General features: G+C 63.2%; 54 protein-coding genes, 1 tRNA gene and 4 pseudogenes (1 of these 59 only partly in view). 28 read left to right on the top strand and 31 right to left on the bottom strand.

Translation table 11 applies throughout. The features are described 5' to 3' along the window. Window positions 1-8: 8 nt before the first annotated feature. Entirely contained in the window at window positions 9-152 is a 144-nt protein-coding gene (locus tag A9K66_RS30885; RefSeq protein ID WP_082954112.1) for a hypothetical protein, read from the bottom strand. Window positions 153-325: 173 nt separating this feature from the next. Between A9K66_RS30885 and A9K66_RS27520 the strand changes: the two genes are divergently transcribed. Beyond that, on the top strand, window positions 326-1,405 hold the full coding sequence (locus A9K66_RS27520) for a substrate-binding domain-containing protein (protein WP_067330006.1): 1,080 nt from the start codon (window positions 326-328) through the stop codon (window positions 1,403-1,405). A gap of 9 nt (window positions 1,406-1,414) precedes the next feature. Here A9K66_RS27520 and opgC read toward each other — a convergent pair whose 3' ends face one another. Continuing rightward, a complete protein-coding gene (gene opgC / locus A9K66_RS27515) occupies window positions 1,415-2,587 on the bottom strand; it encodes an OpgC domain-containing protein (protein WP_067330202.1) in 1,173 nt (390 codons plus the stop codon). A gap of 203 nt (window positions 2,588-2,790) precedes the next feature. Between opgC and A9K66_RS27510 the strand changes: the two genes are divergently transcribed. Beyond that, window positions 2,791-3,453: an alpha/beta hydrolase gene (locus A9K66_RS27510; protein WP_067330003.1), complete on the top strand. Its 663-nt coding sequence runs from the start codon at window positions 2,791-2,793 to the stop codon at window positions 3,451-3,453. A gap of 25 nt (window positions 3,454-3,478) precedes the next feature. Here A9K66_RS27510 and sthA read toward each other — a convergent pair whose 3' ends face one another. Next, window positions 3,479-4,867 (bottom strand): Si-specific NAD(P)(+) transhydrogenase, encoded by a 1,389-nt coding sequence (sthA, locus tag A9K66_RS27505; RefSeq protein WP_067330000.1) that lies wholly within the window; start codon window positions 4,865-4,867, stop codon window positions 3,479-3,481. A gap of 200 nt (window positions 4,868-5,067) precedes the next feature. Between sthA and A9K66_RS27500 the strand changes: the two genes are divergently transcribed. The 3 genes from A9K66_RS27500 to A9K66_RS27490 all read left to right on the top strand — a co-directional run bounded on the left by A9K66_RS27500 (window position 5,068) and on the right by A9K66_RS27490 (window position 7,460). Further along, window positions 5,068-5,538: an RDD family protein gene (locus A9K66_RS27500; protein ID WP_067329997.1), complete on the top strand. Its 471-nt coding sequence runs from the start codon at window positions 5,068-5,070 to the stop codon at window positions 5,536-5,538. A gap of 139 nt (window positions 5,539-5,677) precedes the next feature. Next, the gene (locus tag A9K66_RS27495; protein WP_067329994.1) at window positions 5,678-6,442 is read left to right on the top strand and encodes an arginyltransferase; all 765 of its coding nucleotides are present in this window, start codon (window positions 5,678-5,680) and stop codon (window positions 6,440-6,442) included. Window positions 6,443-6,563: 121 nt separating this feature from the next. Next, window positions 6,564-7,460, top strand: a complete 897-nt coding sequence (locus A9K66_RS27490; protein WP_067329991.1) for a DMT family transporter — start codon at window positions 6,564-6,566, stop codon at window positions 7,458-7,460. Here the strand turns inward: A9K66_RS27490 and A9K66_RS27485 are convergent. Together A9K66_RS27485 and parC are read right to left on the bottom strand one after the other, a co-directional pair. Then, window positions 7,448-8,647 (bottom strand): AI-2E family transporter, encoded by a 1,200-nt coding sequence (locus A9K66_RS27485; protein ID WP_067329987.1) that lies wholly within the window; start codon window positions 8,645-8,647, stop codon window positions 7,448-7,450. The two genes, A9K66_RS27490 and A9K66_RS27485, sit on opposite strands and share 13 nt — an antisense overlap. A gap of 242 nt (window positions 8,648-8,889) precedes the next feature. Beyond that, complete coding sequence (gene parC / locus A9K66_RS27480) at window positions 8,890-11,145, bottom strand: DNA topoisomerase IV subunit A (RefSeq protein WP_067329983.1); 2,256 nt, start codon at window positions 11,143-11,145, stop codon at window positions 8,890-8,892. Between the two features lie 391 nt (window positions 11,146-11,536). Here parC and A9K66_RS27475 point away from each other — a divergent pair, with 391 nt between their 5' ends. Next, on the top strand, window positions 11,537-12,727 hold the full coding sequence (locus tag A9K66_RS27475) for a hypothetical protein (protein WP_067329980.1): 1,191 nt from the start codon (window positions 11,537-11,539) through the stop codon (window positions 12,725-12,727). A 309-nt stretch (window positions 12,728-13,036) separates the two neighbouring features. Here the strand turns inward: A9K66_RS27475 and aspS are convergent, their stop codons facing one another. From aspS to A9K66_RS31375, 3 genes are all read right to left on the bottom strand, one after another. Continuing rightward, window positions 13,037-14,824, bottom strand: a complete 1,788-nt coding sequence (gene aspS, locus A9K66_RS27470) for an aspartate--tRNA ligase (protein WP_067329976.1) — start codon at window positions 14,822-14,824, stop codon at window positions 13,037-13,039. Between the two features lie 118 nt (window positions 14,825-14,942). Continuing rightward, window positions 14,943-15,119: a hypothetical protein gene (locus A9K66_RS31380; RefSeq protein WP_245307716.1), complete on the bottom strand. Its 177-nt coding sequence runs from the start codon at window positions 15,117-15,119 to the stop codon at window positions 14,943-14,945. Continuing rightward, window positions 15,106-15,804: a hypothetical protein gene (locus tag A9K66_RS31375; RefSeq protein ID WP_245307713.1), complete on the bottom strand. Its 699-nt coding sequence runs from the start codon at window positions 15,802-15,804 to the stop codon at window positions 15,106-15,108. Before A9K66_RS31375 ends, A9K66_RS31380 begins: the two co-directional genes overlap by 14 nt. Between A9K66_RS31375 and A9K66_RS31370 the strand changes: the two genes are divergently transcribed. The 3 genes from A9K66_RS31370 to rnd all read left to right on the top strand — a co-directional run bounded on the left by A9K66_RS31370 (window position 15,689) and on the right by rnd (window position 18,865). Next, window positions 15,689-16,177 carry an MFS transporter gene (locus tag A9K66_RS31370; protein ID WP_245307725.1) on the top strand — a complete coding sequence of 163 codons (489 nt, stop codon included), beginning with the start codon at window positions 15,689-15,691 and terminating at the stop codon, window positions 16,175-16,177. The two genes, A9K66_RS31375 and A9K66_RS31370, sit on opposite strands and share 116 nt — an antisense overlap. Window positions 16,178-16,306: 129 nt before the next feature. Then, a complete protein-coding gene (locus A9K66_RS27455; RefSeq protein WP_067329973.1) occupies window positions 16,307-17,545 on the top strand; it encodes an MFS transporter in 1,239 nt (412 codons plus the stop codon). Between the two features lie 168 nt (window positions 17,546-17,713). Next, window positions 17,714-18,865: a ribonuclease D gene (gene rnd / locus A9K66_RS27450; RefSeq protein ID WP_067329970.1), complete on the top strand. Its 1,152-nt coding sequence runs from the start codon at window positions 17,714-17,716 to the stop codon at window positions 18,863-18,865. Window positions 18,866-18,970: 105 nt separating this feature from the next. On the opposite strand, the gene A9K66_RS27445 is transcribed toward rnd, so the two are convergent. The 5 genes from A9K66_RS27445 to A9K66_RS27425 all read right to left on the bottom strand — a co-directional run bounded on the left by A9K66_RS27445 (window position 18,971) and on the right by A9K66_RS27425 (window position 22,333). Next, window positions 18,971-19,390 (bottom strand): MAPEG family protein, encoded by a 420-nt coding sequence (locus A9K66_RS27445; protein ID WP_067000646.1) that lies wholly within the window; start codon window positions 19,388-19,390, stop codon window positions 18,971-18,973. A 14-nt stretch (window positions 19,391-19,404) separates the two neighbouring features. Then, complete coding sequence (locus tag A9K66_RS27440; RefSeq protein ID WP_067330198.1) at window positions 19,405-19,953, bottom strand: hypothetical protein; 549 nt, start codon at window positions 19,951-19,953, stop codon at window positions 19,405-19,407. Between the two features lie 43 nt (window positions 19,954-19,996). Continuing rightward, on the bottom strand, window positions 19,997-21,499 hold the full coding sequence (gene guaB / locus A9K66_RS27435) for an IMP dehydrogenase (protein WP_067329968.1): 1,503 nt from the start codon (window positions 21,497-21,499) through the stop codon (window positions 19,997-19,999). 142 nt (window positions 21,500-21,641) lie between these two features. Beyond that, a complete protein-coding gene (locus tag A9K66_RS27430; RefSeq protein WP_067329965.1) occupies window positions 21,642-22,091 on the bottom strand; it encodes a PIN domain-containing protein in 450 nt (149 codons plus the stop codon). Then, the gene (locus tag A9K66_RS27425; RefSeq protein ID WP_067329962.1) at window positions 22,088-22,333 is read right to left on the bottom strand and encodes a type II toxin-antitoxin system prevent-host-death family antitoxin; all 246 of its coding nucleotides are present in this window, start codon (window positions 22,331-22,333) and stop codon (window positions 22,088-22,090) included. Before A9K66_RS27425 ends, A9K66_RS27430 begins: the two co-directional genes overlap by 4 nt. A gap of 213 nt (window positions 22,334-22,546) precedes the next feature. Here A9K66_RS27425 and A9K66_RS27420 point away from each other — a divergent pair, with 213 nt between their 5' ends. After that, window positions 22,547-23,968 (top strand): MFS transporter, encoded by a 1,422-nt coding sequence (locus tag A9K66_RS27420; protein ID WP_067329960.1) that lies wholly within the window; start codon window positions 22,547-22,549, stop codon window positions 23,966-23,968. Window positions 23,969-24,013: 45 nt separating this feature from the next. Here the strand turns inward: A9K66_RS27420 and A9K66_RS27415 are convergent, their stop codons facing one another. Both A9K66_RS27415 and A9K66_RS27410 read right to left on the bottom strand, forming a co-directional pair. Then, window positions 24,014-24,709 carry an RlmE family RNA methyltransferase gene (locus A9K66_RS27415; RefSeq protein WP_067329957.1) on the bottom strand — a complete coding sequence of 232 codons (696 nt, stop codon included), beginning with the start codon at window positions 24,707-24,709 and terminating at the stop codon, window positions 24,014-24,016. Then, window positions 24,706-26,040 carry a Ppx/GppA phosphatase family protein gene (locus A9K66_RS27410; protein WP_067329955.1) on the bottom strand — a complete coding sequence of 445 codons (1,335 nt, stop codon included), beginning with the start codon at window positions 26,038-26,040 and terminating at the stop codon, window positions 24,706-24,708. Before A9K66_RS27410 ends, A9K66_RS27415 begins: the two co-directional genes overlap by 4 nt. Window positions 26,041-26,288: 248 nt before the next feature. Here A9K66_RS27410 and A9K66_RS27405 point away from each other — a divergent pair, with 248 nt between their 5' ends. Together A9K66_RS27405 and A9K66_RS27400 are read left to right on the top strand one after the other, a co-directional pair. Then, window positions 26,289-27,221: a YbhN family protein gene (locus tag A9K66_RS27405; RefSeq protein ID WP_067329952.1), complete on the top strand. Its 933-nt coding sequence runs from the start codon at window positions 26,289-26,291 to the stop codon at window positions 27,219-27,221. Window positions 27,222-27,364: 143 nt separating this feature from the next. Further along, window positions 27,365-27,438: transfer RNA gene (locus tag A9K66_RS27400), tRNA-Gln, on the top strand. A gap of 692 nt (window positions 27,439-28,130) precedes the next feature. On the opposite strand, the pseudogene A9K66_RS31365 reads toward A9K66_RS27400, so the two are convergent. From A9K66_RS31365 to A9K66_RS27365, 6 genes and pseudogenes are all read right to left on the bottom strand, one after another. Then, window positions 28,131-28,250: pseudogene (locus tag A9K66_RS31365) on the bottom strand (PilZ domain-containing protein); the annotation flags it as partial. Between the two features lie 541 nt (window positions 28,251-28,791). Beyond that, on the bottom strand, window positions 28,792-29,208 hold the full coding sequence (locus A9K66_RS30880) for a hypothetical protein (protein WP_067329944.1): 417 nt from the start codon (window positions 29,206-29,208) through the stop codon (window positions 28,792-28,794). Window positions 29,209-29,659: 451 nt separating this feature from the next. Then, window positions 29,660-29,905: a hypothetical protein gene (locus A9K66_RS27380; RefSeq protein ID WP_067329942.1), complete on the bottom strand. Its 246-nt coding sequence runs from the start codon at window positions 29,903-29,905 to the stop codon at window positions 29,660-29,662. 98 nt (window positions 29,906-30,003) lie between these two features. Beyond that, window positions 30,004-31,458 carry a winged helix-turn-helix domain-containing protein gene (locus A9K66_RS27375; protein ID WP_245307710.1) on the bottom strand — a complete coding sequence of 485 codons (1,455 nt, stop codon included), beginning with the start codon at window positions 31,456-31,458 and terminating at the stop codon, window positions 30,004-30,006. A gap of 188 nt (window positions 31,459-31,646) precedes the next feature. After that, window positions 31,647-33,602, bottom strand: a complete 1,956-nt coding sequence (locus A9K66_RS27370) for an HWE histidine kinase domain-containing protein (protein WP_245307709.1) — start codon at window positions 33,600-33,602, stop codon at window positions 31,647-31,649. 403 nt (window positions 33,603-34,005) lie between these two features. Next, the gene (locus tag A9K66_RS27365; RefSeq protein WP_067329935.1) at window positions 34,006-34,233 is read right to left on the bottom strand and encodes a hypothetical protein; all 228 of its coding nucleotides are present in this window, start codon (window positions 34,231-34,233) and stop codon (window positions 34,006-34,008) included. Window positions 34,234-34,388: 155 nt separating this feature from the next. Here A9K66_RS27365 and A9K66_RS27360 point away from each other — a divergent pair, with 155 nt between their 5' ends. Next, a complete protein-coding gene (locus A9K66_RS27360; protein WP_067329933.1) occupies window positions 34,389-34,757 on the top strand; it encodes a hypothetical protein in 369 nt (122 codons plus the stop codon). Between the two features lie 267 nt (window positions 34,758-35,024). Then, the gene (locus A9K66_RS27355; protein WP_067329930.1) at window positions 35,025-35,918 is read left to right on the top strand and encodes a lipid kinase; all 894 of its coding nucleotides are present in this window, start codon (window positions 35,025-35,027) and stop codon (window positions 35,916-35,918) included. Between the two features lie 10 nt (window positions 35,919-35,928). Here the strand turns inward: A9K66_RS27355 and A9K66_RS27350 are convergent, their stop codons facing one another. The 3 genes from A9K66_RS27350 to A9K66_RS27340 are packed head-to-tail and all read right to left on the bottom strand — an operon-like array spanning window position 35,929 to window position 37,224. Continuing rightward, entirely contained in the window at window positions 35,929-36,153 is a 225-nt protein-coding gene (locus A9K66_RS27350; protein WP_067329928.1) for a hypothetical protein, read from the bottom strand. Between the two features lie 44 nt (window positions 36,154-36,197). Beyond that, window positions 36,198-36,713: a metallophosphoesterase gene (locus A9K66_RS27345; protein WP_067329925.1), complete on the bottom strand. Its 516-nt coding sequence runs from the start codon at window positions 36,711-36,713 to the stop codon at window positions 36,198-36,200. Window positions 36,714-36,759: 46 nt separating this feature from the next. Continuing rightward, the gene (locus tag A9K66_RS27340) at window positions 36,760-37,224 is read right to left on the bottom strand and encodes a hypothetical protein (protein ID WP_067329922.1); all 465 of its coding nucleotides are present in this window, start codon (window positions 37,222-37,224) and stop codon (window positions 36,760-36,762) included. Between the two features lie 1,369 nt (window positions 37,225-38,593). Here A9K66_RS27340 and A9K66_RS27330 point away from each other — a divergent pair. Next, the gene (locus A9K66_RS27330; RefSeq protein WP_067329916.1) at window positions 38,594-38,827 is read left to right on the top strand and encodes a hypothetical protein; all 234 of its coding nucleotides are present in this window, start codon (window positions 38,594-38,596) and stop codon (window positions 38,825-38,827) included. 110 nt (window positions 38,828-38,937) lie between these two features. On the opposite strand, the pseudogene A9K66_RS27325 reads toward A9K66_RS27330, so the two are convergent. Beyond that, window positions 38,938-39,201: pseudogene (locus A9K66_RS27325) on the bottom strand (aldehyde dehydrogenase family protein); the annotation flags it as partial. A gap of 1 nt (window position 39,202) precedes the next feature. Between A9K66_RS27325 and A9K66_RS27320 the strand changes: the two are divergent. Then, a pseudogene (locus A9K66_RS27320) lies at window positions 39,203-39,901 on the top strand (aldehyde dehydrogenase family protein); the annotation flags it as partial. Here A9K66_RS27320 and A9K66_RS29910 read toward each other — a convergent pair. Then, window positions 39,894-40,370, bottom strand: a complete 477-nt coding sequence (locus tag A9K66_RS29910; protein ID WP_082954108.1) for an aldehyde dehydrogenase family protein — start codon at window positions 40,368-40,370, stop codon at window positions 39,894-39,896. The pseudogene A9K66_RS27320 and the gene A9K66_RS29910 overlap by 8 nt on opposite strands. A 122-nt stretch (window positions 40,371-40,492) precedes the next feature. After that, a complete protein-coding gene (locus tag A9K66_RS27315; protein WP_067329911.1) occupies window positions 40,493-40,990 on the bottom strand; it encodes a GAF domain-containing protein in 498 nt (165 codons plus the stop codon). 191 nt (window positions 40,991-41,181) lie between these two features. On the opposite strand from A9K66_RS27315, the gene A9K66_RS27310 reads away from it, so the two are divergent. After that, on the top strand, window positions 41,182-42,078 hold the full coding sequence (locus tag A9K66_RS27310) for a GlxA family transcriptional regulator (RefSeq protein ID WP_245307723.1): 897 nt from the start codon (window positions 41,182-41,184) through the stop codon (window positions 42,076-42,078). A 2-nt stretch (window positions 42,079-42,080) separates the two neighbouring features. Here the strand turns inward: A9K66_RS27310 and A9K66_RS27305 are convergent, their stop codons facing one another. Continuing rightward, entirely contained in the window at window positions 42,081-42,428 is a 348-nt protein-coding gene (locus A9K66_RS27305) for a hypothetical protein (RefSeq protein WP_067329908.1), read from the bottom strand. A 198-nt stretch (window positions 42,429-42,626) separates the two neighbouring features. Between A9K66_RS27305 and A9K66_RS27300 the strand changes: the two genes are divergently transcribed. The 4 genes and pseudogenes from A9K66_RS27300 to A9K66_RS27285 all read left to right on the top strand — a co-directional run. Continuing rightward, window positions 42,627-43,922 carry a Xaa-Pro peptidase family protein gene (locus A9K66_RS27300; protein ID WP_067329905.1) on the top strand — a complete coding sequence of 432 codons (1,296 nt, stop codon included), beginning with the start codon at window positions 42,627-42,629 and terminating at the stop codon, window positions 43,920-43,922. Window positions 43,923-44,244: 322 nt separating this feature from the next. Continuing rightward, on the top strand, window positions 44,245-44,922 hold the full coding sequence (locus A9K66_RS27295; RefSeq protein WP_067329902.1) for an isochorismatase family protein: 678 nt from the start codon (window positions 44,245-44,247) through the stop codon (window positions 44,920-44,922). 270 nt (window positions 44,923-45,192) lie between these two features. Next, the gene (locus A9K66_RS27290) at window positions 45,193-46,833 is read left to right on the top strand and encodes an ABC transporter substrate-binding protein (protein ID WP_067329900.1); all 1,641 of its coding nucleotides are present in this window, start codon (window positions 45,193-45,195) and stop codon (window positions 46,831-46,833) included. Window positions 46,834-46,850: 17 nt separating this feature from the next. Continuing rightward, a pseudogene (locus A9K66_RS27285) lies at window positions 46,851-47,078 on the top strand (hypothetical protein); the annotation flags it as partial. A 45-nt stretch (window positions 47,079-47,123) separates the two neighbouring features. On the opposite strand, the gene A9K66_RS27280 reads toward A9K66_RS27285, so the two are convergent. Together A9K66_RS27280 and A9K66_RS27275 are read right to left on the bottom strand one after the other, a co-directional pair. Continuing rightward, window positions 47,124-47,906, bottom strand: coding sequence for a hypothetical protein (locus A9K66_RS27280; RefSeq protein WP_067329895.1), 783 nt, complete (start codon window positions 47,904-47,906; stop codon window positions 47,124-47,126). A gap of 254 nt (window positions 47,907-48,160) precedes the next feature. After that, a complete protein-coding gene (locus tag A9K66_RS27275; protein WP_067329892.1) occupies window positions 48,161-48,937 on the bottom strand; it encodes a hypothetical protein in 777 nt (258 codons plus the stop codon). 143 nt (window positions 48,938-49,080) lie between these two features. Between A9K66_RS27275 and A9K66_RS27270 the strand changes: the two genes are divergently transcribed. From A9K66_RS27270 to A9K66_RS27240, 7 genes are read left to right on the top strand one after another with little or no spacing between them, the layout of a single operon-like run. Next, the gene (locus tag A9K66_RS27270; protein ID WP_067330190.1) at window positions 49,081-49,713 is read left to right on the top strand and encodes a DUF4129 domain-containing protein; all 633 of its coding nucleotides are present in this window, start codon (window positions 49,081-49,083) and stop codon (window positions 49,711-49,713) included. Then, a complete protein-coding gene (locus A9K66_RS27265; protein ID WP_067329888.1) occupies window positions 49,710-50,921 on the top strand; it encodes a hypothetical protein in 1,212 nt (403 codons plus the stop codon). The genes A9K66_RS27270 and A9K66_RS27265 overlap by 4 nt, the downstream gene beginning before the upstream one ends. Next, window positions 50,908-51,864, top strand: a complete 957-nt coding sequence (locus tag A9K66_RS27260; protein WP_067329885.1) for a MoxR family ATPase — start codon at window positions 50,908-50,910, stop codon at window positions 51,862-51,864. Before A9K66_RS27265 ends, A9K66_RS27260 begins: the two co-directional genes overlap by 14 nt. After that, a complete protein-coding gene (locus A9K66_RS27255; protein ID WP_067329882.1) occupies window positions 51,861-53,165 on the top strand; it encodes a DUF58 domain-containing protein in 1,305 nt (434 codons plus the stop codon). The genes A9K66_RS27260 and A9K66_RS27255 overlap by 4 nt, the downstream gene beginning before the upstream one ends. Next, window positions 53,162-54,178 carry a stage II sporulation protein M gene (locus A9K66_RS27250; RefSeq protein WP_067329879.1) on the top strand — a complete coding sequence of 339 codons (1,017 nt, stop codon included), beginning with the start codon at window positions 53,162-53,164 and terminating at the stop codon, window positions 54,176-54,178. The genes A9K66_RS27255 and A9K66_RS27250 overlap by 4 nt, the downstream gene beginning before the upstream one ends. Further along, complete coding sequence (locus A9K66_RS27245; RefSeq protein ID WP_067329877.1) at window positions 54,165-55,028, top strand: RDD family protein; 864 nt, start codon at window positions 54,165-54,167, stop codon at window positions 55,026-55,028. Before A9K66_RS27250 ends, A9K66_RS27245 begins: the two co-directional genes overlap by 14 nt. Window positions 55,029-55,043: 15 nt before the next feature. Next, window positions 55,044-55,397 carry a hypothetical protein gene (locus A9K66_RS27240; protein WP_067329875.1) on the top strand — a complete coding sequence of 118 codons (354 nt, stop codon included), beginning with the start codon at window positions 55,044-55,046 and terminating at the stop codon, window positions 55,395-55,397. A 9-nt stretch (window positions 55,398-55,406) separates the two neighbouring features. Here the strand turns inward: A9K66_RS27240 and A9K66_RS27235 are convergent, their stop codons facing one another. Next, window positions 55,407-56,067, bottom strand: partial view of a D-lyxose/D-mannose family sugar isomerase gene (locus A9K66_RS27235; protein WP_067329872.1) — the 3' portion only. Its footprint extends 26 nt past the window's final position; only the last 661 of its 687 coding nucleotides appear in the window; the start codon falls outside the window, past its right edge; the stop codon is at window positions 55,407-55,409.

Genomic DNA, 56,067 nt, shown 5'->3' with positions numbered 1-56,067 from the left:
GGGCTGCTTCAGGCGCGCTTGCGCTCCACGATGAAGCGGGGCTGACGCTTCCACGGGCCTGTCTTGCCGCGGCGCCGCTCACTCTGCTCGGCCGAAGCAATGCCCCAATCGTTGCGGTAGACGTCCTCGAACAAAAAGTTGACCGGATGCACGGCACCCTCCTTCTCGAATCTTGCTTCATGTCAGAGACTTGGATCGATTCAAATCATAACCCCTGCACCGCCGTAGTCAAGCGAAAATTTGAATCGATCCAATAAAAGTAGTAAGTGGACCGTCAGACATTCCGCGTCCATGTTCGCCATGCGACCGGATTCGGAGAACAGACATGGCATCACTTATCGAAGGCCAGGCACGCCCCATCCGGCTGGCGGATATTGCCAAGGCGGCGGGCGTCTCGCATGGGACGGCCTCCAATGTCTTCAGTCGCCCGGAGGTCGTGCGCGCCGAGCTGCGCGAGCGGGTCAGGGCGGTGGCGGAGGCGATGGGTTACGCCGGGCCTGATCCGAAAGGCCGCCTGCTGCGCGCCGGCAAGGTCAATGCCATCGGCGTCGGCACGACCGAGCCCCTTTCCTACTTCTTCGAGGATCCCTTCGCCCGCGTCATGATGGCGGGCATTTCCGAGGCCTGCGACGCCACCGGCGCCGGGATCGCATTGGTTTCGGCGGCCAACCAGGAGAAGCTCGCCTGGAACATCCAGAGCGCGCTGGTCGACGGTTTCATCCTGTTCTGCATCGAAGGTGGCTCGCGTCTCGTCGAGCTGACGCGCGAACGCAGGCTGCCCTTCGTGGCGTTGGAGCTCGGCTTTCACGACGAGACGATCTCGGCGATCGGCGTCGACAACATCGCCGGCGGACGGCTCGCCGCGCGGCATCTTGCCGAACTCGGACATCGCCGTTTCGCCGTGCTGTCGCTTACTCTCGGTGATGACCGCACCGGCTTCGTCACACCCGAAATGGTCCGCTCGGCCGTCTACACGGGAACGCGCGACCGTCTGGCCGGCTATTTCGAGGAACTGTCCGGCTTCGGTGTCGACACGAAGAGCATCCCGGTCTTCGAGACCGAGAACGAGCAAAGGAGCACCTGGGCGGGGCTCGAAGCGATCTTTGCCGGCGGCGAGCGGCCGACCGCCATCCTGGCAATGTCGGACAGGATGGCCATGATCGCCATCGACTGGCTGACTGCGCGCGGTCTGAAAGTGCCGGAAGACGTTTCCGTTGTCGGCTTCGACGGCGTGCCCGACGGCGCGCTCTGCGACCCGCCGCTGACCACGATCGCGCAGCCGATCACCGAGATCGGCCGGCGGGCCGCGCGCATGATCCTCGACTATGACGGCGCCGTGCGGCGCGAGACGATGGGCGTTGAGCTCGTCGTCAGGGCCTCGACGGGCCCTGCTCCCATATCCTAGAACCACATCTCAATATCCGCCGACCCGCGCCGGCATGGGCGGCGCAGCGAACCCGGTGCGCGCCGGCTCCGCACGCGCCGGTTTGATGCGGGTCGGGCCGAGACCGGCGAGCCATTCGAGATAGAGCGCCAGTGCGAACTGCATGGCGATGCCGGCAGCGATCAGCAACGTGTCATAGGCGAGGCCGCCCGGATTGATCAGCTTGAGCACCTGAGCGGCCATGGCAATCAGCGTGCCGGCAACGAAGACGGGCAGCGAACGCTTGCCGAGGATCGCCAGCGGATTGTCGGGCTTGGCGCGGAAAAGGTTCGATACGGCCGGCAGGGCGACTACCAGATAGCTGACGGCCAAGATATGCAGCAGCCGCGGCAGCGACAGGAAGGTCTTGTCGAAGCCGCCGATCACCACCGGCAGATTGAACCAGGTGATCTGCCCCCAGAGTGGGCTGTGCACCCAGATCGCCGCGCCCACCACATAGACGCCGGCGAAACCCACCAGCCACCGGTTTACGGGGATGGTGCCGCCGCGCTTGATATGCAGCATGGCGGCAAGGCCGATGTTGAACAGAAACTGCCAGGACAGCGGGTTCAAGAACCAGAGACCCGGCTCGGGATAATTCGGCGGAGCGATCTGCCAGATGCCGGCGACCAGCCACAGCAGCCCGGACACGGTCAGTGCCGCCACGGGCCTGTAGCTGACGAACAGAACGAAGGCCGGCGCCGCCAGAAGCAGCGCCGCATAGACCGGCAGGATGTTGTTGTAGCCGAGCTGATGGCCGAGGGTGACGATGCCGAAAAGCACCTCCGGCGTGTCCTTCATCAGCGGCTCGATGTTGATCATCTTCAACAGCTCCGGGCGGTGGGCGAACACGGCCGTGGCGGAAAACAGGGCGATCACCAGCATGGTGATGACGATGTGGGTGACGTAGAGCACGCCGGCGCGCCGCCACATCTTGAGGGTCGCCAGCAGCCTGCCCCCCGGCTTGAACTTGGTGCCATAGGCGAGCGCCACCGAGATGCCGGAGATCAAAACGAAGGCCTCTGCCGCATCGGAAAAGCCGAGGTTCTTGTAGGTCAGGTTTTCGAAGACGGTACCCGGCACGTGGTCGACGAAAATGGTGAGCAAGGCGAGCGCGCGCAGCACATCGATACGCGTATCGCGTTGAGAAACGGGGATGGTCATCGACAAAAGGCCTCAGAGCTGGTGTTTCATGTCCAGCAATGCGACCCCCGACGCACCGCTTCGATTCCTCCCGTTCGGGAGTGTATCGGCGCAGAAACGGCCCGAAATGCGCCAGGTTCAATCAACTTTCGCGGAGCTTGAAAACATTCCGTTTTGAAGCCGGCAAATCAGCGAAATCACCGTAGAATCAAAAGGATCTGATCATGTCCGAACATGACAGCAAAAACAGCGAGCTGCAGCGTGATCTGCCCTTTTCCTATCGTCTGATCAGACCGGAAAATGCGAGCGGCGAATGCCTTTTCGTGCTGCATGGATCGGGCGTGGACGAAGCGACACTTTTGCCGCTGGCGAGGCGGATCGCGCCGCGCGCGGTGGTTGTCGCAGCACGCGGCCGCATCCGCCAGGAGGACGGTTTTCGCTGGTTCGAACGAATCACGCCGACCAGCTTCGAGCAGTCGAGTATCCGCGCGGAGACGGCCGCTTTCGCCCAATTCGCAGTGGAAGCCGCACGGCTCCACGAGCTTGATCTCACCCGCGCGACCTTCCTGGGTTACTCAAACGGCGCCAATCTGGTTTCCACGCTGATGCTGCTTCATCCCGGCCTGGTCAGGCAGGCGGCGCTGCTCAGGGCGATGCCGGTGCTCGACGATGCGCCGGCGACGAACCTTGCCGGAACGCGGGTGCTGATCATCGCCGGCGCGGCCGACCAGACCTACGGCCCGTTCGCGCCAGCCTTGGTGACGCTCTTCAGCCAGCGCCGTGCCGAGGTCGATGCGCGCATCGTCGCCTCCGGCCATGAGTTCGGCGAAGCGGATGCCGCGATCGCCCGGCAGTGGCTTGCCGCGACCTCGACGCCGGCCGCCTGACGAGAGATAGACGCTGCTGCCGAGGCTAGCCCTGCCCCATCCGGTTCCAGGCATCCAGCCCGGCGATCTTGTAGGCTTCGGCCAGCGTCGGATAGTTGAAGGTGTTGTTGACGAAGAAGTCGACCGTGCCGCCGAGATTGATCACCGCCTGGCCGATATGGATGAGCTCGGTCGCACCCTCGCCGACGATATGGGCGCCGAGCAGGCGGCGCGTGTCGACCGAGAACAGGAGTTTCAGGAAACCTGAGTTGACGCCCATGATGTGGCCGCGCGAGGTTTCCCGGAAGCGCGCCACGCCGACCTCATAGGCGATCCCGCTCTCGCGCACCTGCTCCTCGGACTGGCCGACGGTGGAGATTTCCGGCACGGCGTAGATGCCGTAAGGAAAGGTTTCCGGCGGCGGCGGCAGCGCCACGCCGAAGGCATGGCAGGCAGCCACCCTGCCCTGCTCCATCGAGGTCGAGGCCAGACTCGGAAAGCCGATGACGTCGCCGGTGGCATAGATATTGGGCGCGCTGGTCTGAAATGTCTGGGGATCGACCTTGATGCGGCCGCGGCTGTCGGCCTCGATGCCGACCATGTCGAGCCCGAGGCTGCCAAGATTGCCGCTGCGGCCTGCAGCGTAAAGCACGATTTCGGAGCGGATGGTGCGGCCGTCGGCAAGGGTCACTTCGGCATGATCGGGCTTGGAGGCGATTTCTTTTACCGTGCTGCCGAGGCGAATGGTCATGCCGCGGTCGCGCATCTGATGGATGAAGTCGTCGACGATTTCGCGATCGACGAAATCGAGGATGGTGTTGCGCGGCTCGACCAGTGTCACCGGCACGTCGAGCGCCGAAAAGATGGTCGCGTATTCGACGCCGATGACGCCGGCGCCGATGACGGTCAGCGTGCGCGGCAACCGGTCGAGTTCCAGCATCTCGTCGCTGTCGAAGACGCGCGTCTTGTCGAACGGCACGTCGCGCGGGCGGTGCGGCCTGGTGCCGACGGCGATCAGCGCATTGGCGAAACCGATCTCGCTATAGTCGCCATTGTCGGTGGTCAGGCTGACCTTGTTTGCGCCGATGAATCTGGCCGTGGCCCGCGCGCTTTTGACCGCGTTGCGCATGAACTGATGCTGCAGCACCTCGACTTCGTGATCGAGCGTCTTGTGCAGGCGCTCGACGAGGTCGCTGACCGAAATATCCTGCTTGACCCGGTAGCCGCGCCCGTAGAAGCCGCGCTCGCGCCAGCCGGAGAGATTGAGCACCGTTTCGCGCAGCGTCTTGGACGGAATGGTGCCGGTGTGCACGGAGACGCCGCCGAGACGCCGGCCCCTATCGACGACCAAAACCGACTTGCCGAGCTTTGCCGACTGCACCGCGGCGCGGCGCCCGGAGGGGCCGCTGCCGATGACCAACATGTCGTAGTCCATATTCCCCATCCCCTCGGCGTCTTGTTGCGCCGCAGCAGGCTAACGCGATCCGCGCCTGGAATTCAATCGCCGCAGCGCCGCTCGCCACAGCCTGCCGCGCCGGCGTCACGAGCGGTCCATCTTGATTCCGCCACCGGCTTTCACCATTTCAGAGGCGAATGGCCGAGACTTATTTCCGGCCTGTTGCGAGGGCATGACACATGAACACGCGCGTGCTGGACGGCGAGATTATCACCACAAGGCTCGAGGATACACGCGCCTACCGCGGCGTGCGCACCAGGCGCATCTTCGCCTTCATCCTCGACTATTTCTTCGTGGCGCTGCTCACCATCCCCTTCGCCATATTGGTCGCCCTACTCGGGCTTTTGACCTTCGGCCTGGGCTGGGCGCTGTTCTCCGTCCTGCTTCCGGCGGTTGCCATCCTCTACATCTGGAACACGCTGGGCAGCCGCGACCAGGCCACAACCGGCATGAAGATCATGGGCATCCGGCTTGAGAGGCTCGACGGCACGCGCATCGACGGCCTGACCGCCGTCGTGCATTCGGTGCTGTTCTGGGCCGGCAACGTCATCCTGACGCCGCTGGTGCTGCTGGTCACGCTGTTTTCCGATCGCAAGCGGACGCTGCACGACCTGCTTCTCGGCACCGTCGTCACCCGCACCGATAGCTGACGCTATGTGCGGCCGCCGTCGCCGCGCCGGTTGTGCTAGATATGAACAGCTTGGGCCGGCCGCGACAGCACAATCCTGTTGAATTTTTCGCCGGCAGGGCCAAAGGTAGGGCGATTCGCAGGAGCGTGTCCAAGAATCCATGACGCAGCATCCGACCCAGTCGCCGCAGTTCTTCCTGACCGCGCCGTCCCCGTGCCCCTATCTGGAGGGCCAGTTCGAGCGGAAGGTGTTCACGCACCTTGTCGGCGACAAGGCGCCCGAGATGAACGATCTGCTCACGCAAGGCGGCTTCCGGCGTTCCCAGAACATCGCCTACCGGCCGGCCTGCGAATCCTGCCGCGCCTGCGTGTCGGTGCGCATCCTGGCGCAGGAGTTCACCGCCAGCCGCAACATGCGCCGCGTCACTCAGCGCAATGCCGACCTCATCGGCGCCATGCACGACGCGCAGCCTTCCACCGAGCAATATTCGCTATTTCGCGCCTATCTCGACGCGCGCCATCGCCGCGGCGGGATGTCCGACATGACAGTGCTCGACTATGCGATGATGGTCGAGGACACGCATGTCGACACCAAGATCATCGAATACCGGCGCCGCGGCCCCGACACCTTCATCACCGGCAAGGGCCAGGGTGAATTGATTGCCGTAGCGCTGACCGACAAGATGGCCGACGGCTTGTCGATGGTCTATTCCTACTTCAATCCCGATTTCGAGGACCGCTCGCTCGGCACCTTCATGATCCTCGATCACATCGCCCGCGCCAAGGCGAGGGGACTGCCCCACGTCTATCTCGGCTACTGGGTCAACGGCTCGCGCAAGATGAGCTATAAGATGCGGTTCATGCCGCAGGAGCATCTCGGTCCGAAAGGCTGGGAACGCTACGACCACGAAGCGGTCAGTCGCTGACCTTTTTTCCAAAGCCCGTTCTTAAACTGTTTCAAGGGGCAGGAAGCTGGTGTTTCCGCCACTCGCTGGAAGCGTGCGCCATCGAGCCAGCCGCCGCCTGCAAATCATTGCGAGACCAATCATGTCTTCCCACCACGACCATCAGAAAGGCCTGCTGATCACCACCATCGGCGGCCTGGTGCTCACCTTCGACATTCCCCTGATCCGGCTCGCGGATGGCAGCCCGTGGACCATCATGGCGCTGCGGACCGGGACAACGCTTGTCGCCACCCTGTTGATTTGGGTCGTCTGGCGCGCGGTGCGCGGCAAAGTGCCGAAGCTCATCCCCGGCTGGTCGGGCCTGGCGGCGGCGATCTGCTACGGCCTGACTTCGATCACCTTCGTCACCGCCGTCTATCATACCTCGACCGCCGACCTCGTCTTCATCCTGGCCTTCAACACCGTCTTCGCGGCGCTGCTCTCCTGGCTGTTCCTCAGAGAACGACCGCGGCTGAGCACCGTGATCGCAATGCTGGCGATGATCGTCGGCGTGCTGATCATCGTCGGCGGTTCGGTCGGCACCGGAAAACTGTTCGGCGATTTCATGGCGCTCTGCTCGGCTTTCTTCGTCGCACTCGCCATCACCATCTCGCGCGCCAGCGGCAAGGACATGGGCTTCACCGCGCTGGTCGGCGTCGTCTTTCCGCTAGCGCTCGCCGCATTCATGGTCTCGGGTGAAGGACTGCACGTCAACGCGCCGTGGTGGATCATCTTCAACGGCGCGGTGATCATGCCGATCTCGTTCTTCTGTCTCGCCGCCGGCCCGAAATATATTTCAGGGCCGGAGGTGGCGATGTTTTACGTTCTGGAGACGGTGCTCGCGCCTGTCTGGGTCTGGCTGGTCTTTGCCGAGGCTCCGACACGAAACAGCCTGATCGGCGGCGCGATCCTGATCGTGGCGCTGGTAGCCCACTCGCTCTGGCAATTGCACGAAGGCCGCAGGCGCCGGGCGGCGCTCGCCGTCGCCTACCCGGCCTGAATTTTCCTGGTCTCAGGCGCCGTCTCGATCCGTGGCGGCCCGTTCCCTTCTTCAGCGGCAGGTGGAAGCTCATCCATCAGCTCGACCTCGCGCAGCCATTCGCGCCAGATGGCGACGAGCAGCGCCATCAGTACAGGGCCTATGAAGAGGCCGAGGAAGCCCATCGTCTTGACGCCGCCGATCAGGCCGAAAAAGGTCGGCAGGAAAGGCAGCTTGATCGGCCCGCCGACCAGCTTCGGGCGCAGCGTCTTGTCGACGATGAAAAGCTCGACCGCGCCCCAGACGAACAGCGCAAGGCCCGCAAACAACTTGCCGCTGGCGGCGAGGTAGATCGACACCAGCGTGAAGGAGAGCGGCGCGCCGCCCGGGATCAGCGCCATGATGCCGGTAAGCGCCCCGAGCGTGACCGGCGACGGCACGCCGGCCAGCCAATAGGCGACGCCCAGCACCACGCCCTCGCCGATGGCGATGACGGTCATGCCGGTGACGGTCGATGAAATGGTAGCCGGCACGACGCGCGAGATGCGCTCCCAGCGCGTCGGCAGGATGCGCTCGCCGAGGCGATCAACCTGCGCCGCGAAGCCCTCGCCGTCGCGATAGGCAAAGAACAGCGCGATCAGCATGAAAAGCAGCGTGAGCAGCAGCCCGAAGGCGCTGCCGCCGGCGGCCAGCGCGCCGCGATAGATGGTGCCGATGTTGGAGCCGCTGACCATCTGGATCAATTCGCCGATGCCGCCGGGATGGCCGAGATTGGCCGTCCACTGCTGGTTCAGCCATTCGCCGACGACCGGCATGGTGGCGATCCATTGGGGCGTGGCAGAGCCGTGGCGGTTGGTCTCGATCGCCCAGACCACCCACTCGCGAAGCTCGTTGATGGCGTAAGTGCCGGCGAGCGCTATCGGCACCACCAGGAAGGTCAGAATGAACAGGATCGCGAGGGTCGCGGCGATCGTGCGGTTGCCGCCGACCCCGGCGAGCAGCCGGCGGTAGAGCGGCCAGCTGGCGAAGGCGATGACGAGCGCCGCCAGCACCGGGAACAGGAAGCCGTGGAAGAAATAGACGCCGGCGGCGACGATCAGCACCAGGAGCCAGCGCGCCGCCGACAGCGGCGGGATGACGGCAGCCCTCAGCGGCGCCGACAGACCGAACAGGCGCTGCCCTGGTTTCTGGATCTCAGCCCGCTTCAACGCGGCGGTTCTCCCCTGCCAGCTCGATGGTTGCTTATGCACCATCATAGTGCAGCAATCGTGACGATAGTCCAAATGTTTGCGCCTAGCCTCCTCCCCGTGAGGGAGAAGGTGGATCGGCACGTAGCGCCGAGACGGATAAAGGATGTTCCAGCGGAGCGAGACCTCTGCGTTCCTTGGAACACGCTCATCCGTCGCCTTCGGCGACACCTTCTCCCACACGGGGAGAAGAGGGAGCCCCGCTACCCGAACTTGCCCGTCCTCGGGAAACCCTTCGGCACCATGCGACCGGCGGCTGCACGGGCGCCGATCCACTCGGCCAATTCCTCGCGCGACTTGGTGAAGGTGCGGTCGGCCGAATCCTGCCAGGTCAGCCCCGCTGCAATCGTGAAGGTCTTAAGGTCCAGCACGCCGCCGTCCTTGTATTTCTGCAGGCGCACACCCTTGCCGCGCGCCATTTCCGGGATTTCAGACAGCGGGAAGATCAGCATCTTGCGATTCTCGCCGACGATGGCGAGATGGTCGCCGGCAACCGGAATGCAGCGTTTGGCCTCGTCCGGCGCCTTGACGTTCATCACCTGCTTGCCCTTGCGGGTGTTGGCGATCACCTCTTCCTCGGAGACGACGAAGCCGTTGGCGTCGTATGAGACCAGAAGCAGCCTGCGCTTCGGGTCGTGCACAAAGGCGGTGACGATGTCCTGGTCGTTTTCCATGTCGACGATGATGCGGATCGGCTCGCCATGGCCGCGCCCGCCCGGCAGCCGGTCGGCGCCGATGGTGTAGAACTTGCCGCCGGTGGTGAAGACCAGGATCTTGTCGGTCGTCTGCGCGTGGAAGGCGAGCTTCAGGCTGTCGCCTTCCTTGAAGGCAAGCTGCGAATAGTCGGTCAGGTGACCCTTCATCGCGCGGAGCCAGCCCTTTTCCGAAACCACGACGGTGACAGGCTCGCGCTCGATCATGGCGTGCGCGATATCGGTGAGGTCATGCTCGGGCGCGTCGGCGAACTGGGTGCGGCGTTTGCCGAGCTTGGTCTCCGGACCGAACTTCTTACGAACCTCAGCGACTTCCCACTTGATCGTCGCCCATTGCTTGGCGTGGGAGGCAAGCAATGCCTCGATCTGCTTCTTCTCCTCGGTAAGGCCGTCGAACTCCTTGCGGATTTCGATCTCTTCCAGCTTGCGCAGGGCGCGCAGCCGCATGTTCAGGATGGCTTCGGCCTGATTGTCGGTGAGCGACCAGCGGGCCATCATCACCTGCTTGGGCTCGTCCTCCTCGCGGATGATCCTGATCACCTCGTCGATGTTCAAATAGGCGATCAGATAGCCGGCCAGGATTTCCAGCCGCTTCTCGATCTCGCCCAGCCGATATCTCGAGCGGCGGATCAGCACGTCGCGGCGGTGATCGAGCCATTCCTTCAGCACGCCCTTCAGCGACAGGACGTTCGGCACCTTGCCGCGCGACAGCACGTTCATGTTGAGCGGGAAGCGGCTTTCGAGCTCGGTCAGCTTGAACAGCGATTCCATCAGGATGCCTGGATCGACGCTGCGGCTCTTCGGCACGAGCACGATACGGATATCCTCGGCGCTTTCGTCGCGGACGTCCTCGAGCAGCGGCAGCTTGCGCGCCATCAGCAGCTCGGCGATCTTCTCGATCAGCCTGGCCTTCTGGACGCCATAGGGGATTTCCGTAACGACAATGCTCCAGGTGCCCCTGCCCTGGTCCTCCTGGCTCCATCTGGAGCGCACGCGGAAACCGCCGCGGCCGCTCTCATAGGCTTCGAGGATCGAGGCGCGGCTGTCGACGATGATGCCGCCGGTCGGGAAATCCGGCCCTTGGACGAAATCCATCAGCTTCGCCACCGGCGCGTCCGGATGCTCGATCAGATGAAGTGCCGCGTCGCAAAGCTCGGCGGCGTTGTGCGGCGGGATCGAGGTCGCCATGCCGACCGCAATGCCGGACGAGCCGTTGGCGAGCAGGTTCGGGAAGGCGCCGGGTAGAACGGAGGGTTCCTCGTCCTCCTCATTATAGGTCGGCCGGAAGTCGACGGCGTCCTCGGTGATGCCGGCAAGCAGCTCAGTCGCCACCTCCGTCATGCGCGCTTCGGTGTAGCGCATGGCGGCGGCGTTATCGCCGTCGATATTGCCGAAATTGCCCTGCCCGTCGACCAGCGGGTAGCGCATCGAGAATTCCTGCGCGAGCCGCACCAGCGCGTCGTAGATCGACTGGTCGCCATGCGGATGGAACTTACCCATCACCTCGCCGACGATGCGGGCGCATTTGGCGAAGCCCTGATCCGGGTTGAGCCGCAAGAGCCGCATGGCATGCATGATGCGGCGATGGACCGGCTTCAGTCCGTCCCGCACATCCGGCAGCGCCCGGTGCATGATGGTCGACAGCGCATAGGCAAGATAGCGCTTCTCGAGCGCTTCCTTCAGATCGACCGGTTCGATGTTGTCGCCGCCGCCATTGTCTTCAGGCGGCAAATGCCTTTTGCCCATGGATTTGGACTAGCCGAGCGGGTGATTCGCGGCAAGCGCCGGGTTGGCAGTCGGCGGATTCGTCGCAAATGGCGACGTGAAGGATTTCACGGAAGCGGCAAGTTGAACATTCCAGTTTGCCCATTCTGCAACCGGCCCCGGCAGCAAGCGGGCTAACCGGCCAACATCAATCTGTTACATGCGCCCTCTATCTGGGCAGGCAACGCGCCGGCGCAGGAGAGCCGCGGTCTTCATGACAAATTCACCGCATCATGCAAAGCGTGCCGGCCGGGTTTGCTTTTCATCGCCGTTTTCGACAAATGTGCCGGGAAACGCCTTGTTCCCGACCCGTTCGTCGCGGAATGGTGATGGAGTAGAATTCAAAAACACTTTTCAGGACAGGGAACTCGCCATGAAAATTCAACGCTCAATGCTCAAGAAACTGGCTTTTTCAACCATTCTGCTGGCCCTGCCGCTCAACACCGCCTTCGCCGCCGATCCGGCGGTGGCCGACCGCGTCAAGGCGGCCCTTGCCGCCCAGGGCGTCGACATTTCCTGGACCGGCGTCTCCGGCGACAATTCGAACGCGGTGCTGCAGGGCGTGTCCATCAAGCCGGCAGCCGAGAAGGAAGCCCTGCCGATCGGCGACGTGAAGCTGGAGGGCATCACCGAGGCCAATGGCGGCTTCGAGATCGCGACCGTCTCGAGCTCGGCATTCGAGCGCAGCCAGGACGGCGTGACGCTCAACCTCAGCCCCGTTGTCATTCACGGCATGAAGGTGCCGGCCGAAGGCAGCACCGACCCGCTCGGCTCGCTGATGATGTACAAGTCGGCCGAGCTCTCCAACATGACCGTCAAGGTCGGCGACAAGACGGCCTTCTCGATGGACGGGCTGGCCGTCCAGATCACCCCGCCGGCCGACGGCAAGGCGATGGACTTCACCGCCAACACGGAAAAGTTCAACGCCGACCTGACACTGGTCGAGGACCCGAAGTCGAAGGAGGCGATTCAAGCGCTCGGCTACCAGAATATCTCCGGTACGGTCTCGATGGCCGGCACCTGGCAGCCCAGCGACGGCAAGATGGAGCTCTCGAAATACGACATCTCGGTCGAGAATGCCGGCACGCTCGGCATGACCTTCAATCTCGGCGGCTACACCCTCGACTTCATCAAGTCGATGCAGGAGATGCAAAAGAAGTTCGCTGCACAGCCCGAGGGTGCCGACAATTCCGCGCAGGGCATGGCCATGCTCGGCCTCTTGCAGCAGCTTTCCTTCAACGGCGCCTCGGTGCGCTTCGACGACGATTCGCTGACCGGCAAGGTGCTCGACTATGTCGGCAAGCAGCAGGGCATGTCCGGCAAGGACGTCGCCAATCAAGCCAAGGCGATCGTGCCGTTCGGCATGGCGCAGCTCAACAATCCCGAACTGACGGCCGAGGTGTCGGCCGCGGTCAACAAGTTCCTCGACGACCCCAAGAGCCTCGAGATCTCGGCCGAGCCGCCGGCGTCGGTGCCGTTCGCGCTGATCATGGCCGGCGCCATGTCCAACCCGCTCGACCTGCCGAAGACGCTGGGCGTGAAGGTCAAGGCGAACGAGGACTGATCGGGGCGCCGCGCACCTGCCAGCATTATCCAACGGCGGTTCGGATGATCCGGATCGCCGTTTTCCTACGATCAGGGCCTGACCTCCTCGACGAAGGCGTTTGTCGCTCTTTACAGGAGTATGTCGGACCACCCCGCCCTGCCGTGACCCTCCTCGGGGTCTCGGGCCTGGCATTCCCGCAGCAATTGGTTGAAATCCGGGCGGTTGCCCACACGCTCTGACCCAATCCTTGAGAAAATGGCTCTGGAGCGAAGGCCAGCCGCCAATCACTCCCGGAGCTACCATCGATTCAGGATGAGTCCCCGCGTCTCAGTCCTTCTTCGCGACGGCGACGCGCAGCGACAGCTCCCGAAGCTGCTGCGGGGTGGCCTCCGAAGGCGCGTTCATCAGCAGGTCATAGGCCTGCTGGTTCATCGGGAACATGGTGACCTCGCGCAGGTTCTTGGCGCCGACCAAAAGCATGACGATGCGGTCGATGCCGGCCGCCATGCCGCCATGCGGCGGCGCGCCATACTGGAAGGCGCGGTAGAGGCCGCCGAAGCGCTCCTCGACCGTCTGGCGATCGAGGCCGACCATCTCGAAGGCCTTGACCATGGTCTCCGGCAGGTGGTTGCGGATGCCGCCGGATGCGATCTCGAAACCGTTGCAGACCATGTCGTATTGGAACGCCTTGATGCCCAGCGGCTCCTGGCCGCCGAGCGCGTCGATGCCGCCCTGCGGCATGGAGAACGGATTGTGGGCGAAGTCGATCTTCTTCTCATCCTCGTTCCATTCGAAGAACGGAAAGTCGACGATCCAGCAGAGTTCGAAGCGATCGCGGTCGACGAGGTTCAATTCCTCGCCGGCGCGGGTGCGCGCGGCGCCCGCGAAGGAAACGAACTTCTTCGGGTCACCGGCGACGAAGAAGGCGGCATCGCCATCGGCAAGGCCAAGCTGCTGGCGCACCGCCTCGGTGCGTTCCTCACCGATGTTCTTGGCGATCGGTCCGGCGCCTTCGAGCTTGTCGCCCTCCTTGCGCCAGAAGATGTATCCGAGGCCTGGCTGGCCCTCGCCCTGCGCCCAGGAGTTCATGCGATCGCAGAAGGCGCGGCTGCCGCCGGTCTTGGCGGGGATAGCCCAGACTTCGGCCTTCGGATCGTTGGCCAGGATGTTGGCGAAGACCTTGAAGCCGGAATCGCGGAAATGATCCGAGACCGCCTGCATCTCGATCGGGTTGCGCAGGTCCGGCTTGTCGGTGCCGTAGGTCCGCATCGCCTCGTCGAAGGGAATGCGACGGAATTGCTGAGTCACCGGCTTGCCGGCGGCAAAGGTCTCGAAGACGCCGCGAAGCACCGGCTCCATGGTGGAGAGCACGTCATCCTGCTCGACGAAGCTCATCTCGAGATCGAGCTGGTAGAACTCGCCGGGCAGGCGGTCGGCGCGCGGATCCTCGTCACGGAAGCAGGGCGCGATCTGGAAGTAGCGGTCGAAGCCGGAGACCATGATCAGCTGCTTGTACTGCTGCGGCGCCTGCGGCAGGGCATAGAAGGTGCCGGGATGGATGCGCGACGGCACCAGGAAGTCGCGCGCGCCTTCGGGCGACGACGCGGTCAGGATCGGCGTCGAGAATTCGGTGAAACCGACCTCGCCCATGCGCTTGCGCATCTCGGCGATGATCTTGGTGCGCGCAACGATGTTCCTGTGCAGCGTCTCGCGGCGCAGGTCGAGGAAGCGGTATTTCAGGCGGATGTCCTCGGGGTATTCAGGCTCGCCGAACACCGGCAGCGGCAGCTCCTTGGCCGCCGACAGCACTTCGATCTCGCGCGCGAAAATCTCGATCTCGCCAGTCGGCAAATTGGCGTTGACGGTCTCCGGCAGGCGCGCTTTGACCTCGCCGTCGATGCGGATCACCCATTCGCCGCGCACCGTCTCGGCGACCTTGAAGGCCGGCGAGTCCGGATCGGCGACGATCTGGGTCAGGCCGTAATGGTCGCGCAGGTCGATGAACAGCAGCCCGCCATGGTCGCGCACGCGATGCACCCAGCCGGACAGGCGGACCGAATTGCCGACGTCGGTCTTTCTCAATTGGGCACAGGTGTGGCTGCGGTAACGATGCATTGTCATTGGTGGAGTCCGGAATTGCGGGCGAAAGCCCGGCTCGAAAATTGGCGCGAAAAGCGCATGAGAGGCCGGCTTTGTCAAGGCAAGCGGTCACACGCAGGCGCGGTGCCCCAGGTCAGGCAAAGTGGATTTCGGCACCCAGGCGCTCGAAATCGGCAAGGATGGGTGAAGGCGCCGTCTTGTCCACCACCAGATGGCTTATCGCGTCGGGCGCGGCGACGCGATAAGGCGCTGCGGTGGCGAGCTTGTCGTTGGTGACGGCGATCACGATGCCGGCGCTATTCCTGGCCATAGCGCGCTTGACCTCCGCTTCCGCCGAATCGAAGGCGGTGACGCCACGCGAGGGCATCGAGGCCGCAGGAGCCAAGGAAGAACAGATCGGCGCCAAGCTGCGCCACAGCGGCCAGCGTATCGCCGCCGACACAGGTGCCGAGGTCGCGGACATACCTGCCGCCCAGCACAAACAGCTCGACCAGGGGCAGATCGGCGAGTGCCGATGCGACGCCCGGCGAATTGGTAGCGACCGTCAGCTCTGGAGCGCGGGCTTCTTCGGCGCCGGGCTGTTCGGCGGCGCCATGGCGCATCTCGGCCTGTCGCCGCAGCTGCATCTGGCGCTGGTGGTGCCGATGGTGACCATTGCAACGGCCCTGTTTCTCGGCGGCTTCGAGCCGGCGCCCGCCCGCTTCGCCAGCTCCGGCGACAAGGCGCCGATGTTCGCGCGGCCGACATTGCCGATCCTGGTCCTGGTCGCCGTGACGCTTTCGGCGATGCTCCTCGAAGGCGCCAGCATCGACTGGTCGGCGATCTACATGCGCACCGTCTTCGACTCCGGCCCCTTCGTCGCCGGGCTTGACCGTGGCGCTGTTTGCCTTCTCGCAGGCAACCACACGCCTTTTCGCCGACTCCTTCGTCGACCGCCACTCGCCAAGCGGGGTCGCGCGCGTGCTCTTGGCAGCGATGGCGGCCGGCGTGCTCATCGTCTTCTTCTCGCCGCTGCCGGCCGTTTCGATGTTTGGCTTTGCCCTGTTGGGCATCGGCAGCAGCGCCCTCTTCCCGCTGGCGATCTCCGCCGCCGCGCAACGGACGGATCGCCCGGCGGCGATCAACGTCGCGGCGCTCTCGCAGATTTCCTTCATCGCTTTCCTGCTCGGCCCGCCGCTGCTCGGCTTCGTATCGGACCATTGGGGCATCCGCTCCGCCTATGGCATCGGCATCCCCTTCATCGCGCTCAGCCTGCTGACGGTAGGTTCACTTGGCCGGAGGCCGGCCGTGGAGAACATCCATGCGTTTCCGGGCAAGACACCTGCTACGGTCGAGCTGGAGATAGAAATATGGGCCGGCAAGGCTTAGGACACCCCTACCCCAATTGGCAGCCCATCTCCTCGGCCGGGTGCAAGGATGTGAAGTTGCATTTGCCGCTGGCGTTGACAGGATCTATGGTCCAAGAAGAGGTCACAGATCCGTGATTGCCTCTCTTTAATGTCGTCCATCCGTCCGCTTATTCCGCTCCTGATTGCCGCAGGCATCCTGCTTGGCGGCAATGGGCTGCAGGGAACGCTGATTGCCTTGCGCGGGGCGCAGGAAGGCTTTTCCGCTTCCGATATCGGCCTGATGGGCACGTTCTATTTCGCCGGTTTCCTGCTCGGCTGCCTGGCCGTCACGCGTATCCTGAAGGCGGTCGGCCACGTCCGGACTTTTGCCGCGCTGGCCGCGATCGCCTCGGTCGGCACGCTGCTTCTGGTGCTCGTCATCGACCCCGTCATGTGGTGCGCGGTGCGCTTTGCCGGCGGCTTCTGCTTTGCCGGCCTGTTCACCGTCATGGAAGCCTGGCTGAATTCCGGCGTCGGCAACAAGGACCGCGCGCGGGTGCTCGCCATATATCGCATGGTCGACATCGGCTCGGTTACCGGCGCGCAATTCCTGATTCCGATCTTCGGCGCCGGCGGTTTCGCCATCTTCGCCGTCATGTCGATGATGATCACCTTTTCGCTGGTGCCGGTCTCGCTCGGGGACCGCTCGAACCCGGCGCCTCCGGAAGACGTCAAGCTCGACCTGCCGCGCGTCTGGCGGATCTCGCCGCTCGGCTCGATCGGCTGCATCGCCGTCGGCCTCACAAACAGCGCCTTTCGCACGCTGTCGCCGGTCTATGCCGAGGAGATCGGCATGTCGGTTGCCGATGTCGTGACCTTCGTCAGCGTCGGCATTTTTGGAGGCGCCCTCATCCAATATCCGCTTGGCTATCTCTCCGACCGCCGAGACCGGCGCTCGGTGCTGTTGGCGACGACGTGCTGCGCCATGCTTGCCGCGCTGGCGCTGGCCTTCGTGGCGCGAGCCGACCCGTTCCTCAACTTCATCATCGTTTTCATCTTCGGCAGCTTCGCCATGCCGCTCTATTCACTATCGGCAGCGCATGCCAACGACCGCGCCGGCAAAGGCGAATTCGTGCTGATCAACGCGGCGTTGATGCTGTTCTACTCCTTCGGCGCGATCGGCGGTCCGATTGCGGCCTCGGCGGTGATGCAACATTTCGGGCCGAGCGCGCTGTTCGTTTTCAACGCCGTCGTCTATGCCGTTCTCATCATCGTGATCCTCTACCGCATGCAGGTGCGGTCGGGTGTGCCGGCCGGCAGCCGCAGCCGCTTCACCGCGCTTTTGCGCACGTCGACGCTATTCGCGCGGCTGGCGCGGCGGGGTGGCGATTCAGACAAGCAGGATTAGGCGTTTCAGCGTTTCGCGGACACGCCGAACCGCTCTATCTCTTTGATTTTACGCAATTACGGACGGAAAACTGTTCGTCACTTTTCCTGGAATTGCTCTAACTGCGGCTTGACGAAAGCGCTTGCGGCTGAAATTGAAGAGGCCTGATATGATGCCAAAAGCGAATTGATGCACGTCATCACCACCCAGAAAGAACTCGAGAGCGTCATCGCGGCGTTCGAAAAGTCCGAATTCGTAACCGTCGACACCGAATTCATCCGCGAAACGACCTTCTGGCCGATCCTCTGCCTCATCCAGATGGCCGCGCCAGGCGTGACGGCGCTGATCGATCCGCTTTCGCCCGACATCGACCTCAAACCCTTCTTCCGGCTGATGGCCAACGAAGCGGTGGTCAAGGTTTTTCACGCCGCACGCCAGGACATCGAAATCATCGTTCATCTGGGCGACCTGGTGCCGCATCCTGTGTTCGACACGCAGGTGGCGGCCATGGTCTGCGGCTTCGGCGACAGCGTCTCCTACGATCAGCTGGTGCAGCGCATCACCGGCGCGCGGCTCGACAAATCCTCGCGCTTCACCGACTGGCGGCACCGGCCGCTCTCCGACAAGCAACTCGAATACGCGCTCGCCGACGTCACCCACCTGATCAAGGTATATGAGCACCTCAGCGCCGAGCTGAAGCGCGAGGACCGCGCCCACTGGCTCAACGAGGAGATGGACGTCCTCACCTCGCGCCAGACCTACGATCCGCATCCGGAGGATGCCTGGAAGCGGCTGAAGATGCGGCTGCGCAAGCCGCAGGAGCTGGCGATCGTGCAGGCGGTGGCGGCATGGCGCGAACGCGAGGCGCGCGAGCGCGACGTGCCGCGCGGCCGCGTGCTCAAGGACGATGCGATCTACGAAATCGCGCAACAGGCGCCGCGCGACGCGACTGCGTTGGGGCGGCTGCGGACGACGCCGAAGGGCTGGGAGCGTTCGGCGACGGCAACCGCGCTGCTCAGCGCCGTCAACACCGCCCTTTCCCTTCCGAAGGAAGCGATGCCCAAACTGCCGAAGACATTCCAGCCGCCGGAGGGCTCGAGCGCGGCGGCGGAACTGCTCAAGGTGCTGCTCAGGATCGTCGCCGAGAAGGAAGGCGTCGCCTCCAAGGTGCTCGCCTCGAGCGACGACATCGACCGCATCGCCGCCGAGGGTGATGCCGCCGACGTGCCGGCGTTGCAAGGCTGGCGGCGTGCCGTGTTTGGCGAACAGGCGCTTAGACTGGTGCGCGGCGAGATCGGCATCAAGTTCGACAAGCGCAGGATAGCGGTGTTCGACCTCTAAAGCGCGTCGCGCTGAAACGGTTTCCGGCAACGTGCTTCAAATACTTGAGTTGATGGCGTGTCGTTGTCCCAGAACCGCGCACACTTCTGAGCGACAAGCATCAGTCTACACCGCCCCAAGCAGGTGCAGCGCGAACCAGATCCAGGCGACGAGAAGGATGCCCGCGCCGAGGAAGAAGGCGCGGCTGCGGTGCAGCAGATAGTTTCTGGTGAGATGCACCCAGGCATGCACATAGCGCGTCACGACGAAGAGCCACATCAGCGTCAGCGTCAGGTAATTCACGCCATTGGTAACGAACAGCGCCAAGCATAGCACGTGAAAGAGGACCGGCAGCTCGAACTGGTTGATGAGGTTGTTGGCGACGGTAACGCTTGAGGCCGGCTCGGTCGAGCGGACCTTGTACTGGCTGATCTTGGCCTCGCCGGACTTCACGGCAAGATAACGCCGCTTCAGCATCACCAGATAGACGATGTAGACCAGCAGCACCTGCGCCAGCATCGGCCAGAAGATGGCGGTCTGGTTCATCTTGCCCCTACCGTTTAACGCCGCCGCTGCCCGGCAAGCGCCAGGACCGCAACGACCGCGAAGGGGATCGCCAGAAGCGTGAACTTTGTCACGGTCAGCGACGAGGCGAAGGCCAGCGAATCGGGATTGGCCGACTGGAAATCCGACAAAAGCCGCGCCACGGCGAAGTTCTGCGCGTAGTCGGCGACCGTATAGGGCAGCACCAGGACCAGTGCCGACAGCGCCTGCACTTGCGCAGGCATGGAGCGGAAAGTGCTGAGCCGCCTGCCGAAGGCCAGGATCAGGCTGAGCAAGGTGAGCGACAGCAGCGCCGGGAAGAGCAGATCAAACGTCAGATAATGCCAAACGATGATGATCTCGCTGCCGCGCCGGCCGAGCGCCGTCAGCCATGCCATGCCCTCATCCGGCGTGAAGCCGGTAACACGCATGTCGAGCGAAGGAAGCCCGCCGCTCAGGTGGCGGAAATAAAAGAACTCGAGCGCCGTCATGGCGATGAATATCGCCGCGGACCCAATCGAGAGCGCCGCCGCGTGACGCGACGAGCGCAACACCGTGACGATCAGGTTGCGCCATAGTCCCAAGCGATCCGGCCGCTCGTCCGCCTGATCAAAGTCCGCCCGGATAGTTCGGGCTTTCACGGGTGATCGTGACGTCATGGGCGTGGCTTTCACGAAGTCCGGCGTTTGATATGCGCACAAAGGTGGCGCGTTCGCGGAACTCGGCAAGATCGCGCCCACCGACATAACCCATAGCGGCTTTCAGGCCGCCCGCAAGCTGGTGCAGCACGCCAGCCACAGGTCCTTTGTAGGGAACCTGTCCTTCGATGCCCTCCGGAACCAGTTTCAAGGTGTCGCGCACCTCGGCCTGGAAGTAGCGATCGGCCGAGCCACGCGCCATGGCGCCGACCGAACCCATGCCGCGATAAGCCTTGAAGGAGCGGCCCTGGTGCAGATAGACCTCGCCCGGGCTCTCGTCGGTGCCGGCAAGCAGCGAGCCGATCATGGCGGCACTTGCGCCGGCGGCGAGCGCCTTGGCGAGATCGCCCGAATATTTGATGCCGCCATCGGCGATGACGCTCACGCCCGACTTCTCAGCCGTCTCCACCGCCGACATGATCGCCGACAGCTGCGGCACGCCGACGCCGGCGACGATGCGGGTGGTGCAGATCGAGCCGGGGCCGATACCGACTTTGACGGCGTCGGCGCCGGCATCGATCAGCGCCTGCGTGCCCTCGGCGGTGGCCACGTTGCCGGCCAGGATGCGCACCGAATTGGAGAGCTTCTTCGCCCGCGTCACCGCGTCCAGCACGCGCTGCGAATGGCCGTGCGCGGTGTCGATGACCAGAAGGTCGACGCCGGCATCGATCAGGCGCTCGGCGCGCTCGAAGCCGTCGTCGCCGACGCTGGTGGCGGCCGCGGCGCGCAGCCGCCCCTGAGCGTCCTTGGTGGCGTGCGGGTTGAGCTGCGACTTCTCGATATCCTTGACGGTGATCAGGCCGACGCAATTGCCCTTGCGGTCGACCACCACCAGCTTCTCGATGCGATGCTTGTGCAACAGGCGCTTGGCCTCGTCCTGGTCGACATTCTCTTTCACCGTGATCAGGTTCTCACGGGTCATCAATTCGTAGACCTTCTGCGACGGATCGGAGGCGAAGCGCACGTCGCGGTTGGTGAGGATCCCGACCAGCCGGCCGACCGTATGACCGCCGGTGCCGCCGTTCTCGACCACCGGAATGCCGGAAATGCCATGAGCGCGCATCAGTGCCAGGGCGTCGGCGAGCGTGGCGTCGGGGCCGATGGTAACGGGATTGACCACCATGCCGGATTCGAACTTCTTCACCTGCCTGACCTGCTCGGCCTGCTCGGCCGGCGAGAAATTGCGGTGGATGACGCCGATGCCGCCGGCTTGCGCCATGGCGATCGCCAGCCTCGCTTCGGTGACCGTGTCCATGGCGGCCGAGAGGATCGGCACGTTGAGATCGATGTCGCTGGCAATGCGGGTGCGGATGTCGGTCTGGCCGGGCATGACCTCGGAATGGCCGGGCTGCAACAGCACGTCGTCGAAGGTCAGCGCCAGCGCGCCGGTGGACGTCTCGATGATTTTTGCCATGGCCAGTCCTTTTTGAATGCGGAAAAGGCGCTGGGCCGAAATGGCCAGCGCCGACTCTCATCTTCCCTTTCAGGATTGGCGCTGGCTGGTAACACGTCCCGCAGGAGATGAAAAGCCGATCGTTGCGAGACGCTTCAGGTTCCTATTCCGCACCTAGGAGAGCATCCAGCAGAGCGTGCCGCGGCGATGCAAAAGGATTGACGACGGTTACACCGCCCCAGGTAAAGCCATCCTGCAGATCTTCCGACAGGAGTAGCCGGCAACCCGTTTGCGAAGCAGTCGAAAGAATGACAGCATCCCAGATGCCGAAACGCTGGTCTGCCGCAAGATCGACAGCCTTCATCATCACTTCCGGCGTCGTTCCGGCAACCGCGAAGGCGTCGCTCCAGCTAAGCAGCTTATCCCGAGCTTCCTGGGAATGTCTTCCAGCCTTGCGGACGAGAACATTGAACAGTTCGCCCAGCACCTGGACCGGAATGACTGCGGCCTCTCGTGGAACGTTGCGTAGCAGTTCGATAACGACGTCGCGCTTCTCCACGTTGTTAACGCCCTCAGCATAGGCCAGGACGTTGGTGTCGATGGCGACCTTCACCGATCGTCCTCATAAAGTTCATCGCGGGTCCAGTGTCCGGCATTGAGTATCGGCTGCCGTTCGAGGCGCGACAGCAATGCTGCGTGCGAGCGGGAGGCCACGTCCTCGTGCTTCTGCGCAGGCACGATCCGCGCCACCGGCCGCCCATGGGTGGTCACGACGTAGCTGTGGCCCTCGCGTACATCACGCAGGATGTGGGAGAACCTGCGATTGGCATCGGCTGCCGAAACGGTTTCGTCCATGGCTGCACCTAACCTGTAGTTATTCTCACTACAATAACGACAGAGGCTCTGTTTATCAAGCGGCGCGCACGATGATTCCCAGCGAGGGTTGCGGTCGCACAAAAGTGACCGCAAATTAATGCGACATCCGGGCCAATTGGTGGTACCGCCCCGGCGTGCCGGCTCGCCCCCAAAGCCAGGCCCGGAATCGCGAAGTCAAATCAGGGCGTTCCCTTGAACCGCATCATCCCGCTCATCCTGGCGGTCGCTCTTTTCATGGAGAACATGGATTCGACCGTGATCGCGACCTCGCTGCCGGCAATCGCCATTGACATCCACACCAGCCCAATCGCGCTGAAGCTGGCGCTGACGGCCTATCTCGTGTCGCTGGCAATCTTCATTCCGATCAGCGGCTGGATGGCGGACCGGTTCGGGGCCAAGAAGGTGTTTCGCGCCGCGATCGCCGTCTTCATTGCCGGCTCGGTCGCCTGCGCCTTCTCCAATTCGCTGCCGGCCTTCGTGGTGTCGCGTTTCCTGCAAGGCATGGGCGGCGCCATGATGACGCCGGTCGGGCGCCTGGTGCTGGTGCGCGCGACGCCGAAGAGCGAGCTGGTCGCGGCGATGTCATGGCTGACGGTGCCGGCGCTGGTCGGGCCGTTGGTCGGCCCGCCGATCGGCGGCTTCATCACCACCTATTTCACTTGGCACTGGATCTTTTTGATCAACGTGCCGATCGGGCTTTTGGGCATCTGGCTTGCCACCCGCTATTTGCCGGAAACCGACCCCGCCAAAACGCCGCCGCTCGACTTCCCGGGCTTCGTGCTCAGCGGCCTCGCGGCGTCCGGCATCGTCTTCGGCCTCTCGGTGGTCAGCCTCCCCGCTTTGCCGCCGATCGCCGGCTTCATTACCGTTGCCGTCGGCCTGGTTTCGGGCGTGCTTTATCTGCTGCATGCTCGGCGCGCCAGGAACCCGCTGTTGGCGCTGGAGCTCTTCAGAAACCAGGTGTTCCGCTCCTCCGTGCTCGGCGGCTCGCTGTTCCGCATCGGCATCGGCGCGGTGCCTTTCCTGCTGCCGCTGATGTTCCAGATCGGCTTCGGGCTGACGCCGTTCCAGTCCGGTATGATCACCTTCGTCTCCGCGGTCGGCGCCATCGGCATGAAGTTCGTCACCGGGCTGCTCTTCAGGCTCGCCGGGTTCCGGCGGGTGCTGGTCTGGGGATCGCTGATCGCCGCCGGCTCGATTGCCATCTACGGCCTTTTCACCCCCGCAACCCCCTATGCGCTGATGCTCGCGATCCTTTTGGTCGGCGGCTTCATCCGCTCGATGTTCTTCACCGGCGTCAACGCGCTGTCCTACGCCGAAGTATCGACCGCCGACACCAGCAAGGCGACGCCGATCGTTGCCGTGTTCCAGCAGTTGTCGATCGCGCTCGGCGTGGCGCTGGCCGGCGGCATCCTCGAAGTGTCGACTTCGATCCATGGCGGCCCGCTGACGCTTGGCGATTTCCACATCGCCTTCTTCATCGTCGCGGCGGTTTCGGCGGCGGCATCGCTGACCTTCATGCGGCTGGCGCCGGACGCCGGCAATGCGGTGTCGGGACATGGCAAATTGACGACGCCGAAGACGCTGGAGGCGGTGGGGACCGCGGGGAAATGAGCGCCACCTTTCCCTTCTCTCCTGACAAGGGGAGAAGGTTAGGCGCTACCCCTTGAACTCCTTCGCCAGCAGGTAAAGCTCCACCGACTCGTCGCGCGAGGCCGGCGGCTTCACATGATGAACCGAGCGGAAATTCTGCTTGAGCCGCGAGAGCAGCTCGTTCTCGGCCCCGCCCTGAAAGGTCTTGGCGAGGAAATGGCCGCCGGGCTTCAAAACCTGCAGGGCGAAATCCGCCGCCACTTCGCACAAATGCATGGTGCGCAGATGATCGGTCCGGCGATGCCCGGTGGTGGGGGCAGCCATGTCCGACAGCACGACATCGGGCTGACCGCCGAGCGCCTCTGACAGCTTTTGCGGCGCGTCGTGATCGAGGAAATCCAACTGCAGGATGACAGCGCCCGGCACCGCGTCCATCTCAAGATAGTCGATGCCGACGACATGCGGGTTTTCCGCGCTCGATTTCGTGCGGGCCGCCGCCACCTGGCACCAGCCGCCGGGCGCGGCGCCGAGGTCGATCACCTTCATGCCGGGTCTCAAAAGATGATGCTTGTCGTCGATCTCGGTGAGCTTGTAGGCGGCGCGCGAACGGTACCCATCGGCCTTGGAGCGCTGCACATAAGGGTCGTTCATGTGCCGCTCGAGCCAGCGGCGCGAGGATTCCTTCAGGCCGCTCTTCTTCTTGATCCGGGTCTTCAACACGCGCATGCCGGCCGAGCCCGGCTTCTCTGGCTTCCTGCTCATTGTCGGCCGCGCCCGTCATGACGCCAGACGCCGTCATCGGCCATCAGTTCGCTCAATATGCCTTCGCGCAAGCCGCGGTCGGCGACCCGCAGCCGCTCCGACGGCCACACGCCGCGGATCGCTTCCAGGATGGCGCAGCCGGCAAGCACCAGGTCGGCGCGGTCGGCGCCGATGCAGGGATTGGCGACGCGCTGCTGGAAATCCCAGCCGATCAGTTTTTCCACCATGCGGTCGACGCTCTGACGGTCCATCCACAGCCCGTCGACGCGGCGGCGATCGTAGCGCTCGAGGTCGAGATGGACGCCGGCCAGCGTCGTCACCGTGCCGGAGGTGCCGAGCAGATGGAAATTCGGACTGGCGAGCACATGCGCGAGCCGGTCGCGCCCGTCGAAGGCTTTGAGCCGCACCGCAACGTCATCGACCATGGCGGCGAAGGTCTCGCGCGTCACCGTGCGACCGCCGAAACGTTCGGCGAGCGAGACGACACCCACGGGCAGCGACGTCCAGGAGACGATGTGGTTGGCAAGCTGCGGCGAGCGTTGGCCGCGCGTGAGGTCGATCAATGCGATCTCGGACGAGCCGCCGCCAATGTCGAACAGCACCACGCCGCGCGTTTCGCGCTCGACCAGCGAGCCGCAGCCAGAGACGGCCAGCCGGGCCTCGGTCTGGCGATCGATGATCTCCAGCTTCAGACCGGCCTCGCGCTCGACCCGTTCGAGGAAGTCGACGCCGTTTTCGGCCGAGCGGCAGGCCTCGGTGGCGATCAGCCTCGCCTTCCTGATCTTGCGGTTGCGCAGCTTGTCTCCGCAGACCTTCAACGCCTCGACGGCACGGTCCATGGCCGCCTGGCCGAGCCGCCCGCTGGCCGAAAGCCCCTCGCCCAGCCTGACAATGCGCGAGAACGCATCGATGACGCGGAACTGGCCGTGGCGGGCGGGCACCGCGACCAGCAGCCGGCAATTGTTGGTGCCGAGGTCGAGCGCTGCGAATACCGGCAGTTCCTGATGCGACGGGCGCGCGCCATTTGGAAGCGACGGTCGCGGCTGGGGGACGATCGGCGCGGGTTCAGGCGCAAGGCTGGCGGGAGCGGCGACGGGCCCCGGCGAGGGTATTCCGCCGTTCTCATCACGTGCGAAAACCTTGCGGCCTCGCCTGCGCTTGCGGCGCTTGCGCGTTTTGCCTTTCGGGTTCTCGCCTTGATTGTCGGCATGTCTTGCGTGCGCGCCCGCATGGCGGCTGAAACGCCCCGCGGGCGGGCCCGCCGGTACCGCCGGCGATGCCCCGGACACGCCCACTGCCGACGCGCCCGCGCCGGTATCGTGGTCTTCCACTTCAATTCCTTTCGGCGCCGCGCGAACCAGCAAGGACGCAGCAGGCACCTCGATTTGTTCAAGTTGAGAACAGACTAGCAGCGCGCTTTGCAATCACCAAGAGCGCATGGCCCGATTTTTGGCGCCGTCACGCAGGGGCCACCTCATGCCGGTTGAATAGCCGGCTTCAATCAGGCATGTCTCAATGAGACTTGGAACGGGTTTGGGCGACATCATAGCAATGAGCTTAATCGCATGACGACGACGCCATGAACTGGACGCGCTATTTCTGGCCGGTCATCGGCGTAGCGGCCGTGGTGTTCTCGCTCTGGCTGCTCATCCATGAGTTGCGCGGCATCTCACTCGACGATGTTTGGGCCGGTATCGTCGCCATCCCCCCGCGCGCCTGGGTGCTGGCGGCGCTGAGCTCGGTCGTCGCCTATACCTCCCTCGCCGGCTACGACCACATTGCGCTGCTCCATATCGGCAAGAAAGTTTCGTGGCTGTTCGTCACGCTCTGCTCCTTCACCACCTATGCGCTGTCGCACAATATCGGCGGCTCGGTGCTGTCTGGCGCGGTGATCCGCTACCGCGCCTATGGCACCCGGGGGCTGACCGGCCAGGATGTCGGCGTGCTGGTGGCGATCTGCTGGATCACCTTCGTGCTCTCCAGCCTGCTTGTCGGGGGTCTCGTGCTGGTGCTGGAGCCGGAGATCGTCGACCGTTTCACCACGACCCCGCACCACGAGTTGGCAACAGCCGCCGGCCTCGCCATGCTGATCCTGGTTGCGGTCTATGTGTTCTGCAGCTGGCTGCATCTGAGGCCGCTCAAGGTCGGCAGCTTCCAGCTGCATTACCCGGCACTGCCGATCGTGGCGCGGCAATTGCTGATCGGCCCGGTCGAGCTGCTCGCGGCGGCGGCCATCATCTACTTTGCCTTGCCGGCGGCCGGCAATCCCGGCTATTTCGTCGTGCTCGGCGTCTTCATGATATCCTTTTCGGTCGGGTTGCTGTCGCATGCGCCGGGCGCGCTCGGCGTCTTCGAGGTGGTCTTCCTGGCCGGACTGTCGCACATGGATCCGGTCGGCGTGCTCGCCGCACTCCTGGTGTTCCGCCTGTTCTACCTGATCATCCCGCTGCTGATCGGGCTCGGCGTGGTGCTGTTCTTCGAGCATTCGCAATACAGCCGCGGCGAAGGCTGAGCGTCCCCGTGCGGCCCGCGATCGAATGAGAAAAAGGCTGCGGTTGAACTGCGGCGCGGGGTTGACTATTTTCGGATGGCGGCTACAAGGCAGCGCTCGCGGCGCTTGAGCCGCCCGCTTCGCGCGATACCGACCGCGCCTGCTGGGGAATAGGTTAACGGTAGACCAGCGGACTCTGACTCCGTTAGTCCTGGTTCGAATCCAGGTTCCCCAGCCAACGAAATATCCAAGCAGAACAATGCCTTAGATGAAAACATGGTCTCCGGACCGTGGTTACATCACATTTGCAACACGCTCTCACCTAAGCCCTTGTTTTCCGTGCATTGCAAAACATTCCCGCTCACACGGAATGGCGGTGATGTTCTCGGCACGTTCTTGAATTAGCAGGCACTAACGGGTCTGTGAATCCTGTCACAGACGCTCCTGGCGCATCGGCCTAGCTTGTGCAGCGGTGAAGGGAGTGCCCTGATGCTTGTGAACCTTCCTATGCTTATGAACCTTCCTCTAGTCGTAGCTGGTCCCGTTGTCGATTGGTTTGGTCGCCGAGCCGATCAGAGGGCGCTATTGAAGGCAACTGACGATCTGAGCGACTCACCGGACGACATGCTCAGCGACATGGGGATTTCCCGCGACGACATCGAGACCGCGCGCTGGCGGTCCAGCCGGAGAGTGAGCTGACAGAAAGCCCGGAAGCCGGATGCTAGCCCTGCTCTGGTGCACATCGCCATCGCTCCCATGCGAAGCGCCCGCTGCGTTGCCGCAGCGAGCGCTCCAGTGGTCCCCGCATCCCTCGCAGCCAAGACGGTACGCCTCGGTAAGAGGGATCATAAGCGCGCCCTAGTTGAAGCGCTGCATATTCAGATTGCGTGACATTTCTGCCACTAGAGACAGGAAGGCCGGAGCCGGCATTCAACCGTAATGGAACTTCGGCTTTGGCTCGGTGCCCTTGAATTCAACGCCTACGCGATCACTCTTGCGCCATCGAACAACAGTCCTGTAGGCGATCCCATCAACTGGTACGCAAAGCAGGCATTTATGGTCTGGCCCGAGCCGTTTCACCAGTGCGGCAACGTCCAATACCGCCGACCGCCGGCAAGTGAGGCAATAGACAGAAAGACCCGTCCCGGCCTCCAGCTTTTGCCGAGTGTGTCTTCCGTGAAGGGAAATTTCATTGTCATGGCGATCCTCGCAAATTGGGGTCGCCGCACCGGTGAGGATTATTCCTGATCGCCAGGGCGATTGCCAAAGAGGTTACGCGATCACACCATGTCCTTTTGAGGTAGAAATTAGCTATCTTGCATATGCGGCGGACCACTAGTCGCTAGGCCGGCGCCGGGCTCTCAGGCAATTCTCCCCCACGAGAAAAGGCGCCGGTCACCTTAGCCCGCCGCTGGGTGTGGGGGCACACCGAGCGCAGGGCCACGAGCGGCCGATGATCAGGATCAGCAGCGCCAACACGATGAAGGTGTAGGGCCGGCTGAGGGCAATGCGGACGAGTGCAATCATGAAACAATGCCTGAGGCGAACCAATGACGCGTGTAGGTCGCCTCAACCCTTCAGGTTTTCTTACTCACACCATTCGGCAACCGAACGGCTGCCTAGGCCGGCTCAGCGTAGATGCCACCAGGCGGAAGGGCCTTGAGCTTGGTTGCGTCGTATGTGTCGTCAAACGCAACGTAGAAGGTTCCAGACAGGATGTCCCGAAGCGGGAATCGAGGTGCGACAGCGGCATGCCGTGTTGCTGCGGCTCAAGCCGCAGCAACACGGCATGCAATCCAGGCTTCGTCGCATTCACATGGGGCACCGTAGCGTTCTGGCCGTTGACCCGGGACATGCCGGTCGTGTCGGACGTGCTCGTGGTGATGGAGGGTTCCCGGGGCCTCGCAACAGCGAGTGGCATTTGAGCGTCCGCTGCCTGGACTGCATTCATTCCCGCTGGCGACAGCAAGGCCGCGGCGAACATCAGGTACCGGAAAGCCGACTTCATCGATCGCTCCTTGGTCGAAAGGCAACTCTTAGGGGAGCCGACCAACTCCCTATTCAACTTCCCTGGGCAAGCAGTGCCTTCTGCCTCCAGCCCGCAATCGAGGTCCGCTGCAGCGTGGGCCCGATCGCGCGTTCCCGACAGGCATCGATGTCTGCTCCATCGGTCGTCAGGCACGCAGCCCTGCTTCGCTGGTGGCGTTGAGAGCAGAGGCGTTCTGAACGACCCATCGCCCAAAAAGGTTGTACGCGTCCAATTTGGAAAACGCAGAAACACTCATCACCACGGTGAATAATGTGCGGCTTCAGGCTCAACCGGCTGGTCGGTCTTCCAAGCCAATATGCTGCAGAGGAACGCCACTCGCGTGCGCAGGGCGGCGAGCGGCCGATGGATCAGCAGCAGGAAAGGCTCTCTTCCGCTGCCGTCTTTCCCCCAGAGGATGAGCGGACGACTCCTAGCCGTTCAAGGCGGGCAACGGCTGCGAAATGGTGAGACTTGCGGAATATACCGGCCTGCCGGCTTCGTCATGAACGGCAACGGTCACAGTCTCATCTAAGTCGCTTGAGGCGATTTCGTCTGCAGCGATATCGTGAAGCGCCTTCAGCGCTTCTCGTCGCAGGTCGGTGAGGTTGCCGAGGTCGACCCAAGCATCGCCGAGGCTTTGCCCATTTCGGAAGACTTCGAACAGATAGTTCGGCATGCATTATTGTGGGCCGCACGAGATGCACCCGCATTCAAATTTGAGAGATGGGAAGCATCCACCCTCCGAGTGTGAAAATAGCCTTCCCTGGGGTGCGTTCAGGCGGGAAAACCGGCCTTTCTGAAGCCTGATGTGAAAAGCCCGAGGGCGACATGGTCGGCGAACGGGAGATTTGAAATCAGCCGGAGAGTCAGGTCGTGTTTCCTGGTCAGTGCCTCCTCGACTTCAGCGCGGGCCTTCTCCGTCTCGCCTAAATGTGCGTAAGACGATGCGAGGAAAGCATGGACGAAGAATTGGTCGCCAGCCTTCTGATACGAAGCGACGGCTTCGGAGTACCTTCCAAGCAGGAACAGGGAGCTACCCTTCACCTCCCAGAACCACATCGGTGGTACCGGGTCGCGCAGGAGCGCTGTTTCGAGCACGTTGAGCGCCGTCTCGGCCCGCCCGCCGTAGTTGAGCCAGCTTGCGTAATCCCCCGCTATGTTCACGTCCAGCGGGTTCAACGAGCGCGCTCGCTCGAAATGCACTCCCGCATCGCTGTGTTGGCGCATGTGGGTAAGGACCAGCCCCATGCTCTGGTGACAGACGCCATCGCTCCTGTCGAGAGCGAGCGCCGTTCGAGCGGCGTCCCAGGCCTTCTGTAGCGTCCGCAGACCGTTGTCGTACCAAAATCTGCCGACGAGGGCCTGCGCCAGGAAGGCGTGACCTTGAGCGAATGCCGAATCGAGCTCGACACACCGCGCGAAGAGGGGCTCGGCCTTGTCCAGTTCATATCGGTAGAAGTGCGCGCGCCCCTGCAGGTAGTAGTCGTATGCGTCCCAATCGGTCGGACGCTTGCGTCTGCTGCGGCTCGCCGAATCGGCCTCCGTTTGGCCTTCGACCATCGAGGCGATAAGAGCCGCAACCTCGTCTTGCAATGCGAAAATGTCGTCGAGGGCCCGGTCGTACCGTTGGGCCCAAAGGTGGGTGCCAGTGGCGGCATCAATCAATTGTGTGGTGATCCGAATGCGATCACCGAGCTTTCGTATGCTGCCTGCGACGAGGTAGCGAACTCCGAGCTTGCGGTGGGCTTCGGCAGTGTCCAACGCGGGGTGACGGAACTGAAACGATGAATTGCGTGCGATGACGAGCAGGGAGCGGAACCTGGCCAGCTCCGTAATTATGTCCTCGGTTATGCCGTCGCTGAGATACTGCTGGTCCGGATCGCCGCCCGAGTTGACAAAGGGCAGCACCGCGATCGACGGCTTGCCGGGCGGTGGGATCGCTCCGTAGGACGCGCTCGCCACCGGCTCGACAGTCCCCGTGAAGCGGTACCCGAGGCGAGGCACTGTGGCGATCCACTCACCGCCGTTATCAGCCGGACCGAGTGCCTTTCTCAGCGTCGCGATTTGGACGGTAAGGTTGCCTTCCTCAACGGCGGTGCCCGGCCAGGCAGCGTCCATCAGCTCGGCCTTCGTCAGGATCTCACCGGGCCGCGCGGTAAGCGCAGCAAGCAGCGTCAGTCCACGATGCCCAACAGTGATCGGGATCTGGTCTTTAAGAAGCGTCCCCATGTCGGGATCGAGTACGAACGGACCGAAGGCGATGCGACACCGCTGCATTTGGGCATATTAGACGTTTGGAAGTTGTCGGAACAGGCACCCCCTAAATTCCTGGGCCAAACTCTCCATTCTTCCTAGGTGGTGGTGCTGAAAGACGTCGCGGGTCTCTTCGCCGTCTGCTGTTTGCGTAGCCACTTACGCTACTTGCTATGGTCCAATCCCACCTTAAAAATGCAACGCAGGCCGGAGCGATCGTAGACCAGCTCAACCCCGCCCGTTCTTTCGCTGTCGAACACTCGCTGCAGGAGTTGCGTACCAAAGCCGTGTTTGCCAGGCACGACCGGCGGGCCGCCTTGCTCGCACCATTCGAGGACCAGAATTCGGCCCCCATCTGCGTATTCCAACCGCCACGAGATCGAGACCGATCCGGTAGGATTGGAGAGCGCCCCATATTTGATGGCGTTCGTGGTAAGTTCATGAATGGCCAGTGCGAAGGAAAGCGCCACGTTCGAGGGCAACCAAACCGGCTCGCCTGTGAGATCGAACCGATCGAGAGAGGCATGCGGGTCGATCGAGGCGGCAATGAGCGTGCTGAGATCGGCACCGCTCCAATTCTCCCGGGTGAGGATATCATGCGCTTGTGCCAGCGAAACCAGCCGGGCCGAAAGCGCCTCCTTTGCGAGCGCGAGGCTGGTTGCGCTGCGCATGGTCTGGCTCGCGATTGCCTGAACTACGGCCAGCGTGTTCTTGACCCGGTGGTTTAGTTCATTGATCAACAGTTGGCGCTGCTCCTCACTCCGTTTGCGCTCGGAGATGTCGAGGCTGATCTGGACAGCGCCTATTACCGAGCCTGCCGCATCGCGGACGGGCCGCGCGCTGGAAAGCAGGTAACGTTGCACCCCGGATGGCAGCGTATAGGCGAATTCCTCACTGTCAGTTTCCTCGCCGCGCATGGCTCTGCTCAGCGGACGGTCTTCCCGGCTGATGGTCTGGCCGTCTTTGTACGCCAGCGTTTCGATCACCAAGTCGGGCGTCCCAAAGGATCTCCGGGACTCCGTCGATAGGCCCATCAGTTCCGCCGCGAACCGGTTGCGGATCACCTGTCGCGCTTGCGGATCATAGGTGAACCAGACCGCCACCGGCGCCGTATCCAGAACGGTTTCCAACTCGCGCGTGCGTTCCGCGATTGCACGGCCGGCTTTGATCATGGCTTGGGCAATCGTGTCGAACTCGGCGACAGACGTCGACATAGGTTTGACCTCGCTCCCTTTGCCGAGCGCATCGGCGCGCGCGGCGAGGTCGACTGTCGCCTTGGTGAAGGTTTTACCGACCACGTAGCCCAGAGTGAGCGAAAAAAGCAGCGCAGTTAGGCCTGTTGCGCCAATGTGTGCGAGAGACCACCAGAGAGGTGCCTGAACATCAGAAAGCGGAACATTGGCGGTGTAGAACCAGTCCGAATAGGGCGATCGATAGTACCCGGCCAGCAGCGTGGTGCCTTCGAAATTGCGAGATCGGAACGTACCGGAGCGGCCGACGACCTTTGCTAAATATTCCGGCAAACCGGGCTTGCCGGTCACCTCACCATGCAACTTGGACCTTGCAACGTAGTTGCCCTCACGATCACCGACAGCGACCGTCCACCCCGCTGGGACCGCGGGCAGCATAGCAAGGCGAATGCGTTCCGTCGGGACCGACATCGAAAGCAGCAACGACTGGCCTTTCGAGCCCGACACTTGTCTGGTGACCGCGATCCGGTATGCGTTCGATCGCGGCGCGGCGAACACGTTGCTGACCAGCACGCCAGCAAGATCCAGGTGCTCGCGCTCCTCGGGCGTCAGCGGTTCGGCCGAAGGCTCGGAGCCCTTGGCGGATTGAGTGCTTGCCAAGGCGCGGCCACCGAGATCACGCAGCGTGATTACCTGATCCGTACCCTGGACGAGGCGGCTCGCCTCGTTGCTAAAAGCCTGCAGATCATCATTGGCGAGAGCAGGCGACTTGGAGAGCCCTTCCAGAAGGGTCTTGAGATTGACGAGTTCGCCATCAACGACCAGCGACACCTGACGAGCAATCCAAAGCGCCTCCTGCTCGATACGAGACTGCTCATGCAGGGCGTAGGCAACGAACAGATAGGCAGCAAACAGCCAGACCGGCAACACGGCCGCTGCGATTAGTCCAAGCAGATGGGCTCGTACCGATCGACGAGGCAAATCTGTTTCCCTGTCTTCCCCAATACTGCAAGCTTAGCCGCAAGCTGGCGAACGACAAGCTTAGATTAACACTGCTGAACATGGCCAAGCTCGAAGGCCGCTTGGCGCCAGACAATGCGGCTAAGCGAAAATCACTGAGTTGCAAAGAGTCCCGCCCGAGGGGTGGACAGAGGAGCCACGCGGGAACCAGAGCTTGGTTTTGCCGTCATTTCCGGCTCGGCGGGCCAGCGTATCTCGTCGCCTTTCATTCGAGGGACGAAAAGGTGGCGTAACCCTCGTCCGGCAAGACGGTACGCCTCCCTAGATGGATAATAAGCGCGCCCGAGCGCGGGGTCAGCCCGAGCGGTCTGCGCTACAGCGAACGCGATACCGTCGGGATGGCGGCAAGACTGACAATTGCCGGCTTGGTCTTGCATGCGCCGCTGCGCTGAACCAACAGGAGTTTTCTGGATTGCTCGACCAGTCTGGAGCTCTTGGCAACCATCACTCGCGTCTGGTCGATCAGCTCTAGATAGCGCATCTCCTGCTGGCGGAGTTGGATCAGCAAGCGGCGACGATTTTCCCTCTTCATTGCCTTCATCAGATTCCCTTCTCATCATCCGACCGGCACCGACAAGCTTGAGCAGACTGCGGCCTTGCTGCATGTAAGCGGGCAAGAAACTCGCTGCATTAACCTTTGTGATTTGCGCCTCAAAACCACAACGGAACGACGCGGGGGATTTCGCGTTGTGGGCAATGCTTCTCCACGACCACATCAGCATGGCGCGGCGCCACGTCCGACAGGGCGAGCGGCACATCGCACGTCAGCACGAGCGGATTGCCTGCCTCAGAACCAGCAGGCTGCCGATCGAGGATGCATTGAGGCTCCTGAGCCTGTTGGAAGAGGTTCACGCATTGCAGCGGCAGCACCTGTCGCGACTGCTATCGAAATCGGCCGGTAAAGCAGTCTCGGAGCTTTCGGCCGAGACGCAAGTGGTGGCGGGCCGGAATGACGTGATTGCGATTCCCGAGCCCATTATCGGGCTCGGGCTGGAGCTGGAGCAAGCGCTTAAAGAAATCTTGAGCGAGTCGGCCGCCAAACCTTCCAAGGACAAACTTCACTAGCCAAGGCGGCTCTCTCGCTCCTCGGGAGTCCTACTGCAAAAAGCGGATCGCTTCAGCCCGCCTTCTCAAGAAAGCGCTTCGCCATAGCCAATGTGGACCTTTTGCCCGCGAATTATCCGACGCCGCAGGCGCGCCTACGCTCTCCGTCGCTTAGAAACCGCGCGCCATAGGCGGGGCAGGTGTGACGTTTCGCGTCGGTTTGCGGTCGAAATCCGGAAGCAGCCACCCTATTTGCGTTGAGCCATGATCAGTCGGACCGGTCTTTGAATGAGCGAAGCAGCCAAAAGGCGCGCGTTGCTGCTCCTCAATCCCAAGGCTCGGCGCGGCCAGGAGATGCTCGCGCCAATTGTGGAGCGGCTGGGGCGAGGTCGGCTTTCCGTCACCGTTGAGATGTTCGAGGCGTTGCCTGAAATCGCTCGAGACATCGTTCGCTTACGCCATATGGCCGATCTTGTGGTCGTGTGCGGTGGCGATGGTTCGGTGTCCTCGGCGGCGACGGCGATCATGGAAAGCGGCCTGCCGATGGGCATCATTCCTATGGGGACGGCGAATGACCTTGCTCGTACGCTCAACATTCCGATGGATCTCCTGCAGGCCGCCGATGTGATCGCGCGAGGCCGGACTCGGCTGATCGATGTCGGGACGGTCAACGGTCATGCCTTTTTCAATGTCGCAAGTATCGGACTCAGCACCGAACTGGCGCAGGGTCTTGACCCCGCACTGAAGAAGCGCTTCGGCAGGCTGGGCTATGCGCTGGCGGCGATGAAAGTGTTGACCCGGGCCGCGCGGTTTCACGCGAAGATCACCGAGAAAGGCGCGGCGATCGAGGTGGAAACCTACCAGATCGCGGTTGGAAACGGTCGGCACTACGGCGGCGGCAACGTGGTGGAAGAAACGGCCGAGATCGATGACGGACATCTCGATCTCTATAGCTTGGAAATGACGAACCTCTGGAAGCTGGCTTTGATGCTCCGCTCTTTCCGTTCTGGAACGCATGGCGCATGGCGTGAGGTGCGCACGGCCAGGTGCGTCGAGTTCGACATCGAGACGCGGAAGGCGATGCCGGTCAACACCGATGGCGAGATCGTCACGTCGACACCGGCCCATTTCAAGGTTCACCCAAAGGCGATCTCGGTCTTCGCGCCGGATCGCGCCGTGTGAGCGCCCCGTCTTACGGTTTGATCAGTTTCCAGTGCCTCGCCTTGCGCTCGATCAGCGGCAGAGCACGAATGTGCTCGCCGTTGAGGAGAGAAGGTCGAAAGCGACGAAGGCGAGCCTGGGCGTTCCAGGTCATGCGCGAATGGATGGCATGGAAGTTCGGCCGTCCGTCGGGATCCCGCGTGATCATCTCGCCGTCGATGATGAAGGACTCGGGTGTTCGGTTAGCGCGGTCCAAAAGAACGGCCGCCCCTGATGCTCTCGCTGGCCGGCTGACCTACTTTAAGCTAGCGAAGCTTGCGCCCGGGCACCGCCTTTTTGGATCAATGCTGGAAGCGGGACCGGCCGAAAGTTCCAAGCATCTACGCCAACGTCGTACTGGCGTGGAAGCGGCTTAAGCTTCCCATGCGAGTGACCGTGCAAATTGATCGACTTCTTGCCCATCTGATTCCAGGTGCGGAACGGATAGTGGCACAGGATGAGAAGCACCCCATTGAACCTGAGTTCCGCGTAATGCTGAATACTGGCCCATCCGTCGGCGGCGGTCGTTTCGTCCGGGTCATTGTTGCCGATGATCAGGTTCTTGCGCCCATTGAGGCGCGACAGAAGTGCCTCCCCGCCTGCTTTGCCGTGGCGCGCGAAGTCGCCAAGATGCCAGACCTCGTCGTCAGGCGTGACGGTCTCGTTCCAGAAAGAGATCAGCGCTTCGTCATGTTCGGCAAGCGATGCGAAAGGCCGCCGGTCAATCCGTAGGATGCGGGCATCATTGAAATGCGTGTCGCTCGTAAAAAATAGCATCAGGGCATGCCGGCAATGCAGATCGAAACCCACCCTGGGCCTAAGGCTAGCAGCCTTCGGCCCTTAAGGATCTTACCATTCGCACAATGATCCGATCATAAGGCGTTTTCTCCGATCTGCTGTAGTTGATCGTGAAAAGCGCGGCGCGGTCATCACAGACCCTGATGGCGCGAACATATCGGATCTCGCCGTTGTTGATCCCTGAATAGCTGGCCCAGGTCGATGTCAGGCGCCGGTACGTCAACTTCCAGCCGGCCTTTTCGTCTTCCAGCATGCGATGCTCGATCTCGGCCCGAAAGCTGGCTCTTCCAAGTCTGGCGCCCCACACGGCAAGAAACGCGTCTTGTTCGCCTTGGAATGCAGCACCCTGATCCGAATGCTGGGTGAGGACGAAACCAGGCGGAACATCGAATGTGAAGCCCAGTTGCCGGACCCCAAACGGCTGCCACTCCTGGGCCTGAAGAGAGGCGGTGCAAAAAAGAAAAGTAAATATACTGAACGCAACCCGCATCGGCTTGATTTAGCGCCGCTTCATAGGGCGTCCAGATCAGTTGGGGCCCCCCGGCCCACCATCTGGTGATCCATCGCAGAGCTGCAGCGGCGTTCGGGCCATGATCTCGACGGACAAGCCTGGCTTGGCGCAAGTGTGTCGCCGGACTTTGCGGGAAGCTGCCGTGGACCCGCAACCGTCGATGCGGCACACCAGCCGCCAAGCTAACTCCAAGCCTGAATCGGCCGCCGTTCAGGCCCGAGCGGAAAAACTGGGGCGCAGGTCTGCTTCAGGAAAAGCTGGGCGTATACGTCCCGTTCTTCGGCTGTGATGCCTTGCTCGCGAGTCAATTGCTTGAAGGCTTCTCGCAACTGATCGAGGTCGAACGTTGAAATGTGTTTGGAGGTAGTCATTGCGCACCTAGGGGTGATGTTCCACTCATTTCTTGGCAGCTCGCGAGAGGCCTTGCGAAGGCTTGGCTTCCTGTCGGGTTCGCTTGCGCTGCTGTCTCCCAACGCGACGGCAATAGCCGACGCCACGTCGCACCGAACTGCGTTCAGCGAGGCTTGTTCCGCTGAACGGCTTGTCTTCTTTCTAATATTAGCAAAGTCTTTATGAAGGTCCCGCCGGCCCATGACTCGTTAACCATGGCAAAGGGCTTGAGCATTGGGCGACGAACTGCATCGATGCAATCATCATTCAGGATGACGGCCGGGCCGGTCTGTCGACCCCATCACCATCCCTACTCGATCCCAACGCCCCCCGAAAACAAGGCCAAAGACATGGTGAATCTTATCTGGGAGCTGGCAGCGTTTGCTGGTGATAGGAACGGGCAGACCAGCGGACTATTAACTCCGCCGGTCCTGGTTCGAATCCAGATTTGCAGCTAGAACTTCGTGTGAGAATTCAATTGCTTGGGATATGTCGTTTGCCGGCATCGCTGTCCGCGAGCTTCCCATACGACGATATATTAGCGAATTAACGAATCGTAGACCGCGCTGTCCTATTCTGGGACAGCGCGGACACTACCCATCGGCCGCGCAGGCGGCTCCGGCTTTCAGGCAACCCTACCCCTGGCCGGAGCCGCCACCTTTTACATACCAGCAAGGGTTGAATCAACCCTTACCAAGCATCCTTACTGGTGCATTTTGCCGATCGTTAGATTTTGAAATGTCGAGGATGTTAGCCGTACCGCGCGGGGATGATCTGCCTCCGCCGCATCCGATAGCATCCGGGAATCCGCCCCAAAGCCTTCACCGATCATATTAGCGATCAACGATGTATTAACGACTAAGGCGCAGCCTTGCCGGATCGGGGACGAGAACCGCCCCCTGATCGACGATCCGGTACTTTATGTGCCGAGACGTTCGACCGATGCGGAGCCAAACGCATGAGTGTCGAAACAGCGCTGGCGCAGCTGTTGCGCATGCTTCACCGTCGAGCCTTGAATTTGGCGGCGTTGCCGGACGATGAAAGACTTGCTCATTACGACCTCATCCGCCGCTCGTGCTGCGGAGCAGCCGAGCAAATCGGCCAGAGTCCCGATAATGCCGCCATCACGGCAAACAGCGTGGTTGAATTCACCCGCGCCATGGTGGGCATCATCGAGGCAAGGCGCGGGTAAGAAGGCGGCGAGGAAGAGCTGATCGGCTGTCGCGGCAAGCGGCTCATGGCAAATGGCAAAGCCGAGATCGCGCCCTTTCCCTATCTGCCTGCGCCGGCCTCTGCCTCCGCCTACTCCGCCGCCGCGTATCCCGCGATGCCCTTGATCTCCAGAAAATCCTCGAGACCGTATTCGGCATATTCGCGGCCGTTGCCGGACTGCTTGTAGCCGCCGAAGGGCAGGCCGGCGTCCCACGTCGGATAGTTGATATAGACGTTGCCGGAGCGCATGCGGGCCGCGGCCTGGCGCGCCTTCTCGATGTCCTTGGCCTGGATGTAGGAGGCGAGGCCGAAGACGGTGTCGTTGGCCAGCTCGATCGCCTGCTCGACCGTGTCGGTCGGCCCGGCGCTCGCCGCCGGCTGCACCATGGTGCTGAAGCCGTCGGAGATCGCGCCGCTCGACGCCATCATCTTCGCAGAGATCATGGACGAGGCCGGTGTGCCGAAGGGCGTCTTCAACCTGGTCAACGGCGATGGCCCAACTGTCGGGCAGGCTTTGGCCAGCCATCCGGATGTCGACATGATGTCCTTCACCGGCTCGACGCGGGCCGGCATCCTCGTCGCCAAGGCGGCCGCCGACACGGTGAAGCGTGTGCATCAGGAGCTCGGCGGTAAATCCGCCAACATCCTGTTCCCCGACGTCGATCTTCAAAGGGCGGTGACCAAGGGCGTGGCCGGCTGCTTTGGCAATAGCGGCCAGTCCTGCAACGCGCCGACCCGCATGTTCGTGCCGCGCGACCGGCATGACGAGGCCGCCGGCTATGCCAGGACAGCGGCGGAGAAACTCACCGTCGGGCCGGCCGACGCGCCGGGAACGAAGCTCGGCCCGGTGGTAAGCCAGCTGCAGTTCCACAAGATTCAAGACCTGATCCAGAGCGGCATCGACGAAGGCGCGACCCTGATCGCTGGCGGCCCCGGCCGTCCGGCCGAGCTCAACCGCGGCTACTATGTCCGCCCGACCGTCTTCGCCAACGTGACGCACGACATGCGCATCGCGCGCGAAGAAATCTTCGGGCCGGTGCTGTCGATCATGCCCCCTTGCAGGTGATCTGGTTGAGCGGCCAGTTCCAGGGCGTGATCAGGCCGACGACGCCGATCGGCTCCTTGACGATCAGCGAGGAGCCTTTGACATGGCGAAACTGGAAGGTCTTCAGCACCTCGGCCATCTTCTCCAGATGCGCCTGGCCGACGCCGACCTGGCTGTCCAGCGCCATCTGGCGCGGCGCGCCCATCTCGCGCGAGACGGCGAGCGCAAGGTCCTTGCTGCGCTTCTTGTAGACCTCGATGACGCGGTTGAGGATGTCGAGGCGCTCCTCGACTTCACTGAAGCCGAAAGTGGCGAAGGCGCGCCTGGCGGCAGCGACCGCCTTGTCGACATCGGCCTTGGTGCCCAGCGAGATCTGCGCGAAGGCGTCTTCGTTCGACGGATCGATGACGTCGAAATTGTTCGGCACCACCGGATCGACCCACACGCCTTCGATATAGAACTGCAGATTGTGCGACATATCTTCTCCCTTCGGCGCGCTTGGCGAGCGTCATATTCCGCCAGAGATAACGATGCGCGTATGGCAACGCAAGACAGGGTCGTTGAGCCAGCGGCGGAGCCGTACCGCAGTCCGCTAAGAGTTCAGTCCTCAAAGGAACTGGCGGCCACATAGATCGCGGCAAGCTTCTCGATGCCGGCCTGGTCTTCCTTGTCGAAGCGGCCTGGCAGCGGGCTGTCGAGATCGAGCACGCCGAAGATGCCTTCGTCGTCGCGCAAGAGCACGACCAGTTCCGAGCGCGAGTCGGCATCGCAGGCGATGTGGCCGGGAAAATCGTGCACGTCCTTGATCAGCATCGACATATCGAGATCGACCGCCGTGCCGCAGACGCCCTTGCCGACCGTTATGCGCACGCAGGCCGGCTTGCCCTGGAAGGGGCCGAGCACCAGCTCTTCGTCGGATTGAAGGAAATAGAAACCCGCCCAGTTGAGGTCGGGCACCATCTGGTAGATGAGCGCCGAGGTGTTGGCGGCGTTGGCGATCGAGTCTCGCTCGCCTTCCAGCAGCGCTTTCAATTGCCTGGCCAGCTCATCGTAGAAGGCCGGCTTGTTGCTCGTGTCGAGGGCCGTTGCCGCAAACATCCTGGTCGTTTCTCCGTTGCTAAGGCGCTGAAGCGCCCGCTACAGTTTGGCCTTATCTGCCACCAATGCTGCGCGCGGGAAATACACAAGTCGTGAGCGCCATTCTCGCCAACCGAAAACGCGACCGCGCGCAGCCGGAGGCAGGCGAGACCCCGCTCACCTTTGCGGTGCTGGTCTTTCCCGGCTTTCCGATGATGGCGTTTTCTTCTGTCATCGAGCCGCTGCGCGGCGCCAACATTCTTGCGAAGCGCGACTGCTACCGATGGGTGATCGTCGGCGCGGATCAGGGCACGGTCGAAGCCTCCAACGGCGTCGTCATCCAGCCCGGCTTCTCGGCCGCCAACGCACCGAAGGTCGATCGCATCGTCGTCTGCTCGGGCGGCGATGCCGACCATGTCGTGGCCGACGAGGCGATGAGCTGGATCCGCAAAAGCCTGCGCGGTGGCGCGCATATCGGCGCGGTGGCGGATGCGGCGTTCTTCCTCGCCCGCGCCGGCCTGCTCGACGGCCATGCCTGCACCTTGCACTGGACCAGCCAGGCCGCTTTCACCGAGGCGTTTCCCGACATCGAGCTCAGGCGCGATCTCTTCGTCATAGACCGCAAGCGTTTTACCTCGGCCGGCGGCGTCGGCAGCCTCGACATGATGCTGGAGATCATCACGCGCGACTACGGCGCCGAGCTTGCCGCTGGTGTCGCGGAATGGTTCGTGCACTCTCCCCTGCGGTCGAGCGTCGACCGCAAGCTGATGCCGCTGCGCCTGCGCACCGGGGTGCAGAACGAGCTGGTGCTGTCGGCGATCGCCATCATGGAGGACGCGGTCGAGGAACGGCTCGGCATGGCGGAGCTGGCTCAGCGGCTTGGGGTCTCGCCCGACAAGCTCGAGCGCAATTTCCGCGCCGAGCTGGATATCTCGCCGAACGGCTATTACCGGCGGCTCAGGCTGAAGCGCGCCGCCGATCTGCTGGCGCATTCGACGCTGATGGTGCGCGATGTTGCGCTGGCGTGCGGTTTTGCTTCGATGTCGAGTTTCGCGCGGGCTTTCAAGGAGGAGCATGGGCAGGCGCCGAAGGCGATGCGGCGGCGGTAGGATCAGAGTTCAACGTCCGGTTTGCCAGTTTCCGACCGGACTTTGACAGGCGGCGATTTCTCGGCGGCGACGTTGGGCCTTGCCTCTTCATAGGTCGCCGCGACATCCCAGATCACCCCTTGGCGATTGGAAGAAGGCGGAAGGTCCAATGTCGGGAATGCTTTGTTGATTTTGTTGATAGCCCAAACCAATCCGACGATAATGCCGAAATATGCCGCCAGACATGCGAGCATGGTTGTGTTGCCAAAATCGTCGGCCAGCCAATGCAGAATCGGCTGAATATAGGCCAGAAGGCAGAAGCTGAAAAAAAGCAGGATGTATAAGGGGCCAAGCGCTATTCGATAATCCACGGTGTGGTCCGCAATACCAGATTATTCAGCGACTTTACCACAAAGTCTCAAAGCTGATGAGGCATCGAGCAGAATTTTAGCGGTTGCAGTTCCACACGGCCAGCGGCATCCGGCACAGCACGAGCGGCTTTCCGCACAATACCTTCTCCCCTCCTGCGCCATGGTCGGCATTTACAACCTACTCAAGGCCAGGCACCCATGAGCATCGTCGTTTTCGATCCAGACAGCACCGAGGATGTGGACTTCAAGGACCGCATGCGCCATCCGGCCGCGGCCGATCCCGCCGGCGGCATGTGGCTCTCCGACACCGAGCCCTCCTTCATCGATGCGGACGCACTGCGCAAGGGGCGCCTCGCCAAACTGCGCGCCTGGATGCGCGAGGCGGGCTATGGCGGCGTGGTGCTGTTCGACCCCTATAACCAGCGCTACGCCACCGGCTCGCGCAACATGTTCGGCTATTTCCTGCGCAATTCGACCCGCTACTTCTTCATCCCGACCGAAGGGCCGATCGTGCTGTTCGAATATCCGCAGAGCTACCATGTCTCGATGGTGCTCGACACGATCGACGAGGCGCGTCCTTCCAAGCTCGTCTGGTCCTCCGTCTCCGGCCGCGACGACGAGACGGCGGGTCCGTTCGCCGACGAGATCACCGAGTTGCTCAAGAAGCATGGCGGCGGCTCGATGAAGCTCGGCCTCGACCGCTGCAGCCATCTGCAGGCGCTCGCCCTGGAAAAGCGCGGCTGCGAGGTGAAGGACTGCCAGGGCGAGATTCTTGCCGTGCGTGCGGTGAAGACGCTAGAGGAGGTGAAATGCCTGCAGGCCTCCATGGCTGGAGCCGAAGCCGCGGTGGCCGCCGTGCGCGAGGCGATCAAGCCCGGCGTTTCCGAAAACGAGCTCTTCGCCATTATGTATCACGAGGTGATCCGCCAAGGCGGCGAGTTCATCGAGACCCGGCTGCTGACTTCAGGACAGCGCACCAATCCGTGGTTCAACGAGGCGAGCGGCCGCAAGATCAGACCGGGCGAGCTGGTCGCGCTCGATACCGACACCATCGGCTGCTACGGCTATTATTCCGACTTCTCGCGCACCTTCCGCTGCGGCCCGGGCAAGCCGACGCCCTACCAGAAATCGCTCTACCGCATGGCGCACGACCAGGTGCAGCACAACATTTCCATCGTGAAACCCGGCATGGCCTTCCGCGAGATCGCCGAGAGGGCCTGGAAAATCCCGGACCGCTTCGTCGACCAGCGCTATACCTCGGTCATGCACGGCGTCGGCATGCATGGCGAGACGCCCTTCATCGCCCACGCGATGGATTACGAGACGTACGGCCGCGACGGCATGATCGTGCCGGGCATGGTGGTGAGCGTCGAAAGCTATATCGGCGAGAAAGGCGGCCGCGAGGGCGTCAAGCTGGAGGACGAGATTCTCATTACCGAAACGGGGACCGAGCTGCTTTCGCGGTTTCCTTATGAGGATGAGTTTCTGGAATGAGCGGTTTGATGCCGATACGCTCTGTTGGCGCCGCCCATACGTTGTCGCAGGCGTTCGAGATTGGCCGCAGCACTCATGTCGTCGTCATCCTCGGGCGAAGCAAGGTGCGAAGCGACGCGGCGCAGACCCTAGGATCCATTCCGTTACGTCCGAGCGCCGCAACGGTGCAGAATTCTGTTGGGCCGCACTCTTCGGTCAAGGTAACGGAATGGATTCCAGGGTCTTCGCGACGCCGCTTCGCGGCTGCTTCGCGCTGGAATGACGAAGCTGATACGCTGCGGCACATTCCGACGCGCCGCCGCACCCCTTCGAGAGCATCCGCATGAAATCCCCCATTTCCATCCGGCGCGGCACGGTGGCCGCGGTGTTCATCGATCTCCAGGAGGAGCATCGCAAGGACAAACGCTATCTGGTCGAGGGCTTTGCCGACATCCTCGCCAACGTCGAACGCCTGCAGGAGGCGGCGCGGCGCAATTTCGTGCCGCTCTATCATTGGGCCTATATCGTCGACCTCGCCGAGGCGCGGCCGTTCCATCCGCTCGACGAGAGCGGCAAGTCGGCCTTCTCCGACAAGGACGATCCGCTGACGGCGATCTGCCATGAAGTGGCGCCGCAAAACGGCGAAGCCACTCTGGTCAAGCAGGAAGCCAGCGTCTTCGGCAAGAACGATTTTGGCGACAAGCTCGAAGCAGCCGGCATCGAATGGCTGGTGATTGCCGGCGTGTGGACCGAAGCCTGCATCGACGCCACGGTGAAGGACGCGGTGGCGCACGGTTTTCGCGTGCTCCTGGTCAAGGATGCCTGCGGCAGCGGCAGCAGCGCCATGCACCAGACCGGCATCCTCAACCTCGCCAACCGCCTCTATGGCGGCGCCGTGACCAACACGCTCGACGCTTGCCGGCTGATGGCAGGCGACACGGTGAGCGTGTGGCAGGTCGAGGGATCGGTGCCGCTGCGCTTCACCTTCGAGAATGCGGCGCAACTTTACGCAGAGCTCTGACCGCGAAGACCGGAGACCCAGCCGCCCGGCAAGGCGCAGCAATTATGCGCGTCAGCCAACTTTAGCCTGCGGAACAGCGCACAAGAATTGCGGAAAACCAAACATTTCGTCGCGGAAAGCGGACCTATTATTCCCTCGCAGGCAACGGCGCCCAGCGGCCGTATCCGCCTCCGCGCCTGACGGCAGGGGGGCGCCCCTGGGTTTCGTGCAGGTCGTTGCCGCCAAAAGCCGCCGCGCGGGCGACCTGCACCAACAATAGAGGGAACGACAATGAAATTCATGCTGACCGACAGAAAACTGCACCCGCGGGCAAAGCCGACCGCGGGTGATTTCAAGAAGGGCGCGATCAGCCGGCGCGAGTATCTGGCGCTTATGGCCGGCTTGGGCGTCAGCGCCGCCGGCGCGCTGGCGCTGGGCGGCCTTACTCCCTCGCCCGCTCGGGCCGAGGAGCCGAAGCGCGGCGGGGTCCTGCGCGTCGCCATGAACGTGAAGGGCTTCAAGGATCCGCGCACTTTCGATGGCGTCGAGATGTCGAATGTGGCGCGCCATTGCAACGAATATCTGGTGCGCTGGAAAACCGACTTCACCTTCGAGCCCTGGCTGCTCGAACACTGGGAGACCAGCGACGACGCCAAGACGATCACGCTTCACGTGCGCAAAGGCATCACCTGGTCGAACGGCGACACTTTCAACGCCGACGACGTGATCCACAACCTCAACCGCTGGTGCGATGCCTCGGTCGCCGGCAATTCGGTCGCCGCGCGCATGGGCGCGCTGGTCAACGCCGACACCAAGAAGCCGGTCGACGGCGGCATCCAGAAAGTCGACGACTACACCGTCAAGCTCAACCTGCCAAAGCCCGACATCTCGCTGATCGCCGGCATGGCCGACTATCCGGCGCTGATCATGCACCGCTCCTATGAAGGCGATGCCGATCCGAAGAAGGCTTTGGCCATCACCACCGGCCCGTGCGAGCTGGTGAGTTGGGACGCCGAGACCGGTGCGGAGGTGAAGCGCAAGGACAAGCCTTGGTGGAAGGGCGAGTTCTATCTCGACGGCATCAAGTGGGTCGACTACGGCTCCGATCCCAACGCCATGCTGTCGGCCTTCGAATCCGGCGAGATCGACACCGACCACGAGACCGCCTCGGACGCCGTGTCGCAGACCGAGCAGATGGGGCTCGAAAATTCCGAGATCGCGACCGGCTCGACCATCGTCGCGCGCTTCAATGTCGGCAACGCGCCCTATGACGACGTCAAGGTGCGCCGTGCCGCCCAGCTTGCCGTCGACAATGCGGCCGTGCTGAAGCTCGGCCTCGACGGCAGGGGCAAGCCCGCCGATAACCACCATGTCGGACCGATGCATCCCGAATTCGCCGATATCGGCCCGGCCAAGCGCGATGTCGACGCGGCGAAGAAGCTGTTGGCCGAATCCGGCAAGGCCGAGCACGAATACGAGCTGATCTCGGTCGACATCGAATGGCAAAAGAGCACCGCCGACGCGATCGCCGCCCAGATCCGCGAGGCCGGCCTCAAGATCAAGCGCACCGTGCTGCCGGCCGCCACCTTCTGGAACGACTGGAGCAAGTTCCCCTACTCCTGCACCGAATGGCTCGGCCGTCCGCTCGGCGTCCAGGTGCTGGCGCTGGCCTATAAATCGGGCGCGGCCTGGAACGAAAGCGCTTATTCGAACAAGGAGTTCGACGAGCTTCTCGATAAAGCACTTGCGACCCCGGATGCCGCCCAGCGCAAGGGGATCATGGCCAAGATCGAGCAGAATTTGCGCGACTCCGGCATTATCATCCAGCCCTACTGGCGCTCGGTCTACCGCACCTACCGCAAGGGCGTGCATGGCTGCGAGCAGCACCAGGCGCTCGAGCAGCATTTCGAGACGGTTTGGCTCGAGTCCTGATTCCTCCCAGGACCGATCGCGACGATCTGGGCCTGAGCGGCGCCGTGCAGCGCTGCGCCCAGCTTCCGGACAATGTCTGGGCGCAGCACGGGCTGGTCGAATGCCTGAAGCGGCGCCGCGAGAGCGAGGAGCTGCCGGGCTTGCAGGCGAAACTTGCTTTGGCGCTGACCAAGGCGGACGTGCCGATCACTTCGTCATGCCTCTGCCGCACGAGCGTGCGGGCAGACCACTGCTGTTGTCGCTGAGACAGCGTACGGCCGCCCTCAAAGTGGAAGGCGGCCCGGCCGTTGCTAAGAGAAGATTTTCGCCAATTCGTCGACGCTGGTGCCTTCCTTGACTTGGCGCAGTTCGACATAGCTGACCGCGGTGGCGACGGAGAGCACCATCGAAACGACGGCCTGCACCACGGCGGCTCCCAGTTCGGCGAGGATCCCGCCGAAGAGGAGCAGCACCACCAGGATCCCCCACTGGATGACCATCGCGATGATGACCAGGACGAGGAAGAGGCCGAACAGCGACCAGCGATTGCCTTTGGTCAGTGCTCGGCTGCGCGACATCGAGCCGAATACGCCCAACCGCTCCTGGATGAGAACGGGAACCGACATCGACCAGCCGAGCCACAGGATGATGCCGGGAACGATCAGCGCGATCATCGCAAGCGCTGAGCCGATGCCGACGAGCAGGCCGATCGCGAGCGTCGGCAACAGGAAGCGGATGGCAATCTGCACGCTGTCGCCGAAGGATGGCCGCCTTCCGTTCAGATCCTCGATCGTTGCCCGCACCAGCGACGACTGGAGCAGCAGCGTGAAGACGAAGGAAATCAATCCCGCGAGGATGCTGAGATAGGAGTTGCGCAGCATCGCGTTCGGATCCGCCATGGCACTCGGATCGCCATTCATCACCGCTTCCATCTGCGGTTGGGTCCATAACCTGATGAGCAGCGTCGGCAGGCCGGCAAACAAAAGCCCCAGCCCGACGCAGAGTCCTATGTTGCGCGTGATGACGGCAAAAGTGCTGTTGAACACCCTGCCGATTTCGAATCTGCCTGGTCGTCCCAATGTCGCAGTGGTCATGATAGCTTTCCCCCGAGCCGCTGCCGAATCCAATTCGGCAACTTCAAAGTAAATCTGCCAAGAACGGCGGGCCCCGTCCAGTGGACTTGCAATTGTTTCGGGTATTCCCGGTGTCAGCCAGAACCGCCGACTGCAGCAAAAGCTCACGGTCGCGCTCTGATTTGAGGCCAGGAAGGCGATTTTGCAGGACAGGCAGGCTCTCAGCGGGGGCTGCCGCTCACCAGCACTTCGGCCGGCCTCGCCAGCATCCCAGACTACGAGAATATCTCCGCCAGTTCATCGACGCCAGTGCCTTCCTTGACCTGGCGCAGTTCGACATAGCTGACCGCGGCTGCGACGGAACCCACCATCGAGCCGATGCTCTGGACCATGGCGGCCACGACGGCGGCGACGATGCCATGGAATAGATAAACGACCACTCCGGTGATGGATTGCATCACAAGCCCCATGATGACCAGGATCACGAAAAGGCCAAACAGAGCCCAGCGGCTGCCTTTGGTCAGGGCGCGGCTGCGCGACATCGAGCCGAAGACGCCCAAGCGCTCCTGAATGAGCACCGGTATTGCCACCGACCAGCCGAGCCCGAGGATGATTCCGGGCACCAGCAAGGCAATCGAGGCCGCGCCCACACCGAGCGCTACAAGCAGACCTATGGCGACCATGGGCAACAGGAAGCGGATCGCTGTTGCGATGGAATCGCCGAAAGTCGGCTTCTTGCCGTTCATGTCCTCGATCGCCACCCGGACGAGGCTCGACTGCAACAGAACCGCAAAGGCGAGATAAAGTATTACAATGACCGCAGTTCCAATGATGAAGCCGAGCTTGTAGTTCGTGATAGCCTTGGCGAAATTGGCCGGATTTCCAGGATGGGAATTTAGACGCACGAGCTGGGTGACCAGTTGCGGTAGTCCTGAAAACAGCGCCGCAAGACCAACGCAGAGTACAATATTACGACCGATCACGGAGAAAGTGTTGTTGAACACTCGGCCGATCTGATACTTCTCCTGCCGTACCAACGCGGCTGAAGTCATGACGCCCTCCCCTGCTTGGCCGCTCCACGCCAGCCTATCGCCCCAAAGCAAATCTGCCAGTATTGACGAGACGCGTCCAATCACTTGCAATTGTCCTGCGGTATTGCCAGTGTCGAACCCGTGGGTAGCAGGGGAGCGAGTTGGTGACAGCGGCACAGCCTGCCACAGCGGACGCCGAATGGCTGGCCAAGATGCACAAGCAGCTGCTGGCTGACGATTCGATCCAGTTTGACCTGCCGGGGCTGGTGCGGCCGGAGCCGCCGGAATGGCTGAAGCCTTTTCTGGAAGCCCTGGCAAAGCTAGGCCCTTACATGATCTATCTGTTCTGGGGCGCGGTGATCATCGGCGTCGCAATCATCGTGTTCCTGCTCGTGCTCGAGGCGAAGGGCATCGCCTGGCGGCTGCCGTGGCGGCGCGTGAGCAAGGAGGCGGAGGCGCAGGAGGAATGGCGCCCGGATGCCGGCGCGGCTCAGATCCTGCTCTCCGAAGCCGATGCGCTCGCCGCGCGCGGCGACTATGACGAGGCGGTGCATCTGCTGCTCCGGCGCAGCGTTGCCGACATCGCCAGCCGCCTGCCCGACTTCCTGCGCCCGTCGCTGACCGCGCGCGACATCGCCGCCGCAGGTTCCATCCCGTCCCGCCCCCGCGCTGCCTTCAGTGAGATCGCGCGCATCGTCGAGGCTGCCTTGTTCGCTCGCCGGCCGGTCGGCGCCGAGGGCTGGCAGCAGGCGCGCGGCGCCTATGAGCGCTTTGCCTTCCGGGATGCCTGGGCATGAGCGCGGAGGCGACAGAGGCACAAGAGCCGTTCAGCCGCAGGACGCTGTTCCGGGGCATCTTCGCCAGCCTGCTCGCGGCCGCCGGATTCTTCCTGCTCTCGACCTACGCTCCGGACTTTCGTCAGCCCGAGGGCGGCGCAACACCGCTCTCCAAGGGCGGCACCGGCTATGCCGGGCTCGTGGAATGGCTGAAGCTCACCAACGGGCAGGCGCCGCCCATGGCGCGCGGGGAGAAGGATCTGCAATCTCCCCTGGCATCCACATTCCTGCTGATCGTCACCATCGCGCCCAACAGCGACCCGGCGGCGCTTCAGCGCATCATCAAGCTCCGCTTGGGCAAGCACACGCTTTTCGTGCTGCCCAAATGGGTCACCTTTCCGCAGCCGGGCCAGGAGGGCTGGGAGACGAAAGTCGAGCGGCTGCCCGCAACGGCGGTCAACGACTGGCTCGGTCGCCTCGCCAAGGCCAAGCTCGGCGACGGCAAGCCATCGGTCGATCGGATCGATGTAGAGGGGCGCAAGATCGCCGTGCCCGAGGAGTTGCAATGGGTAGCCGACAATCATCCGCTGATTGCGGCGGGTGACGGCAAGGCTGTTCTCACCGAACTCGACAGCGAACCCTTCTACATCCTGACCGATCCCGATCTCATCAACAACGCGGCGCTGAAGGATCCGCAAAAGGCGGCAGCGGCGCTCGACATGATCGCCATGCTGGAGCCCGCCAAGGGCGCGGTTATGTTCGACCTGACGCTTCACGGCATCGGCCAGAACTACGATCTCGGCAAGCTCCTGGTCGAACCGCCCTTCCTGGCGCTGACGCTGTCGGTGCTGGTGGCGGCTGCCCTCGCCTTCCTGCACGGGCTCGGCCGCTTCGGGCCGCCACGCACCGAGGGTCGCGCCATCGCCTTCGGCAAGCAGGCGCTGGTCGACACCACGGCAATGCTCCTGAAGCGGGCAGGACGGCTGCAGGAACTCGGCGACCGCTATGCCGCGCTGATGCGCCAGCGCGCCGCCGCGCTGCTTGGCGCGCCGCACGGGCTGCAGGGTGAAGCGCTGGACCGCTGGCTGGATTCCCGCGACAAAAATGAGGCGAACGGCTTCACCGCACGGTTCAAGGCTGCGAACGGTTCCAAAACATTGGCCGCAATGCATGAAGCAGCGGAAGAGCTGCATGACTGGACGGCAAGGAGGCTCGGTGAACGTCGATGAAGTGAAAGCCCTGGCGAGCGCGATCAGGGAAGAGGTGGCTAAAGCGATCACCGGGCAGCGCGACACGGTCGATCTGATGCTGACGGCGCTGTTCGCCGGCGGCCATATATTGCTCGAAGGTCCGCCCGGTACCGCAAAGACCATGACCGCGCGCTGCTTCGCGCAGGCGCTCGGCGTCGCCTATGGGCGCATCCAGTTCACGCCCGACCTGATGCCCGGCGACATCGTCGGCGCCAACATCTACAATTTCCAGACCGGCCAGTTCACGCTGACGCGCGGCCCGATTTTCTGCGATCTGCTGCTTGCCGACGAGATCAACCGCACGCCGCCGAAGACGCAGGCTGCACTGCTCGAAGCCATGCAGGAGCACGCTGTCACATTCGACGGCACGACCCATTCGCTCGGCAAGAATTTCATGGTGGTGGCGACGCAGAACCCGATCGAGCATCAAGGCGTCTATCCGCTCCCCGAGGCCCAGCTCGACCGCTTCCTGTTCAAGCACCGGGTCAGCTATCCGGACGCGCAGGAAGAACGTGCCATCATCATCCACCACGGCGGCGGCTCCGCCTCGCACAATATCGAGCAATACGGCATCAAGGCGCAGACCGACCGCAAGACGCTGGAGGCGGCGCTTGCCACAGTGGGCGCCGTCACGCTGGTCGACGACGTCGTCGGCTACATCGCGGCCCTTGTCCGCGGCACGCGCGAAAGCCCGGATCTGGAGGTCGGCGCCAGTCCTCGCGCCGGCGCCATGCTGGCGCGCGCGGCGCGAGCCCGGGCGGCGCTCGACGGCCGCAACTATGTCATCCCCGACGACGTCAAGGCTTTAGCCGTGCCGGCGCTGCGCCACCGCGTCATCCTCTCGCCGGCGGCGCAGATCGACGGACGGCTGGTCGAGCAGATCGTGTCCGACCTGGTCAACCAGACGGAAGCGCCGCGTTGATCTATCCGAGCGGCAGAGCGGTATGGGCGGCGGCGGCGGGAGCGATTCCCGCCTTCCTGATCGCGCTCGCGCTGCCGCATGTCTGGTATCTCGGGCTGCTCTGGATTTGCGCTTTGCTTGCCTTCCTGGCGGTCGACGCGGCGGCCGGGCGCGGACGCGCGTCGCTCAGCGCCACGCTCACCGCACCGCCGCAGGTCGGCGTCGGCGGACGTTTCACGCTGCACATCGCGGCCGGTCTCGGGGCGCGAATGCGCCGGCTGCAGGCGCGCGTCGGGCATGACCAGCGGCTGGCGCCGGTCAACGGCACGGGCGGCACGCTGCCGGCGAATGGCGGCACGCTCGATCTCGAATTCGACGCCATTCGGCGCGGCTTCGCCAGCTTCGATCGGCTGTGGCTGCGCTGGCAAGGACCGTTCGGGCTGGTCTGGAACCAGGCCGTGCTGCCGGTGGAGCGCAAGATAGCGGTGCTGCCCGATGTCAGCCGCGCGCGCGACGAGGCGATCACGCTGCTGCAGCGCTCCGCTCTTGCCGACGGCCATGCCCAGAAGCGCGCCGGCCAGGGCCGCGAGTTCGAGGCGCTCAAGGACTACCAGCCCGGCATGGGCCGGCGCATGATCGACTGGAAGCGCAGCGCCCGCCACGGCAAATTGCTTGCCCGCGAATTCCGCATCGAAGAGAACAACAACATCGTCTTGGCCATCGACAGCGGGCGGCTGATGTGCGAGCCGGTCGAGGGCGTGCCGAAGGTCGACCGTGCCGTGACGGCGGCGCTGTTGTCCGCCTTCATTGCGCTCAAGGGCGGCGACCTCGTCAGCCTGTTTTCCTTCGACGCCAGGCCGCGCGTTTCCAGCGGCGCCGTGCGCGGCTCGCCGAGCTTCACCATGATCCAGAAGCGCGCCGCCGAGATCGACTATTCGACCGAGGAGACCAATTTCACCCTGGCGCTGACGACGCTCGCCGCGAAGCTCGACCGGCGCTCGCTGGTCATCGTCTTCACCGATTTCGTCGACCCGATCAGCGCCGAGCTGATGCTGCGCACCGTCGGGCGGCTGACCGAGCGGCATCTGGTGCTGTTCATGCTCATGAAGGATGTCGAGCTGGAGGCCTTGGCCGATATGGCGCCTACCGTCCCGGAGGACGTGGCCCGCGCGGTCACCGCCGGCGACCTGCTCAGACAGCGGCAGGTCGTGATCGGCAGGCTCCGGCTGCTCGGCGCGCATGTCATCGAGGCCGACCACCAGCGGCTCGGCCCCGCCCTGGTCGAGCGCTATATCCAGCTCAAGGAGGAAAACCTCTTATGACGCTGCCCGCCGGCACCGATGCCGTCCGTCAGTCGCTGGCAAGCTTCCGCCAGGAGCGCGAGGCCGACTGGAAGGCGTTCGAGGCGCTGCTTGCCCGCGTCGAGAAGCGCGCGCCGCGCGCGCTGTCGGAAGACGAGCTGCTGTCACTGCCCCTTCTCTACCGCTCGGCGCTGTCCTCGCTTTCGGTGGCACGCGCCACTTCGCTCGACAGCGCGCTCATCGCCTATCTCGAAGCGCTCTGCCTGCGCGGCTATTTTTACCTCTATGGCGCGCGGCGATCCTTGAGAACGCGCATCGGCGACTTCTTCCTGCACGACTGGCCGGCGGCGATCCGCGACCTGTGGCGCGAGGTGTGGGCGTCGGTCGCCCTGACGGTGATCGGTGCCGCTGCCGGATACTGGCTGGTCGCCTCCGACAAGCGCTGGTACGACGCCATCATCGCGCCGAGCCTCGCCGGCGGGCGCAATCCGGATTCGTCGGCCGAGATGCTGCGCAGCGTGCTCTATGGCGGCGGCGACCACTTTCTCTCGGGCTTCGCCGCTTATCTCTTCACCCACAACACGCAGGTGTCGATCCTGGCCTTCGCGCTCGGCTTCGCCTTCGCGGTGCCCAGCGTGCTGATCATCCTGATGAACGGCTGCATGCTCGGCGCCATCTTCCAGATCTATGCCGCCAAGGGGCTCGGTTTCGAGCTCGGCGGCTGGCTGTCGATCCACGGCACGACGGAGCTTTTTGCCATCGCCATCGCGGGCGCGGCCGGCATGCGAATCGGCACCAGCATCGCCTTTCCCGGCGAGCTGACGCGCATGGCCGCGGCCTCACGCGCGGGCCGCGTGGCGGCGACCGCGATGGTCGGCGTCGTCGTGATGTTGCTGTTTGCCGGCCTGCTCGAAGGCATCGGCCGGCAGACGATCACAAGCGATATCGCCCGCTATTCGATCGGCGGCGGCATGCTGGCGTTCTGGATTTCTTATTTCTACCTGTTCCGGATGGTGCGGCATGGCAACGGCTAGGAATCCCGCCGCGCTGGTGCGCCCGCTGGTCACGCCGGAGGGCGTGGACCTGCGCGTCAAGCTGGCGGATGCCGGGACGCGGGCTTCCGGATTCCTGCTCGATGTGGTGATCATCGTCGTCGCCGCCGTCGCGGTCAGCCTTGTCGCGATCTTCGGCCTGGGCGGGCTCGGCGTGAAGGACGCCGAACCGCTCTTCATCGTCTGGATCATTTTCATCTTCCTGCTGCGCAACGTCTATTTCATCGCCTTCGAGGCGGGCCGGCGGGCGGCGACGCCCGGCAAGCGGATGGTCGGCGTCCGCGTCGCTTCGCGCAGCGGCGCCGGCCTCAGCCTCGACCAGGTCATCGCGCGCAACCTGATGCGCGAGATCGAGGTGTTCCTGCCGCTGTCGATCCTGGCGGCGCGCGGCAGCGCCGGCGTCGCCGACACGCTGTCGACCATCTTCGGCCTGGTGTGGGCGCTGCTGTTCTCCTTATTCCCGCTCTTCAACCGCGACCGGCTGCGGATTGGCGACCTGCTCGCCGGAACCTGGGTGGTCGAGGCGCCGAAGGTGGCGCTGCTCGAGGATCTGTCGCTGCGCAAGGATCCGGTCGCGACCCGCTTCCAGTTCAGCGCCGCGCAGCTCGACGCCTATGGCATCGCCGAGCTGCACAAGCTGGAGGAAGTGCTGCGCCGCGACGACTATTTCGCGATGAAAGCGGTGGCGGAAACGATAGGCCGCAAGATCGGCGCCAGGGTCGAGCCGGTCGATTCACGGGCATTCCTCACCGCCTATTACGGCGAGCTGCGCGCGCACCTGGAGCGCAAGCTGCTGCTGGGCAATCGGAAGGCGGACAAGTACGCGCGGTAGATTGGAGCTCTCAGTATGTCTGAAATAATCAGCCAAGCCGAGAGCGCCAGAATAGAAAGCGCCATTCAGGCAGCAGTTGCCGAGTCGTGGGAGGTTTTTGCAAAACTCACCGGTGAACCGTTTGCAAACGATGCGTCGATGAGGGAGCAGTTCGAAGATTCCACTCCCCGACTGCAGCAGGCCGGAGGAAATTGGGAAATGAAATGGGGCATAGGCATCGTACCCGACGACGGGACGCGCGTGATCACAGCCATGATCAAAGCGCCGCCCACCGTGGATATTGTCCTCACGCTGCACAGCACGAGCGACCGGGACGACAGCACTATCAGTATCTGGACCTTCTTTCAGCAGCGAAATTGGGACGACTAGGCCCTCGCCCTACCCCACCCATTTTTCATAATCCGACACCAGAAGGTGAACCGGCGCCACATCCTCCTCGATGTTGGAGAAGCGGCCGATCGGATCGCGGAAGACGTTGTCGGTGAGGTCGTCATTGACGGTCGAGACCTCGCCGATCAGCACGTCCTTGCCCTCGGCCCAGAAGGCGTGCCAGACGCCCGGCAGCAGCGTCACGCTCTGGCCCGGGTCGAGCTTCAGGAGCCCGCCGGCGGGCAATCTGGTGATGGTGCCGTCGACCGGCACCGACACTTCGGCCTTCGGGTCGATGCCGCCGTCGCGGTCGTGCATGAACAGTTCCAGCACCAGCTTGCCGCCGCCGCGGTTGATGATGTCCTCGGCCTTGATGTTGTGGCGGTGCATGGGCGACAGCTGGTCCTTGCGCGAGATCATGATCTTCTCGGCGTAGAGCATGCCCATGCCGAGCTTCATGTCCGCGTAGCGGCCGTTGCGGACGGTAAAAAGGAAGAGACCAAGCTCATCGAACTTCTCCTGGCCGTAGTCGGTGATGTCCCAGCCGAGACGCGAGCTGAAAATGGCCGAAGAGTCCGCCTTGTGCGCCTTCATCTCTTCCGGCGACCAGTAGGCGAAGGGCGGCATGATGTAGCCGAACGAGCGGATGAAGGCGTCGGCTTCGCGGATG

This window comes from Mesorhizobium sp. AA23 (assembly GCF_001672435.1).
Taxonomy (GTDB): domain Bacteria; phylum Pseudomonadota; class Alphaproteobacteria; order Rhizobiales; family Rhizobiaceae; genus Mesorhizobium.
This window is presented reverse-complemented; position numbering and strand designations above follow the sequence as displayed.

Coding starts and splice junctions, on each gene's coding strand:
- A9K66_RS27520 (WP_067330006.1), top strand. CDS start 326: ATGGCATCACTTATCGAAGGCCAGGCACGCCCCATCCGGCTGGCGGAT.
- opgC (WP_067330202.1), bottom strand. CDS start 2,587: ATGACCATCCCCGTTTCTCAACGCGATACGCGTATCGATGTGCTGCGC.
- A9K66_RS27510 (WP_067330003.1), top strand. CDS start 2,791: ATGTCCGAACATGACAGCAAAAACAGCGAGCTGCAGCGTGATCTGCCC.
- sthA (WP_067330000.1), bottom strand. CDS start 4,867: ATGGACTACGACATGTTGGTCATCGGCAGCGGCCCCTCCGGGCGCCGC.
- A9K66_RS27500 (WP_067329997.1), top strand. CDS start 5,068: ATGAACACGCGCGTGCTGGACGGCGAGATTATCACCACAAGGCTCGAG.
- A9K66_RS27495 (WP_067329994.1), top strand. CDS start 5,678: ATGACGCAGCATCCGACCCAGTCGCCGCAGTTCTTCCTGACCGCGCCG.
- A9K66_RS27490 (WP_067329991.1), top strand. CDS start 6,564: ATGTCTTCCCACCACGACCATCAGAAAGGCCTGCTGATCACCACCATC.
- parC (WP_067329983.1), bottom strand. CDS start 11,145: ATGGGCAAAAGGCATTTGCCGCCTGAAGACAATGGCGGCGGCGACAAC.
- A9K66_RS27475 (WP_067329980.1), top strand. CDS start 11,537: ATGAAAATTCAACGCTCAATGCTCAAGAAACTGGCTTTTTCAACCATT.
- aspS (WP_067329976.1), bottom strand. CDS start 14,824: ATGCATCGTTACCGCAGCCACACCTGTGCCCAATTGAGAAAGACCGAC.
- A9K66_RS31380 (WP_245307716.1), bottom strand. CDS start 15,119: ATGGCCAGGAATAGCGCCGGCATCGTGATCGCCGTCACCAACGACAAG.
- A9K66_RS31375 (WP_245307713.1), bottom strand. CDS start 15,804: ATGAGCACGCCGGCCGCCATCGCTGCCAAGAGCACGCGCGCGACCCCG.
- A9K66_RS27455 (WP_067329973.1), top strand. CDS start 16,307: ATGTCGTCCATCCGTCCGCTTATTCCGCTCCTGATTGCCGCAGGCATC.
- rnd (WP_067329970.1), top strand. CDS start 17,714: ATGCACGTCATCACCACCCAGAAAGAACTCGAGAGCGTCATCGCGGCG.
- A9K66_RS27445 (WP_067000646.1), bottom strand. CDS start 19,390: ATGAACCAGACCGCCATCTTCTGGCCGATGCTGGCGCAGGTGCTGCTG.
- guaB (WP_067329968.1), bottom strand. CDS start 21,499: ATGGCAAAAATCATCGAGACGTCCACCGGCGCGCTGGCGCTGACCTTC.
- A9K66_RS27425 (WP_067329962.1), bottom strand. CDS start 22,333: ATGGACGAAACCGTTTCGGCAGCCGATGCCAATCGCAGGTTCTCCCAC.
- A9K66_RS27415 (WP_067329957.1), bottom strand. CDS start 24,709: ATGAGCAGGAAGCCAGAGAAGCCGGGCTCGGCCGGCATGCGCGTGTTG.
- A9K66_RS27405 (WP_067329952.1), top strand. CDS start 26,289: ATGAACTGGACGCGCTATTTCTGGCCGGTCATCGGCGTAGCGGCCGTG.
- A9K66_RS30880 (WP_067329944.1), bottom strand. CDS start 29,208: ATGAAGTCGGCTTTCCGGTACCTGATGTTCGCCGCGGCCTTGCTGTCG.
- A9K66_RS27380 (WP_067329942.1), bottom strand. CDS start 29,905: ATGCCGAACTATCTGTTCGAAGTCTTCCGAAATGGGCAAAGCCTCGGC.
- A9K66_RS27375 (WP_245307710.1), bottom strand. CDS start 31,458: ATGGGGACGCTTCTTAAAGACCAGATCCCGATCACTGTTGGGCATCGT.
- A9K66_RS27365 (WP_067329935.1), bottom strand. CDS start 34,233: ATGAAGGCAATGAAGAGGGAAAATCGTCGCCGCTTGCTGATCCAACTC.
- A9K66_RS27360 (WP_067329933.1), top strand. CDS start 34,389: ATGCTTCTCCACGACCACATCAGCATGGCGCGGCGCCACGTCCGACAG.
- A9K66_RS27355 (WP_067329930.1), top strand. CDS start 35,025: ATGAGCGAAGCAGCCAAAAGGCGCGCGTTGCTGCTCCTCAATCCCAAG.
- A9K66_RS27345 (WP_067329925.1), bottom strand. CDS start 36,713: ATGCTATTTTTTACGAGCGACACGCATTTCAATGATGCCCGCATCCTA.
- A9K66_RS27340 (WP_067329922.1), bottom strand. CDS start 37,224: ATGCGGGTTGCGTTCAGTATATTTACTTTTCTTTTTTGCACCGCCTCT.
- A9K66_RS27330 (WP_067329916.1), top strand. CDS start 38,594: ATGAGTGTCGAAACAGCGCTGGCGCAGCTGTTGCGCATGCTTCACCGT.
- A9K66_RS29910 (WP_082954108.1), bottom strand. CDS start 40,370: ATGTCGCACAATCTGCAGTTCTATATCGAAGGCGTGTGGGTCGATCCG.
- A9K66_RS27315 (WP_067329911.1), bottom strand. CDS start 40,990: ATGTTTGCGGCAACGGCCCTCGACACGAGCAACAAGCCGGCCTTCTAC.
- A9K66_RS27310 (WP_245307723.1), top strand. CDS start 41,182: ATGATGGCGTTTTCTTCTGTCATCGAGCCGCTGCGCGGCGCCAACATT.
- A9K66_RS27300 (WP_067329905.1), top strand. CDS start 42,627: ATGAGCATCGTCGTTTTCGATCCAGACAGCACCGAGGATGTGGACTTC.
- A9K66_RS27295 (WP_067329902.1), top strand. CDS start 44,245: ATGAAATCCCCCATTTCCATCCGGCGCGGCACGGTGGCCGCGGTGTTC.
- A9K66_RS27290 (WP_067329900.1), top strand. CDS start 45,193: ATGAAATTCATGCTGACCGACAGAAAACTGCACCCGCGGGCAAAGCCG.
- A9K66_RS27280 (WP_067329895.1), bottom strand. CDS start 47,906: ATGACCACTGCGACATTGGGACGACCAGGCAGATTCGAAATCGGCAGG.
- A9K66_RS27275 (WP_067329892.1), bottom strand. CDS start 48,937: ATGACTTCAGCCGCGTTGGTACGGCAGGAGAAGTATCAGATCGGCCGA.
- A9K66_RS27265 (WP_067329888.1), top strand. CDS start 49,710: ATGAGCGCGGAGGCGACAGAGGCACAAGAGCCGTTCAGCCGCAGGACG.
- A9K66_RS27250 (WP_067329879.1), top strand. CDS start 53,162: ATGACGCTGCCCGCCGGCACCGATGCCGTCCGTCAGTCGCTGGCAAGC.
- A9K66_RS27245 (WP_067329877.1), top strand. CDS start 54,165: ATGGCAACGGCTAGGAATCCCGCCGCGCTGGTGCGCCCGCTGGTCACG.
- A9K66_RS27240 (WP_067329875.1), top strand. CDS start 55,044: ATGTCTGAAATAATCAGCCAAGCCGAGAGCGCCAGAATAGAAAGCGCC.